This is a genomic window from Cyclobacterium qasimii M12-11B, assembly GCF_000427295.1.
Classification (GTDB): domain Bacteria; phylum Bacteroidota; class Bacteroidia; order Cytophagales; family Cyclobacteriaceae; genus Cyclobacterium; species Cyclobacterium qasimii.
Genome location: NZ_ATNM01000163.1, coordinates 1 through 43,773, shown reverse-complemented (window position 1 = coordinate 43,773; position 43,773 = coordinate 1). Strand labels below are relative to the sequence as shown.

The 43,773-nt window shown below is 38.3% G+C and carries 35 protein-coding genes; 29 read left to right on the top strand and 6 right to left on the bottom strand.

Features of this window, described 5'->3' with window-relative positions; all coding sequences use genetic code 11:
- Positions 1 to 356: 356 nt before the first annotated feature.
- From ADICYQ_RS21155 to ADICYQ_RS26315, 3 genes are all read left to right on the top strand, one after another.
- Positions 357 to 1,955: a MutS-related protein gene (locus tag ADICYQ_RS21155; RefSeq protein ID WP_235114832.1), complete on the top strand. Its 1,599-nt coding sequence runs from the start codon at positions 357 to 359 to the stop codon at positions 1,953 to 1,955.
- A gap of 371 nt (positions 1,956 to 2,326) precedes the next feature.
- The gene (locus ADICYQ_RS26320; RefSeq protein WP_051160315.1) at positions 2,327 to 3,736 is read left to right on the top strand and encodes a histidine kinase dimerization/phospho-acceptor domain-containing protein; all 1,410 of its coding nucleotides are present in this window, start codon (positions 2,327 to 2,329) and stop codon (positions 3,734 to 3,736) included.
- A gap of 26 nt (positions 3,737 to 3,762) precedes the next feature.
- On the top strand, positions 3,763 to 4,116 hold the full coding sequence (locus ADICYQ_RS26315; protein ID WP_020893378.1) for a sensor histidine kinase: 354 nt from the start codon (positions 3,763 to 3,765) through the stop codon (positions 4,114 to 4,116).
- A 369-nt stretch (positions 4,117 to 4,485) separates the two neighbouring features.
- Here ADICYQ_RS26315 and ADICYQ_RS21145 read toward each other — a convergent pair whose 3' ends face one another.
- From ADICYQ_RS21145 to mnmA, 3 genes are read right to left on the bottom strand one after another with little or no spacing between them, the layout of a single operon-like run.
- Positions 4,486 to 5,982 carry a M28 family peptidase gene (locus ADICYQ_RS21145; protein WP_040417423.1) on the bottom strand — a complete coding sequence of 499 codons (1,497 nt, stop codon included), beginning with the start codon at positions 5,980 to 5,982 and terminating at the stop codon, positions 4,486 to 4,488.
- 28 nt (positions 5,983 to 6,010) lie between these two features.
- Positions 6,011 to 6,742 carry a pseudouridine synthase gene (locus ADICYQ_RS21140; protein WP_020893376.1) on the bottom strand — a complete coding sequence of 244 codons (732 nt, stop codon included), beginning with the start codon at positions 6,740 to 6,742 and terminating at the stop codon, positions 6,011 to 6,013.
- A gap of 1 nt (position 6,743) precedes the next feature.
- On the bottom strand, positions 6,744 to 7,973 hold the full coding sequence (gene mnmA / locus ADICYQ_RS21135; RefSeq protein ID WP_020893375.1) for a tRNA 2-thiouridine(34) synthase MnmA: 1,230 nt from the start codon (positions 7,971 to 7,973) through the stop codon (positions 6,744 to 6,746).
- 104 nt (positions 7,974 to 8,077) lie between these two features.
- Between mnmA and gnd the strand changes: the two genes are divergently transcribed.
- From gnd to ADICYQ_RS21105, 6 genes are all read left to right on the top strand, one after another.
- Positions 8,078 to 9,976: an NADP-dependent phosphogluconate dehydrogenase gene (gnd, locus tag ADICYQ_RS21130; RefSeq protein ID WP_020893374.1), complete on the top strand. Its 1,899-nt coding sequence runs from the start codon at positions 8,078 to 8,080 to the stop codon at positions 9,974 to 9,976.
- Positions 9,977 to 10,490: 514 nt separating this feature from the next.
- Positions 10,491 to 10,952, top strand: coding sequence for a GbsR/MarR family transcriptional regulator (locus ADICYQ_RS21125; protein ID WP_020893373.1), 462 nt, complete (start codon positions 10,491 to 10,493; stop codon positions 10,950 to 10,952).
- Positions 10,953 to 11,025: 73 nt separating this feature from the next.
- A complete protein-coding gene (locus ADICYQ_RS21120; RefSeq protein ID WP_020893372.1) occupies positions 11,026 to 12,387 on the top strand; it encodes a TolC family protein in 1,362 nt (453 codons plus the stop codon).
- A 37-nt stretch (positions 12,388 to 12,424) separates the two neighbouring features.
- The gene (locus ADICYQ_RS21115; RefSeq protein ID WP_020893371.1) at positions 12,425 to 13,474 is read left to right on the top strand and encodes an efflux RND transporter periplasmic adaptor subunit; all 1,050 of its coding nucleotides are present in this window, start codon (positions 12,425 to 12,427) and stop codon (positions 13,472 to 13,474) included.
- A gap of 7 nt (positions 13,475 to 13,481) precedes the next feature.
- Positions 13,482 to 16,637 carry an efflux RND transporter permease subunit gene (locus tag ADICYQ_RS21110; RefSeq protein WP_040417422.1) on the top strand — a complete coding sequence of 1,052 codons (3,156 nt, stop codon included), beginning with the start codon at positions 13,482 to 13,484 and terminating at the stop codon, positions 16,635 to 16,637.
- A gap of 154 nt (positions 16,638 to 16,791) precedes the next feature.
- Entirely contained in the window at positions 16,792 to 17,031 is a 240-nt protein-coding gene (locus ADICYQ_RS21105) for an acyl carrier protein (RefSeq protein ID WP_020893369.1), read from the top strand.
- Positions 17,032 to 17,460: 429 nt separating this feature from the next.
- Here the strand turns inward: ADICYQ_RS21105 and ADICYQ_RS21100 are convergent, their stop codons facing one another.
- The 3 genes from ADICYQ_RS21100 to ADICYQ_RS21090 form a co-directional block, all read right to left on the bottom strand.
- The gene (locus ADICYQ_RS21100) at positions 17,461 to 18,621 is read right to left on the bottom strand and encodes a sulfatase family protein (protein ID WP_020893367.1); all 1,161 of its coding nucleotides are present in this window, start codon (positions 18,619 to 18,621) and stop codon (positions 17,461 to 17,463) included.
- A 71-nt stretch (positions 18,622 to 18,692) separates the two neighbouring features.
- Positions 18,693 to 20,795, bottom strand: a complete 2,103-nt coding sequence (locus ADICYQ_RS21095) for a polysaccharide lyase family 8 super-sandwich domain-containing protein (protein WP_235114829.1) — start codon at positions 20,793 to 20,795, stop codon at positions 18,693 to 18,695.
- A 123-nt stretch (positions 20,796 to 20,918) separates the two neighbouring features.
- Positions 20,919 to 21,134, bottom strand: coding sequence for an MbtH family protein (locus tag ADICYQ_RS21090; protein ID WP_081652416.1), 216 nt, complete (start codon positions 21,132 to 21,134; stop codon positions 20,919 to 20,921).
- A gap of 196 nt (positions 21,135 to 21,330) precedes the next feature.
- Between ADICYQ_RS21090 and ADICYQ_RS21085 the strand changes: the two genes are divergently transcribed.
- The 20 genes from ADICYQ_RS21085 (at position 21,331) to ADICYQ_RS20990 (ending at position 43,338) form a co-directional block, all read left to right on the top strand.
- Positions 21,331 to 22,431, top strand: coding sequence for an AI-2E family transporter (locus ADICYQ_RS21085; protein WP_020893364.1), 1,101 nt, complete (start codon positions 21,331 to 21,333; stop codon positions 22,429 to 22,431).
- Positions 22,432 to 22,535: 104 nt separating this feature from the next.
- Positions 22,536 to 22,901 carry a hypothetical protein gene (locus tag ADICYQ_RS21080; RefSeq protein WP_020893363.1) on the top strand — a complete coding sequence of 122 codons (366 nt, stop codon included), beginning with the start codon at positions 22,536 to 22,538 and terminating at the stop codon, positions 22,899 to 22,901.
- Between the two features lie 72 nt (positions 22,902 to 22,973).
- Positions 22,974 to 24,584, top strand: coding sequence for a serine hydrolase domain-containing protein (locus ADICYQ_RS21075; protein ID WP_020893362.1), 1,611 nt, complete (start codon positions 22,974 to 22,976; stop codon positions 24,582 to 24,584).
- 585 nt (positions 24,585 to 25,169) lie between these two features.
- A complete protein-coding gene (locus ADICYQ_RS21070; RefSeq protein WP_020893361.1) occupies positions 25,170 to 25,757 on the top strand; it encodes a TetR/AcrR family transcriptional regulator in 588 nt (195 codons plus the stop codon).
- The gene (locus tag ADICYQ_RS21065) at positions 25,754 to 26,887 is read left to right on the top strand and encodes a hypothetical protein (protein ID WP_020893360.1); all 1,134 of its coding nucleotides are present in this window, start codon (positions 25,754 to 25,756) and stop codon (positions 26,885 to 26,887) included. Before ADICYQ_RS21070 ends, ADICYQ_RS21065 begins: the two co-directional genes overlap by 4 nt.
- Before the next feature lie 10 nt (positions 26,888 to 26,897).
- Positions 26,898 to 27,605, top strand: coding sequence for an ABC transporter ATP-binding protein (locus ADICYQ_RS21060; protein WP_020893359.1), 708 nt, complete (start codon positions 26,898 to 26,900; stop codon positions 27,603 to 27,605).
- On the top strand, positions 27,602 to 28,759 hold the full coding sequence (locus ADICYQ_RS21055; RefSeq protein ID WP_040417418.1) for an ABC transporter permease: 1,158 nt from the start codon (positions 27,602 to 27,604) through the stop codon (positions 28,757 to 28,759). Before ADICYQ_RS21060 ends, ADICYQ_RS21055 begins: the two co-directional genes overlap by 4 nt.
- Complete coding sequence (locus ADICYQ_RS21050) at positions 28,756 to 30,030, top strand: ABC transporter permease (RefSeq protein WP_020893356.1); 1,275 nt, start codon at positions 28,756 to 28,758, stop codon at positions 30,028 to 30,030. Before ADICYQ_RS21055 ends, ADICYQ_RS21050 begins: the two co-directional genes overlap by 4 nt.
- A 60-nt stretch (positions 30,031 to 30,090) precedes the next feature.
- Positions 30,091 to 30,828: an outer membrane lipoprotein-sorting protein gene (locus ADICYQ_RS21045; RefSeq protein ID WP_020893355.1), complete on the top strand. Its 738-nt coding sequence runs from the start codon at positions 30,091 to 30,093 to the stop codon at positions 30,826 to 30,828.
- 25 nt (positions 30,829 to 30,853) lie between these two features.
- Positions 30,854 to 32,011: an ABC transporter permease gene (locus ADICYQ_RS21040; protein ID WP_020893354.1), complete on the top strand. Its 1,158-nt coding sequence runs from the start codon at positions 30,854 to 30,856 to the stop codon at positions 32,009 to 32,011.
- A gap of 193 nt (positions 32,012 to 32,204) precedes the next feature.
- On the top strand, positions 32,205 to 33,623 hold the full coding sequence (locus ADICYQ_RS21035; RefSeq protein WP_020893353.1) for a sensor histidine kinase: 1,419 nt from the start codon (positions 32,205 to 32,207) through the stop codon (positions 33,621 to 33,623).
- A gap of 31 nt (positions 33,624 to 33,654) precedes the next feature.
- The gene (locus tag ADICYQ_RS21030) at positions 33,655 to 33,909 is read left to right on the top strand and encodes a sensor histidine kinase (RefSeq protein WP_040417416.1); all 255 of its coding nucleotides are present in this window, start codon (positions 33,655 to 33,657) and stop codon (positions 33,907 to 33,909) included.
- Entirely contained in the window at positions 33,902 to 34,534 is a 633-nt protein-coding gene (locus ADICYQ_RS21025) for a response regulator (RefSeq protein ID WP_020893351.1), read from the top strand. The genes ADICYQ_RS21030 and ADICYQ_RS21025 overlap by 8 nt, the downstream gene beginning before the upstream one ends.
- A 138-nt stretch (positions 34,535 to 34,672) precedes the next feature.
- Complete coding sequence (locus ADICYQ_RS21020) at positions 34,673 to 34,966, top strand: hypothetical protein (RefSeq protein WP_040417413.1); 294 nt, start codon at positions 34,673 to 34,675, stop codon at positions 34,964 to 34,966.
- A gap of 179 nt (positions 34,967 to 35,145) precedes the next feature.
- Positions 35,146 to 35,532 (top strand): hypothetical protein, encoded by a 387-nt coding sequence (locus ADICYQ_RS21015; protein ID WP_040417430.1) that lies wholly within the window; start codon positions 35,146 to 35,148, stop codon positions 35,530 to 35,532.
- A gap of 466 nt (positions 35,533 to 35,998) precedes the next feature.
- The gene (locus tag ADICYQ_RS21010; RefSeq protein ID WP_040417427.1) at positions 35,999 to 36,817 is read left to right on the top strand and encodes a phospholipase A; all 819 of its coding nucleotides are present in this window, start codon (positions 35,999 to 36,001) and stop codon (positions 36,815 to 36,817) included.
- A gap of 368 nt (positions 36,818 to 37,185) precedes the next feature.
- On the top strand, positions 37,186 to 38,580 hold the full coding sequence (locus ADICYQ_RS21005; protein ID WP_051160313.1) for an efflux transporter outer membrane subunit: 1,395 nt from the start codon (positions 37,186 to 37,188) through the stop codon (positions 38,578 to 38,580).
- Positions 38,577 to 39,743, top strand: a complete 1,167-nt coding sequence (locus ADICYQ_RS21000) for an efflux RND transporter periplasmic adaptor subunit (protein ID WP_020893344.1) — start codon at positions 38,577 to 38,579, stop codon at positions 39,741 to 39,743. Before ADICYQ_RS21005 ends, ADICYQ_RS21000 begins: the two co-directional genes overlap by 4 nt.
- Before the next feature lie 8 nt (positions 39,744 to 39,751).
- The gene (locus tag ADICYQ_RS20995; protein WP_020893343.1) at positions 39,752 to 42,868 is read left to right on the top strand and encodes an efflux RND transporter permease subunit; all 3,117 of its coding nucleotides are present in this window, start codon (positions 39,752 to 39,754) and stop codon (positions 42,866 to 42,868) included.
- A 41-nt stretch (positions 42,869 to 42,909) separates the two neighbouring features.
- A complete protein-coding gene (locus tag ADICYQ_RS20990; RefSeq protein WP_081652415.1) occupies positions 42,910 to 43,338 on the top strand; it encodes a DsrE family protein in 429 nt (142 codons plus the stop codon).
- Positions 43,339 to 43,773: the final 435 nt, after the last annotated feature.

Here is a 43,773-nt window from a genome sequence, read left to right as displayed (position 1 = left end):
ATTTTTATTGAATAGTTTTTAGGTCTTTGGTAAGGTGAGTTACTTGTACCTTGAACATAATTGAAGCTCATAAAACATATAAATTTTAACTTACTTTGAATTGACAGCCATTGAAAATTTACAGTGACAATATCAAAACATGTGATGATAATTTACTTAAGATTAGTAAGTTATTGAACAAAGTATCCCTTATTAGATTACTTGTTTTTTTAATTTCAAGTAGCATCCTTGTATTCTTTTTTATTAACAATTTCTTCATTCCATTTTTAATTGTTATACCTATTTCAGCACTGTGTTTTGCTTTGGTTATCAGGTATCAAAACAAGATCGATTACCTGCAAAAGCATACCTCATTCTTGAAAAAAATAAATGAATCCGAAATTCTCAGAGAGAAGTGTATCCTGGATGAATTTGATACCGGACAAAGATTTATTAATCAAAATCACCCTTATACCTCCGATTTAGATGTTTTTGGGGAGCATTCCATTTTTCAATTGATCAATAGAACCACCACAGAATCTGGTAGGATTCTCTTGGCAGAATGGTTATCTGAACCTGCTCCTAACAATGAAATAAAGGATAGGCAAAAAGCCATAAAGGAATTGTCTCAAAAATTAGATTGGAGGCAAGACCTGCAGGCGGCAGGTATGTGTTTTCAGAATAATGAAAATAATTATTTCAAATTATTAGATTGGGTAAAAAAACCAGCTGTTTTATTAAAACATAGCCAAGTATATTTAGCAGTGGCCATCACCTTTCCGATGCTATTGATCCTGAATGTTTATTTGTTAATGAAACATCCCATATTACCCTATGGATATGTCTATTTATCCTTCATTATATTGATTTTTTCTGCTAATTATTTGATTTTAAGGAAAGTAAAGCCCTTGATTGTGGATATTGTTATTACTTCAACAGAAAATCTTAAAACTTTAAAAAGTTATCGGGCTCTTATTAATAAGATTGAAAGTCAAAATTTTAGTTTTGAGAAATTAACCAGGTTACAATCGGTACTTATTAAAGGTAAGTTTTCAGCAAGCCAGGAAATTAACAGGTTATGTGATTTGCTGGATTTTGCCCTTAACAAGCCGATTAAAAAGATTCCCATAGGTTCAAATCTCTTTTACCCTCTGTTAAATAGCTTTCTACTATTTGATATTTATTTGATTATCGGGACAGAAAAATGGAAATTAAAGAACAAAGCCTTTTTGAAATCATGGGCTGATGTAGTAAGCGAGTTTGAAGTCATGAATAGTTTCGCAGGTTTTTACTATTCAAATCCAACCTATACCTTTCCGGAAATTACCGAAAAGGACAATTTTGTACATTTCGAATCCCTAGGTCATCCATTAATAATTTCCAATAAACGAGTCCAAAATGATTTCAACTCTGAGGCGCCAGGTAAGATTATTATGATTACAGGTTCTAATATGGGAGGGAAGAGTACTTTTCTCAGAACTGTTGGCCTAAACCTGGTTTTGGCCTTAGCGGGTGCACCATGTTGTGCAAAAAATGGACAGGTTACTAACCTGAAAGTCTATACAAGTATGCGAACCCACGATAATTTAATGCAAGGTGTCTCCTCTTTTTATGCAGAATTAAATAGAATCGAAAAACTGCTGAAGCTGATAGAAGGTAATCAGAACATATATTTCCTTTTGGATGAAATGTTTAAAGGAACAAACTCAGAAGATAGGTATAAAGGAGGTTTTTCACTGATTAATCAACTAAGTAATCTCAAAACATCAGGAATTATTGCAACACATGATATTGAGCTTGCAAAGCTATCAGGGAATATAAAGTTGGTTTCAAATTTTAGTTTTAATAGTGAAATCAAAGGAAATGAAATGATTTTCAGCTATAAACTAGATCCAAAAATTTGTAGTGACTTTAATGCAAGTGAACTTATGAAAAAAAGTGGTATCAATATTCTATCAAACATTCCAAAGTCCTAATTTAACCGTTCGGAATTTTGGTCACTGATGGCAATAAACCTCAATAAAATACAGAAAAATGTTGCTCATCTTTAAAGAGGTAAATTAATGATAAAACCTGAACTTTTATCGTTCCATAATACTTATATTGCAGACCGAATAATAAAGATTATTTTTTCCCGGAACAGCCTATTTTAATATTGTTACTTTTAGTTTGTTTTCAGATTTATCACCCATCGCAATCCAAATTAATTGTTTTAACCTTCTTGCTTCTAGATCATTAGTCGCATTTAAAAATGTTATTGAATTAATATCAAAATTTGATTTTAGTATTTTAAGGTAGGTGCCAATATCCTCCTATAAATTTGATTTCGAGTTAATTAAAATTTTTTATGAAAAAATTATTGTCACTAAAAAAACATGAGTATTTGTTATTAACAATCTCATTTTTGATTGCTACTGTTTTGGTTGTTTTTAGCTTAAAAGAATTGAAGAGTTTCAATATTAAAACGGTTGAAACATCTCTTGTTACGGTAAATAAATCTTCTCATGAAGCCCTAAAGCAATGGGTTCGTTTTAGGCAAAATACCATTAAAGGATTATCGAAAAATAATTTTTTGGTACAGAATACTTCCGAAATTCTTTTGCTTGAACAAGATTCAGCTTCTTTGATTTCTTCTCCAATCACTTCAGATTTGCGAGAGTTTTTCCAACCAATTTTAAGTACAAATGAAGATTTGGGTGTTTTTCTTATTGCTCCAAACTATGTAAGTGTTTTTTCGATGCGAAATGCCAATACTGGCAGTTTGAATTTAATGGCTAAGGAAAATAAATATTTACTCGATAAAGTATTGCTTGATGGTGAAACAGTATTGATTCCCCCTATTAAATCTGATGTCGCCTTGGATAGCAAATACAGTGATGAGAAGTGGCATACCATGTTTTTAGTAACGCCTATAATTAATCAGGGTAATATAATTGCCGCATTTTCTATTCGGTTGGATACTAAAAAAGATTTCTCCAGAATATTGGAATTGGGTAGGATAGGAGAGACCGGAGAATCCTATGGCTTTAACAGATTTGGGAAAACGGTTACAACCAGTCGTTTTGAGGAACAATTGAATCATACGGAGGATTTAGAAGATGTCAAGGCTGACTCATCTAAATCAGGTTTTACTCATGATTTGGAATTGTGTAAGGGCTATGCTTTAAATGAAATTAAAGACCAAAGAGGAAAGGATGTTTATGAGGTTTGCATTTGGGATGATGAATTGAATATTGGTATTACTACAAAAATTGACAGAGCAGAGGCATTAAAAGGCTACCTTTTTATGCGTAATATTCTAATATTCATAATTTTAGCTTTGTTTACAGTTGGGTTTATAATGATAAATATCATTATAAATTTGAGACAGAATAAAGAAAATGTGTTGGTAAGTGTGAAAAATGACCTGGAGATTACGGTTAAAGAAAGAACCAAAGAATTACAGCACACTATTAAAACCAAGGATAAATTTTTCTCCATTTTGGCACATGATTTACGCAGTCCATTTTCAGGCTTATTGGTGCTTTTAGACTTATTGTTGAAAAATCCAGAGCATTTTTCAGAAACTGAAAAAACCAACATGTTACAGGAGATTCACAACTCTAGTTCTCAACTCTATAAACTGTTAGAGAATTTATTGAGCTGGTCACGGTCTCAGACGGAAGCTATAGTACTTAACCCTGAGAATGTTTCGGTTTGGGACCTTATAGACGTAAATTATAGCCTACAAACACAAAATGCAAAAAGTAAAAAATAGCCCTTATAAATGAAATTGGTAAGGACTTGTTCGTATTTGCCGATAGAAATTCTATCGATACAGTTTTTAGAAACTTAATTTCTAATGCGATTAAGTTTACAAACCCAGGAGGAACAGTAAAAATAAAATCCTCTCCAAATAATAAAATGGTTAAGGTATTTGTTCAAGACAATGGTGTTGGTATTCCCAAAGAGAACCTAAGTAAAATATTTAAAATTGAGGAGAAAATCTCTACTAAGGGAACCAATGATGAAAATGGGACAGGATTGGGATTGGCGCTTTGTAAGGAATTTATTGAATTGAACGGAGGTAAAATTTATGTTGAAAATAATACCACAATAGGTACTGTTTTCACCGTTGAACTACCTAATGTTGGATAACATCGTTGTGCTTTGTCAATATAAAGGCATTAAACAAAAATGATCATTGCCTTGATTCATTTTTTTAGTTCAAGGCAATTATTTTAAACATTTTGGTTCCTCTAATCATTTATGGTTTTAAGTTGATGGTGATGGTCAAATTCGATGAATTCCAAAAATCGTAAAGGCTGAAATCATGGTAGACTTGGCTGTAAGTCTTTTTTAAAGCAAATCTGACAAAGTGTCGAGGTCGAAATGTCTTTATTTCTGGGATAAATTCCAGGAATAAAATTTATCCAATACCTTCAAATAAATAAGCCCTACTTTGTGAAAAATAGGGCTTATGACGGAATATTTATTGCTGCAATACAGCCTTTTTATTTTCTATCATTAATAGCTGTTTCCATACAATGCTTTGGCTGCATTTTCATATTTGTCACCTTCGACCCATAGTGGCCTCTTGGGATCATTTGCAATTTTTTCAGCAGATAGTATATAGGATTTCCAGTACTTCAGTGCATAATCCAAATCAAAATTGTCTACCTGATCAGTAACCTGATGGTAATACTTTCCTATTTCTTCGTCAAAGGCTGTAAAGCCCAAACTGAAAGTGGGTGCTGGAATGCCTTTTTTGGCAAAACTAACATTGTCAGATCTATCGTATAATCCTTGTTCAGGAGCAGGGTCAGCAATTGCTTTCAAGCCAAAATCCTCCGCAGCGGCAGAAATATGATGGTCTACAGAGGATCTACCCATTCCAATTATTGTTACCAGACTCGTGTCATTGTAGCCTCCATTGTCAATGTTCAGGTTGAAAACAATTTGCTTTAACGGTAAAGGAGGATTATCTGAAAAATAGGAGGATCCAAGCAATCCTTTTTCTTCAGCCGTCCAGGCACAAAGCAAGATCGACCTTTTAGGAGGGTTTTCACCAAAATAATTGGCTGCCTGAATCAATGCCGCAGTACCTACAGCATTGTCTCTCGCGCCATTGTAGATGGAATCCCCTTCAGCATTGGGTTGGCCTATTCCCAAATGATCGTAATGCGCAGAAAGCATCACATATTCATCTTTTAAATTAGGGTCTGTTCCTTCTATGATGGCTACCACATTTCTACCCTTAATCTTTCTATTCGTTTTTCCCTTGATCTCCACTTCCATAGCATTTTTGCCATTGGCAATGGATTTGATCATGGTACCTTTCAGGTCTTTTACCCATAAGTATGGAAAGGAACTGTTACCTTCAGGATCAATGTCTATGCTTAATTGAGGCTTATTGAGGAAATTCACCAACATTCGCCAAGGCGTGGTAGGTACATTGTACATTTCAATCAACCCTATTGCACCTTTGGATTGGGCAATTGCAAGTTTTTCCCTTCCAGCCTCAAAAAGCGCTGGAGGACTTAGCCTGTTTGGTGCGCCAACCCTGGCCACAACCCACTTGTCTTTTACATCTTTCCCCTCGTAATCTTCCTCAAAACCATAACCAACCACTACCATGTCATATTCCCCGGAAATATCAGCTCCACCTAATATCAACAGGTCTTCGCCATGGTTTAGCTTGCTACCTTTCCACTTCACAGTGCCAACGGTAGGAGGTGTTGAATTTACAAAGGGAACATATTGATAATAGCCATTTAAATTATTGATGGGGGTCGCACCATATCGCTCAAATTCATTCGCAATATAAAAGGCAGCAATGTCAATTTCTGGACGGACAGGATCTCTACCTTTCAGCTCATCTGAGGCTAAGAATTTAAAATGAGAAAGGGCCTCTGCTCTTCCCAATACCTTATCGATGTTCTCTTTTTGTGCAATTCCCTGCGTACTCATAAGAGTAAACACCATTAGGACAACTACAGTAGGTAAATGTTTTAGGTTTATCATATGTATTAATTGCTTGTTTTTGGATTATTTACAATTTAAGTGATTGATCCATTATTTCGGCTCCAGACAAATTAAGATCATTCATGGTTTTTTTGAAATGCTCTGGAATGTCAGCATTAATAGTTATTGCCTGATTGGAAAAGGGTTGGGTAAAATTCAATTCCCAAGCATGCAGCATCATATTGGCAAGACGAAATTGAGAAGCAAAAAAATTATTTTGCTTATTGTCACCATGGGTCGTATCACCGATAATATAATGTCTTAAATGAGCAAAATGCCTACGTATTTGATGCATTCTGCCTGTATGTGGATATACTTTGACCAAAGAATACCTGCTGGTAGCGTACCTGTCTGAAGAGACGTAAGGCACCTCAGTACTCTCCAGGGACCAGTATTCAGTACGGGCCTCTTGCATTAAAGACTTCATGTCTTTTGCCAAAGGATGGTCAATTATGCCATGTGCCTCTGGAAGGTACCCCCTGACAACGGACAGGTAATATTTTTTAATGGAGTTATCAAAGAATTGAGGTTGAAGCATTGAAGCTGCTTTGGAACGCTTTCCAAAAAGTAAAACACCAGTAGTTGGACGGTCAATTCTATGCATAGGATAAACCTTATAGCCAACTTGTTCTTCCAGTATTTGCACGGCAAATAAGGCCTCAGGATCCTTCTCAAGAGGTGTCTTATGTACCAATACCCCAGCAGGCTTATTGATGGCTATGTATTCATCGTCTTCGAAAATAATAGGGAGTTGATTCATATTAAAAAATTACGCCCGATCCTATGCTTTCCTCGCCTTCATACCAGGCCACAAATTGTCCAGAGGCAATGCCTTTTTGAGCATCGTCAAACAACACGTACAAGCCATCTTCTCTCATAAGTAAAGTAGCTTGTGACAAGGGTTGACGGTACCTTATTCTGGCCAGGTATTTAGCTGATTCACCTACTTTTAAGGTTTTATCAGGTCTTAGCCAATGGATGTCTTCATTTTTCACATGTAAACCATACCGTAAAAGGCCTGGATGGTCTTCACCCAAACCTGTATAAATAATGTTTTCGCTAGTGTCCGTGGCGATAATAAACAATGGTTTACCGGTTCCCCCAACATTCAAGCCCTTCCGCTGCCCAATAGTAAAGTAATGTGCGCCGTTGTGCTCACCTACCTTTTCTCCCATGTCTTTATTATAGCTTAATGGCCAACAAATTTCTTCCAATTGTTCCTTGTCAAGATCTTCCATCTCAATGCCGGCAGGAATACCATGATTGGCAAAGATTGGGGCATCAGCAGGTACGGACAATATATTGCCTTTTTTAGGCTTAAGTTGTTGTTGTAGAAAATCTGGCAGCTTTACCTTTCCAATAAAGCACAAGCCTTGGCTGTCCTTTTTTTCTGCCGTGATCAATTCCTGTTCTTTGGCAATTACCCTGACCTCCGATTTTTGCAGATGGCCAATCGGAAACAAAGCTTTGCTTAATTGCTCTTGGTTAAGTTGACATAAAAAATAACTCTGGTCTTTATTGGCATCTGCACCGGCAAGTAGCCTGAACATAGGTTTGCCATCAACAATGAGTTCGTCTTTTTGACAGTAATGTCCGGTGGCAACAAAATCAGCTTTAAGCTTCATCGCGGCCTTTAAGAAAATATCGAATTTTATTTCCCTGTTACAAAGTATGTCTGGATTCGGGGTTCTTCCAGCCTTGTATTCGGCAAACATGTATTCAACAATTCTTGTTTTATAGTCTTCACTTAAGTCAATGGCCTGAAAGGGTATACCCAATTTTTGGGCAACCAGCATGGCATCGGTACTGTCCTCTACCCAGGGGCATTCGTTGGATATCGTAACCGATTCGTCATGCCAATTCTTCATAAACATGCCTATCACCTCATACCCCTGCTCTTTCAATAAGTAGGCGGTAACAGAGCTATCAACACCTCCTGAGAGACCTACTACTACTCTTTTCTTACGTTGAGTCATATTCTGTTTTTCCATGAACGCAAATTCCGTCTATAACATCCAACAATATTGATATGGTTCAATTAACAAAATTAGCCATTTAAAATGGTTTGATCCGGCTGAATTTCATATTTTCGTTTATGATTATAATTGTTTACGGGGTTACGGGTTGTGGAAAAAGTACTATTGGCCAATTATTGGCAAATAAAATGGGAGTTCCATTTTTAGATGCAGATGATTTCCATCCCAAAGCCAATAAAACCAAAATGAATGCTGGGACGCCTTTAGAAGATGAAGACAGGATTCCATGGCTGAACAATGTGGCTGAAAAGCTGAAAGTTTGCTCCAAAGAAAATGGGGCAGTTTTGGCTTGTTCCGCTTTAAATGAAAAATACCGGAACATTCTTAAAGTAGTGCCAAATATAGAATGGGTACTTTTGGATGGGAGTAAATCTTTGGTAGAGGAACGCCTGGATGCAAGGGTAGGGCACTTTATGAATCCTGCCTTATTGACCTCTCAAATGGAAGCATTGGAAATTCCTGAATATGGGTGGAAAATAACCATTGACAATACCCCCGAAATAATTGTTGAAAACATAATAAAAAACATCAAAGAAATGGAAAATCAGGCTGATTTTGGAGTAATTGGAATGGGTGTAATGGGGAAGAGTCTCGCCCTGAACTTAGCTGACAAAGGAGTTAGCCTTTCCATCTATAATAGGTATGTCGAAGGGAAGGAAGTACGTGTGGCCGAAAAAGTATTAGAAGAAAACCCTGGCTACAACAATATCCAACCGTTTGAAAATATACAATCCTTTGTTGCTTCCCTTTCTTCACCAAAATCAATATTATTGATGATTCCAGCAGGCAATGCGGTGGATCTTCAGATCAATGAACTTATCCCGCTATTGAATCCTGGAGATATCCTTGTAGATGGAGGAAATTCATTCTATAAAGACACCAATGCAAGAGCGGAATTATTGAAAGAGAAAGGCATTCTATTTGTAGGAACCGGAGTATCAGGAGGGGAAGAAGGAGCGAGAAGAGGTCCATCAATCATGCCTGGAGGTGACAAGGATGGTTTTTCTAAGATTGCACCTTACCTTGAAGTGATAGCTGCCAAAGACTTTCAAGGCAAACCCTGCGTAACTTATGCAGGACCAGGAGGAGCAGGGCACTTTGTAAAAATGGTGCACAACAGCATAGAATATGGGGAAATGCAGGCCATTTCTGAAGTGTATTACCTGATGCGAAACTACCTGGACCTTTCTTCGCTAGAAATTGCGGACATTTTTGAAAAATGGATGGACAGTGACCTTGCCAGTTATTTATTGGAGATCACCATAGACATTCTTAGAAAATACGAGGATGGGGAACCTTTGATAGACAAAATCCTGGACCAGGCAGCTCAAAAAGGTACAGGAGGCTGGTCGGTAAATACCGCGTTGGAATACGGAGTACCTTATGGCGTGCTTTCTGAAGCAGTAATGGCCAGAAATCTTTCCGCAAGAAAAGGACTTCGAATGATCGCTTCAGGCTTGTATAACCTTGATAGGTTTACTGGCATTGAAGATTTGGAGAATTTTCTAGACAAGCTACAAGCTGCTTACCAAGCGACAAGAATTATCAACCATGAAGTAGGTTTTTCCCTAATGCTGGAAGTTTCAGAAAAGAACAATTGGGCACTTAACTTCTCTGAAATCGCTAGAATATGGACAAATGGCTGTATTATCAGGTCTAAACTGATGGAAGAATTGGTAGATATTTTTAAGGAAAGCAACCATATTTTGCTCAACTATGAAGCGATCACCGCTTTAAAAAGTTACCAAGGAGATTTATCCTATGTAGTAGGCCAAGCCTTGCAAAATGGATTTCCGGTGCCAGTTTTATCCAATGCGATTAACTATTTCTTAGGGGTAACTACTGCCAATTCCGCTGCTAGCCTGATTCAGGCACAAAGGGATTATTTTGGTGCTCACACCTATAGAAGGAATGATGGAGATCCGGATAAAGCATTTCATACCAATTGGAAAGAATAATTGATTAGGTATGTTGGGCTAAAACGGTCCACAACAATCACATGTATAATTTCAGGTGGGTTGCTTTTTGCATCTTTAACAGAACCAATAAGTTCATAATAGCCCTAAAAACGATTGATTAGAAGAATAATATTTTAAAGTTAATTTCAGTTAAAGATAAAAAGAGATTTGAAATAAAGTTAATTGGACCATATTGCTTGCCAATTCATTAGATCATCTATAACGATTAACTTTTTGTAGGAGTGGTATGACTAATTTAATAAGCAATTATTGAGGGCAGAAAAATAAGACTATAATTCATTTATGAGGATAGCTTCTGTAGGAAAAACCCAAATCTTAGTGAATGTATGATCTTCTCATTCTATTTTCTACAATAAAAACTGATTTTAAAGCGCATTGAGGCAGGTAATCAGAAAAAAATGGAATTTTAATAAATATTTGGTTCATAAAATTATGAACCAACAAAACCCTTTGTATCTTTGTGGCGTTAATAGACTAAAATAATTTAAAGAATATGACACTAACCGCAGATCAACAACAGATTATTGAAAGGATTGGTGTTTTCTTTGAGACCAAAGGAAATCAGCCAATTCTAGGTAGAATCATTGGTTTATTGATGGTGGCAGATGATGCTGAAGCTACCTTTGAAGACATTCAAAAATGCTTGTTCGTAAGTAAAAGTGCAGTAAGTCAAGCGCTTACTTTATTGCAAAGTCAAAATAAAGTTGAATACATTACCAAGCCTGGTGAACGTAAGCGTTATTTCAGGTTAAAAATTAGAAATTGGAAAGTTGACATTCAAGATGACCTTAGAAAAGTCTTTAAATTCAATGAAATTATTGAAGAGATTATTTCATTAAGAGGTAATAAAAATGAAGAGTTTAATTCTTATTTAAAAGAAGTATCAAATTTCATGCAATTCATGGAAGCTGAATTGCCTAAGTTGATTGAAAAATACAAGAAACAAATCGAGTGATTTTTTTTGGTTTATTTGGTTCACTAATTACAGAACATACTACACATTACTACTTATAATACAATTAAATAAAATGAAAAAACAAAATTGGATACCCCTACTATTAATGCTCTTATTTGGAGGGATGGTTCGTGCTCAAGGAACAGGGGTGGATGGATTTACTTTGAAGGAATGCATAGAACTGGGATTGAAAAACAACGCAGAAATAAAGAAATCAATCTTAGAAGAACAGGAAGCTGAATACCTAAGAAAAGAAATTATAGGTTCAGGATTGCCTCAATTAGAGGCTTATGGTAACTATAACAATTTTATTGATGTATATCCACAAGCGATTCCCGGAGGAATATTGGATCCCAATTCTGATCCAAACGGGGTTGATGTAATTGCTTTTGGTGTACCTCAAAGTTTAAAAGGTGGGTTTAAGCTAAATCAACTGGTTTTCAGTCAGTCCTATTTAATTGGATTAAAAGCTGCCAAAACTTCAGAAGAATTTTACCAACTGGTGACAAACATGACCTCTGAAGACATCATTTATGACATCGCACTGAATTATTATGGAGTGATTGCTACGGAACTTCAAATGTTAAACCTTGAAGCCAACCACGACAAACTTGTGAAATTAGAAGGCATCATCAAATCTCAATATGAAAATGATCTTGCCAGGAAAGTAGATTATAATCGTGTAAAAGTGAACCTAACAAGTTTAGAAACTGAAATAGATAATCTAGAGACGCTAATTGAACAAAGAAGTAATTACCTAAAGTTAGTTATGGGGATTCCAGTAACTACTGAATTGGAACTTGCAGCCTATGATTTTGATGAAAAGACCAGTTCCGAACAAGTTCTGGTTTCGGATCCGGATTTAGGGGGTCGCTATGATCTTCAAGTTTTAGACAAACAACAAGAACTGCAATCACTCAATATAAAGAATATAAAATCAGGCTATTATCCCACGATTGCTGCCTTTGCTGATTTGAATTACAATGCTTTTTCAAACTCTTTTGATTTTTTATCGAGTAGTCACCAATGGTATAGGGGCTCTTTGGTTGGCATACAATTAAACATTCCAATTTTTGATGGAAATCAACGGAAGTATAAAGTTGCTCAAGCCAAGGTACAAAGTGAAAAATTAAGACATGATCAGTATTTAGCAGAGCAAAACGCGCAAGCGGCCTACTTAAATGCCTTCAAGAAAATGAAGAATAGTCTGAAAAGTCTGGAAGCACAACAATCAAATTTGGTGCTTTCTGAGACAATATTTGATGAAACCAGTCAGCTGTACCGAGAAGGACTTTCTCCATTAACAGATGTCTTGGACTCAGAAACTTCCTTAAGAGAAGCACGTGCTGCCTATTTTAATCAGATAATCAATGTTAAAACTGCTGAAGCGGACCTTTATCAATCAACAGGTCAGATAGAAAAAATTGCGCAATAAAATAATACAGAACTTAGAGATATTGTCTTAAATAATTATGAAAAAATTAATCACACCCTTGGTTATAGTGTTTTTAGCTGCAGTTATTGGCTTTACACTTTTCAATAACAAACAAGAAATGGGAGTCAAAGCTGAGCAAGCGATGAAAACCAGTGAATACATTCCTGTGAGAACCCAAGTGGTCGCTAAAACGTCAAATTCACTTTCGTTTATGACCAATGGTTCTTTTATTCCAAGTCAAGAGCTAATACTTAAATCCGAAGGGAATGGTAAGGTTGTTAGGATTTTGAAGGACAAAGGAGATTATGTCAAAAAAGGAGATGTAATTGCCAGGTTGGATGATGAGATTTTACAAGCAGAACTTTCAATTGCTGAAACAATATTCAGCCAATATACCCGTGACCTGGGCAGGTATGAAAACCTAGCCGGAACTGAGGCCATTACCGAAAAGCAACTTGAAGAAATTCAGAATGCACATACAATGGGCGCTTCAGAGATCAAAATGATCAAAAGAAGATTGTCCAATACAGTAATAACCGCCCCCATCTCAGGATATATCAATGAGGATTTTATTGAAATAGGTACGCTATTGAATCCTGGAATGGATGTAGTAGAAATAGTAAATGTGAACCCTTTGAAATTGGTAGTGCAGGTAGCAGAAATGGAGATTGCCAATATTAAGGTAGGGGATGAAGTTCAGGTAAAAGTAGGAGTGATCCCTGACCAACAATTTAGTGGTAAAGTATCCTTCACAAGCAGTAAAGGAGATGCCTCTTTAAAGTATCAGGTTGAAATTGAGTTGAAAGAAACTTCTGAAAAAATCAAGCCAGGTATGTTCGCTTATGCCACCTTTGATTACCCTGCCCAGGATGCTATTTTAATAGAAAGAACCTCTTTAGTGAGGGGAGTTAAAAACCCTGAAGTCTATACTTTAGAAAATGGAAAAGCTGTTTTGAAAAAGATCAAAATATCCCAGTTAGGTGATAATAAATTGATGCTTTTAGACGGCTTGAATATTGGTGAAAAGGTAATTACTTCTGGTTTGATCAACCTTAAGGATGGAATGGCTGTAACCGAACTACAATAGAAAAGCGATGCAAATTACAAAAATATCGATTCAAAGGTCCACCATTGTGGTGGTACTGTTTACCATATTGACTTCGTTGGGGATATTTTCCTACAGTCAAATGTCGTATGAGCTTTTACCCAAGTTTAGTTCAAATATAGTCACTGTATCCACACTATATCCAGGATCAGCACCTTCCGAGGTAGAAAATTCCGTCACCCGTAAACTGGAAGATGCACTGGCATCCCTGGAAGGGCTTGATGTCATGAAATCTACTTCGCTGGAAAGCTTTTCAATCATCACCATTGAACTCAAAGATGAGGTGGATGTGGACATTGTCTTGCAGGATGCACAACGTAAAATTGACGCCATACTGGGAGACCTTCCAGAAGATGCCGATCCTCCTTCATTGGGTAAGTTTAGTTTGGATGATATGCCCATTATGCAATTGGGTGCTTATTCGAATTTGAATGCTACAGAATTTTATGATCTGATGGATCAGCGTATTCAGCCCACATTGGCTCAAATAGATGGGGTGGCTCAGGTGAACTTATTGGGTGGAACTGAAAGAGAAATAAAAGTTAACCTAAACCAAAATAAGCTTGAAGCCTTGGGGATTTCCCCACTTCAGGTCAATCAGGCCATCGCATCTGAAAACCTGGATTTCCCTACTGGTAAACTGAAAAATGATGATGAACAAATCCTGATTCGTTTGGCAGGCAAATTTCGGTCAGTTGAAGAAATCAATGATCTGGTGGTTGCCCAAAATGGTCAATCCACCATTAGGATTAAGGATTTGGCTGAGGTAGTGGATTCTAAGAAAGATGATGAAGTTCTGAGTAGACTAAATGGCAATGCCGCCATAGGGATTTCTATTCAAAAGCAATCCGATGCGAATGCAGTAGATGTTGCGAAAGACATTACTTCGGCTCTTTCAGGACTGGAAAAAACCTATGGAGGAAATGATCTTAGATTTGAGGTTTCACAGGACAGTTCAACTTTTACACTGGATGCAGCGAATGCTGTTATTCATGATTTGATTATTGCAGTCGTTCTGGTGGCTATTATTATGTTGTTGTTTTTACATAGTATCAGAAATGCGGTAATTGTAATGATAGCCGTGCCTGCATCTATTGTGGCAACCTTTACAGTTATGTATTTGGCAGGGTTTACGCTAAACCTGATGAGCTTACTTGCACTTTCACTTGTAGTAGGTATTTTGGTGGATGATGCCATTGTGGTGATTGAAAATATCTACCGACACATGGAAAAAGGCAAGACCGCCGTACAGGCATCCTATGACGGGATCCGTGAAATTGGTGGTACAGTGCTATCCATTACGCTTGTAATCGTTGTGGTATTTGTTCCATTGTCAATGACGGGTGGTTTAATTGCTGGTATATTAACCCAATTCAGTATCACAGTTGCAGTGGCTACCTTGATCAGTTTATTGGTTGCTTTTACCTTAATACCATTACTTACATCAAGGTTTTCAAAATTAGAACACATTAATCCAAAGAGTATTTTTGGAAAAATAATCAATGGTTTTGAAAAGATATTGGACAATATAGTAGACTGGTTAACAGGTATTCTTAAATGGGCTTTTAATAATAAAGCAATCACTTTGATAGCTACTCTTGCCCTATTTATTTCTTCCTTTATGCTTGTAAGTAAAGGTTTTATCGGAAGTGAATTTATTGGGCAGGGAGATAAAGGGGAATTTATTGTTAGAATAGAACTTCCTAAATCTTCTACTTTAGAAGAAACCAATTTCACTACGATGGAAGTGGAACATTTCTTAAGACAATACCCAGAAATCACCGGAGTTTTTACCTCTGTTGGCCAGACTACGGGAGGATTTTCAGGTGCTACATCCACACCTTATGCTGCTGAACTCACCATTAAAATGGTTCCTTCAGAACAGAGAAACAAGACAGCTCCTGAGTTTTCTCGAGAGGTGGAGATCGCCTTGGAAGAAAACATCGTTGGTGCTGAATTTACTGCAGTGCCTATTGCCATCACAGGTACTGCGAGTGATGCTCCAATACAGATTTTACTTTCTGGTCCTGATTTGGCTACATTAAAATCCTTTTCAAATGAGGTAATGGCAGAAGTCATACAAGTTCCTGGTACTAGAAAAGTAGAAACTTCTCTGGAAGATGGAAATCCTGAGATAAGTGTTGAAGTGGACCGGGCCAAAATGGCAGATCTGGGTTTGGATATGGCCTTAGTTGGCGGTACCATGCAGGTCGCTTTCAATGGGAATACAGACACCAAATATAGAGATGGGGATTTTGAGTATGATATTAATATCAGGCTCGATGAATTTGATAGAAAAGCGGTCACTGACATTGAAAATTTAACCTTTGTGAACAAGAGGGGCGAGGCAATCTTGCTAAAACAATTTGCTACAGCAACCCCTTCGGAAGGACCAAGCAAACTTACACGACAAAATCGGATTACTTCAGTATCTGTTAATTCTCAGGTTTCCGGACGTCCTACGGGTACAGTAGGGGCAGAAATACAAGCCCGAATTGCAACCCTTGACTTGCCAAGTGAAGTAACCATTGCCTATGAGGGAGACCTTAAAATGCAGGAAGAAGGCTTTGGGAGTTTGGGAATTGCCTTAATGGCCTCCATTCTATTGATTTATTTGATTATGGTCGCTTTGTATGACAATTACGTATATCCTTTGGTAGTGATGTTTTCCTTACCCTTGGCCATCATTGGTGCCTTACTGGCTTTGGCCATGTCAGGATCTTCTCTAAGTATATTTAGTATTCTTGGATTGATTATGCTAATGGGCTTGGTAGCCAAAAATGCGATTTTGTTGGTGGATTTTGCCAACCAGTTAAAAGCTGCAGGAGTGGAAGTTAAGGCAGCCTTGGTCAAAGCGGTGGAGATAAGGTTTCGACCGATCTTGATGACTACGCTTGCCATGGTTTTTGGTATGATGCCGATTGCCCTTGCTTCGGGAGCAGGCGCTGAATGGAAAAATGGTTTGGCTTGGGCCCTTATCGGTGGCTTGATTTCTTCAATGTTTCTAACGATGGTTATTGTACCAGTGATATACTATGTATTTGACCGGATACTGGCCAGGTTTGGTAAGGATAAGAAGAAGGAAATAGTGATAGAAGAGACAGAACTGTCTGAAGCTGAATCAGAAGTTGCAGAATATGTCTAGTTGAGGTTATAATAAGATATAGGAGTAGGCAGTGTAGGATACCAATTACTGCCTACTATCCTTATTCTTTAATTTATAAAATAATACATAGTTGTAACCGTTTAAACATGAGTAGCTTGTGGCTTTCGTGAACCGGGAATTTAAATCGTTAGAAATGAATAATTATACTAGATTAAAAGCGATTGTTGAAGTGTTTGGCCAATATGGCATTGCTCCAGTGGCTAAAGTCAGACAGGCTGATTTTGTGAAAGACCTTGGTTTTGACAAGGTGTTTTTAAATGGGTTGATCTTTGACGTAGAGAATGTGCTACATATGGAGTTGGACGATGAAATTGTTCAATCATTAAGAAGACCTGAGGATTTGATCCAATATTTTCTTCAGCACCAAAATTAAGGTTTCTATTGTAGATCAGGTAATGCGATAAGGTGCATGGTTGCCTTTACCAGCATTTCTTACGAATTACATTAAATAGGCACAGAAAAAGCAGATCAGTAAATCCTTCTTTTAAGGAGGGAATGGGGATTATATCACCAACAATGCCGATATCAATTCGTATTCTTTAATCAAACTCAGGTTAAAAAGACAGTCAATAGCCATCCTTGTGCTTAATAGGATGGCCATTGACTGTTTACAGGCCAATCTTTTGGTTGGATAAGAAAACAATAGCTTAAAAAGAAAAGGATCAGCTGTCCATTTTCTTTAAAACCTTTTCAAAACGCTTAATAACTTTTAGTGAATTTTTATCGAGATCTGATTTTTTCACTGGATTTTTTTCATACAAATCCTCCTTCAATAGATAGATTTCTCCATTTTTGTAAAGCTTTAAATCGGTATTGTGAACAAATGTTTTTGGTGCAAATTTCCCCCAATTTGGAGCGTAATGGCAAAAGACCCACTCCCTTTTATTTTAGGGTTTTCATTCCCCATGAGTTGTGGATAAAAGCTTATTCCATCCGTAAATACGGCATCACTGTCCGCATCAGCTCCTGAAGCCTCCAATAAGGTAGGGACAAAATCAGTGAAATCTATGAGGTTTTGATTGACGCTTCCTGCCTTAATTTTACCTGGCCAATAAGCGATCATGGGAACATGCGTACCCAAATCATTTGTATACCCTTTGTTTCCTTGCAATAACACACCATTTACAGTTGAGGTCACGTCTCGATCCGTGCCATTGTCACCAATAAAGAGGATCAGGGTATTTTCAGCTATCCCAAGATCATTTACCTTCTGAATGATGCGCCCTACCAAATGGTCCATATGCTCCACCATATCAGGAAATAATTCAGGTTCATTTAAGCGGGTTTTTGGATCATAATCCGAAAAGGCCGTTGAACTTGGAATGGGCTCAAAAGGATCATGTGTCAAAACCATTGGGAAATAGGCAAAGAATGGTTTGGTAGTATTTTTTTCCATAAAGCTCTCCAGGTAATCTACAAAAAGATCCGGGCCATATTTTCCCTCGAACAGTTCTATGCCCGTCTCCCTGCTATCCAATAGGGGATCTTTATACCTGGAGCCAAGTTCCTTAACTTGCCATAATCTATAATTATCGAAACCTGCCTCAAGTGGCAAACTTCCCCCTTGACCAGCAGCCAATTCTCTTTGTTTCGCATTCCCATACAGTTGCCATTTCCCTACGATGCAGGTAGCATAGCCCTCTTCTTTTAAAAGATGGCCAAAAGTAGTTTCCTTAGGATCAAGGATTCCAAAACCCCGGTAATTTCTAAAATTATATTTCCCGGTCATTAACTGTACCCTTGAAGGTGTACACAAAGGCATAGAATGGGTGTTTTCAAACTTCATACCTCCGGCAATCATCTCATCCAGGTGGGGCGTTTGGTTATAGTCATTCCCATAAGCTGCCAAAGCTTCATAACCCAAATCATCAGCCATTATCAATATGATATTGGGCTGATCCTGAGAAATAACTCCTTGAAAAGACAGGAAGTAAAGGCATAAAATTAAGAAAGTATATTTCATATTAAATGAGAGGGTTAATAACTTAATGGCATGTTTATCATATTGTTCTATAGTAAGTTAGCTATAATGTTTTAAAGTGTAAAACTAAGGCTTTTACCAGCAAATGCACCTTTAGGCATTTGAATAATAAACTGAGAGGTTTTTGTTTTCTTGTCTTTTAATACTTTTAGACCATCACTTTTCGCAGTGTAAAGCCCGTTCAACGAAAACTTAAGCTCCGTCAATTTTCTGGTAGGATCTGAAATAGAAAAGGATTCAACTTTCCCTTTTTTCAGTTTCAGCATTATGATTCCAGCATTTTCCATTTGTAAATTCAATTCATTTTCAAGTGATAAATTTCCAGACTGGTAGAATACTGCTTGTACCTCATTTTCATTCTTTACCGCCTGAAGCTCCTTGGTATTGGCAAGAATTTCATGAGGTGTACCTGCTTCATAAATGGTTTTCAGTTCATTTTCTGAAATGGATGGAAAAACCATATAGGCATAGCTACCATTTTCAGGTTTTATACCATGGTCGAACCATACTTTTAAAACCTCTTCTGAAATTACTTTTGTGGATGCGTTCTTTTGGTCCGTTATATCAGACCAGCGCCCTGTTTCAGTTTTGTTGGAGACATGAACCGTAACATCATTGGGGAAAATATAACCAATGTTGCCATGATACAGCCATTTAAGTTGATTAATATTGTGTTCCCCTTGGGGAAGCTTTGTAGCACCTTGGCCTGATTGTAAAATGCTTACCGGAGACCTTAACAATACCTGATCCACCGTGGTTACAATTGGTAAGTCTTGGCTTCCTTGAATGCCTGCTCCCAAACAAACATAACTTTGGTCAAAGAAAAACCAGGACTTTTTGGCTCTGCTGCCATCATGAGGACTGATAAAATCAAAACCTACCGCCCCTTTTTGGCCATCTTCTACCGCTCCAACAAAGTCCATTTTACCTGCTTTTTGGATGACATCCCCTCCCAGTAAGTTTGGCTTTTGCAGGATGGTGGTTCCCGATATTTTTTGCCAATCATAAACCGGCCAAATGTCATGGTATTCGTTTCCTTTAAGCATTAGGTAGTTGGTACCATCAGCCCGATGATGGGTGGTTATACCTGGTCCATTATAAGGTATCTCCATGTTTTTATTTCGGCTGGAAAACATCCGAACGGTGGTATAAAAATTAGGCCGTTGTACCACAAAATGCTCCGTTTGCCAAAAGAATTTTGCAAAGGAAAGGGAAGGAGAGGATTCTCCTTTTCTTAAGCGTATTATTTCTTCCAATTCCTTTTTTCTGTAATCCGTACTTCGAAGCAATCGCTCTATTTCAAGTGTTCCTTTAGGCTTAAAGGAAGATTTGGTGGCAATGGCTCGGTTTTTTACACTAACATCCTCATAGACACCATATACCAACTGTTTGTATACACCATCCAGGTAATAATCCACCAATTGATTTATTTTTTCAACTTCAAATGCATAGGAGGTTCCAGCCACATAGGCTGACCACTCCCCAAAAGCATTGGCATATTTGCCATAACCATAAGATATAGTATTGTTTACCCGGTCTTCTCTGTGGTGAAAACTATAATCTTGTTGCATTCCACGCCCACCGTTATTGAACTTGATTTCATTGGCTATAATATCGATCACCTCATCAAAACCTTTTCTATCTTCATTGAACAGCAGGTTTTTGGCAAGAATTCCTGCTATAACAATCCGGTCGCCACTCGGTCTGGCTCCGGAGGCATCCATGTTCGCACGGCCTATCATTGGCTGGCTTTTATCAATCAGTTCTTTAGGGAGCGAATTACCCATTAATAAAATCAGGTTGACAAGATTCTCTGGGGTTGTAATTTGATTGTTGTGCCAATTGTCTCCTATAAAATCATTGTCCATCCAAAACTTGGTAGCCAATGTGATTTTCTCTAACAAAAGTTGATTATGATAGTAGGTAGATTCTTCTGATTGGTAGGCTTTGGCTAGACTTACTAGTGCCAATACATGCCTTCTCTGTGGGAAACCGGCTGTTCTGCTTAAATCATCGTATTTGATGTTCTTAAAACTACCATCCGCTTTTATCTTATTCAATAATGAGCCTATCTCATTTGAATCTACTGTTCCGGCTTTTAATTGGTTTACCACTCTTTCCCTTATCAGTGCTATCTCGTTTACTTGTGCTAACAAGCTGCCGCTTAGGAATGTGCCTAAGTATAAAAGTAAAATGAATAAGGGTCTTTTGGGGGAGCTGGTTATTGTCATTATTTTGAATAATTAATGCGACTATTTCTAATCTATGTCTTTATTTTATTAGGCATCTTCCGTCTTTTTTCTCAGGCTCAATGGCCGCATGTCTGTCCATACCTTCTCTATATGGTCAAGACATTTTTGCTTAGTACCTTCTTTGCCTTCTGCTTTCCATCCTTTAGGAATCTTTCTTTCTTTGGGCCAAATACTATACTGTTCTTCATGATTGATTACCACTAAAAACAAGCTGCTTTCCTCTTCTTCAAACATAAATTGCATTAACATTGTGATTTACAGAATTTCAATTTAGTTATTATCTTTTTCCCTACAATAGGTTTTATAGTTGTCATACTGAATAATTCGTATGGAAAAACCATAACTAATAGAAGTTTGAATAAACAAACTATCCGAGCGTATAGAAACTTAGCACATTTATTGCATTTTGTCAATAAGCATTTAGATTTAAAACATACACATGAAGAAATTCTTTTACCGAACCAGCCCAATAGTTCTTACCGCTTTAATAATCATCGCTTTGTATTTTTTAATTTTAGGACTGGTCGCCTCCCAAAAAGTATTGGCACCATTAATATTGGCTTTAGTACTGGCTTTACTAGTCTATCCTATTGCGCAGGTTTTGCAAAAAAGAGGATTGCATAGAATATTAAGTACTTCTTTTGTCGTGGGGATGGTATTTGTTGCCTTTATTGGAATTTCTGCTGTTATTTCCTTGCAGGTAAGGTCTTTTTTAGAGGATGCTGATGTTATGAAAGAGCGCTTGAGTCCAGTTGCGCAAAAAGTAGAACTGTTTGTATTGGCCCATACTCCATTAGAGCGAAGCAAGTTGGAAGCTTATAAAACGAGTTATGGCTTGAATGGTGAACAACCGAATGAAGAAGAAAAATCTTCGGAAGTAAAACAGGATGAAGCATTTGTGATGTTGGGAAAAGTAATGGGTACCGCAGCTGACTCTCTCCTTATTTTTGTTTACCTCTTTTTTCTCATTCACTTTAGACATATGTTTTACACCTTTATTTTAAAGTTGTTCCCCGATGAAATTAAAGAAAAAGTGAAGAGGGTTACACAAGATTCCGCTAAAGTAGTTAGGCAATACCTAAATGGACGGTTGATTTTAATGGTTATTTTAGTTGTACTCTATAGTTTAGGAATGTGGATTTCAGGTGCAGAAGACTTTTTGCTGATCAGCTTTATTGCTGCCTTTCTTTCGTTAATTCCTTTCATAGGCAATATGGCTGGTTATGTTTTAGCCTTATTTATCGGTTTACTTTCAGGAGGTGAGTTCTATACTTTAGTGGGTATTTCAGCCACATTTTTAATTGTTCAATTTCTTGACTCTTATATTTTTCAACCCATTATACTGGGTAATAAGGTAGATGTGCATCCCTTTTTTATTATTTTAGCAGTTATTATCGGTAATGCCATTTGGGGAATTATCGGAATGGTTTTATCTATACCAATAATTGCCATTATAACCGTGATCCTTCGAGAAACACCCGGGGCGAATGCCTTTGCTTACCTACTCAGTAATGGAGAGGACAGCAAAAGTGAAGGGTAAAATAGGTGTTAAAGAGCAAGATAGTAGACAGTTAAATGGCTACTGTTGAAGCTTATTAAAATGATTCAATCCTTTACGTAAAGATTTTATAAATATTTTTCAAAATGAAGATTCCAAGCCTGGCTTATATTAAAAAGGAACTGACACAAAGGAATGAACCCGAATTGGTTGATTTGGTATTGCAATTAAGCAAATTGAGTCGTGACAATAAGGCTTTTGTGTACTTCAAACTTTTTGAAGCCGATAACAATGATTTGTATTTGGCAATGGTCAAAGAAGATTTGGAAGAAGCTTTCGAAAATGCAAATTTAAAAAGTTATTTTACGGCCAAAAAATCTGCACAGTCCATCAGGAGAATGATGAATAAAAGCCTGAAACTGACTAAGGACAAGGTGACGATTATTGAGTTGCTTTTCTTTTTTGTGAGAAAATTATTGAATTCGGTTACCTCAAATTTCGTCATCCTGTAATCGATAATTTATATGCCTCTCAGGTAAAAAAGATTGAGAAACTTATAGCAGGACTTCACGAAGACCTGCAATTTGATTACCAGGAAACATTGCATAATTTTAAAAAACACATTAGATAAAATCCCCATTTTCCACCCCATAAATAACCAACCCAATGAAGTCAGCTTTAAAATTATTTTTATTCTTTTCCTTTCATTTCAGGCAATAGGGCAGGAAAGAGCGACGGATTTTGTCTACAGCACACCATCGGAAGAAAATTTTGATGCCCAAGGGGTTTTATCCTTCCTTGATAAGGTGGAAAATAGCGAGCACGAGTTACATAGCCTGATGGTTTTGAGGAGAGGGAAAGTAATCGCTGAAGGTTGGTGGGATCCTTATGGCCCCAAACTAAAACATACCATGTATTCAGTAAGCAAAACCTATACTGCTTCAGGGATTGGTTTTGCAGTAAGTGAAGGCCTTGTTTCTGTAGAAGATCAGGTTATTAAATTTTTCCCGAAATCCCTTCCCACTGATGTTAGCGAAAACCTGAAACAATTGAAGATTAAACACCTGCTTACAATGAGCGTGGGACATGCAAAGGACTATACATTTTCTATTGTAAGAACGGAGGACTGGGCAAAGTCTTTTTTGGCTGTGCCAATAGTAAATGAACCTGGGAGCCAATTCGTTTACAACACAGTCGCCACCTATATGTTGTCTGCCATTGTCCAAAAAGTATCTGGTCAAACCCTTATAGATTACCTAAGGCCAAGACTGTTTCAACCTTTGGGCATAAAAGGAGTGGATTGGGAAAAAAGTCCACAAGGTATTAATACCGGAGGCTATGGGCTCAGGGTTAAAACAGAGGACATGGCTAAATTAGGACAACTCTTTTTGCAAAATGGCAACTGGGATGGGAAACAAATTCTGCCTGAAAGTTGGATAAATGAAGCCAGAAACCTGAAGATTTTACAAAATCCCAATGCCAGTAGAGAAGAGAAGGCTAAAAGTGACTGGCTTCAGGGATATGGTTATCAAATGTGGAGAAGTCGCCATGATTCTTACCGTGCAGACGGAGCATACGGACAATACATTTTAGTTTTACCCAAACAGGAGGCTGTTATCATCATTACCTCTGAAACGTCAAATCTTCAAGGCCTTTTAAGTGAGGTTTGGGACCATATATTACCTGCTTTTGATAGTGAAAGTAATAGTAGCAAAGATTTGATATTGAAGGAAAGACTAGAAAAACTTGCTCATAATCCTGCAATAGGTGTTGAAAATGAATGGATGGAAAATAAATGGGACGAGAAAAACATAACGCTGTCTACTGAAGAGGAAAAGATAAATTTTCACATTGATTTCCAATCCAATAATTTGGTTTTGAATCTAGTTGAGGAGCAAAAGGACTATAAATTAACAGTTGGCAAAGAACATTGGGTTTCAGGCATAACTGACAGAAAACAACCTTATTTAGTGGCCCATGCTAAGAAAGCCTTGAACGGACTTGCCCCATACAAGGTCTTTTCCAGTTATTATTGGGAAGATTTTCAAACGCTAGTTGTTGAGATTAAATACATTGAAAGTCCGCATACCGACACACTTAAATTTTCCTTTGATGGGAATAAAGTCACTTATACAACAAGCAGTCTTGGGAATAGAGGCGCAAGTAAAGTATTCAAAGGAATTTTAGAGGAGTAATAAATGGTGATGTTTTAAGGGGTTTATTTCAGTATTATAACAAGTAGGTTACCTCTTGACTTGATACTTATATTACCCTTTAAAGAATACTGATTTTTTGGATTTGTAATGATTCATGAGAGAGGTAAGAATTGTCATCATTTAATTTTTGGAGATCGACTCCGGACTAAAAATAAGTGGATCTCCTCTTCGGAGCTAACTCATTTTCTTAACGCCCTCCATCCATCTCCAAAAACCATAAGTTTTGAAGGGCGGTAACCAAAGTGATAGATACCCAATGCGATTTTTCGCTAAACGAGAGCCCCAAGGAGTGAAACCTTTGTAGCCACGGGTGTCTAGCCCGTGGTAAAAATAACGTGTATACCATGATTTTGGCGGTATTGTTGCTTTTTTTTCTGCAACAATAATGACAAAATCTCAACGTATCAATGTCCTATTATTCCATCCTTCTGGCGTACTACACCACCTTCCTTCTACATCAGGAATGGATTTAATAATATCCATATTCCATTTCGTTTTATTTGTTACTAAATTTGATATATGTTACTAATAACGTATATTAGATAAAAATAAGTAACATATATTTTGACAAAGAGAACCAAAAGCCAACTGGCCATTTTAAAAGCTGCAAAGGAATGTTTCTGGAAATATGGGATCAATAGGGTCACTGTAGAAGAAATATGCGAAAAAGCCGGAGTAAGCAAAATGACTTATTATAGAAGTTTTGCCAATAAAAAAGTAGTTGCAGTGATGGTGTTAAAGGATGTAATTGGCAGCAGTGAGCAATTATACGATACCATTATGGCCAAGAAAATTGACTTCCCTCAAAAAATGAAAGAAGTGGTTTTATTGGAGCATGAATTTTCACGTGGCATAAGTCAGGAGTTTATCAATGACATAATGAACAATGAGGAGGAGGAATTACAGGATCTTATAATAGAAGGGAATAAAAATGGTCAGGATAAATTCATTGAACACCTGAAAGTAGCTCAGAAGGAGGGATGGGTCAGAAAAGACCTTCATTTTCCTTTCTTAATTTACATGATGAATGACATCAACAATAAACTAAGAGATGAAAAGCTAATTGCCATGTATGAGACCACTGAGGATTTGATAATGGAAATGGTAAATTTCTTTTTCTATGGCATCGTATCTCCTGAAAAATTAAAATGAAAGCCATTGCGTTCATATTGCTTTTAGGTTGCTATTCCATTCAAGAAGCTATGGCTCAAAAGGACCTTTTTCATGGTCAGGCGTCAATTGTAAGCAGTTATAGCCCAAAAAACGACCTTCCTTTTTTCTTCGGTGCCCGTTATATACCTGAATTAAGGATTAACAGTTCAATTGATTCCGTCAAAAACATTGACATAGTAGCCTCAGCGAATATTTCCAGTACTGTCCTTTTTTCTGACTTCAATTCCACTGAGTCCAATTTTAGTGTCAACCCTTACCGGGTTTGGCTAAGGTACAGTTCCAGCCAATTTGAGCTTAGGCTAGGTTTGCAAAAGATCGACTTTGGTTCTGCCGCAGTTTTACGACCCTTACAATGGTTCAATCAGATAGATCCCAGAGATCCACTTCAACTGACCAATGGTGTTTATGGCATTATGGGCCGGTACACCTTTTTGAACAATGCCAACATTAGGCTTTGGGGACTTTATGGCAATGAGAAGGCCAGGGGATTTGATGTGGTTCCTACCAATAAGGCTGTTCCTGAATTCGGTGGCAGAATTCAAAACCCTGTCCCCAAAGGTGAATTGGCATTTTCCTATCATCACCGCGTCGCCAATTCAATAACAATCGGTCAAGTCAATGCTTTTGACAAAATCCCTGAAAACAGGTTTGGCTTAGATGGGAAATGGGATTTAGGCGTAGGCTTGTGGTTTGAATCGGTTTATGTTCATAGAAACAAGGACTTGGGAAACCTTACCAACCAAACCTTACTAAATATAGGGGTTGATTATACCTTCCCCGTAGGCACTGGTCTAAATGCTGTTTTGGAACACATGCAAATTAATTTTGACGAAGAGAATTTTGCCGTAAACAATGCCTTGCATGTTACTGCAGCTACCCTAATGTATCCGCTGAGCTTTTTTGATAACCTTACCACTGTCATGTATTATGATTGGAACACTGACAACACCAGCTTCTTTATAAACTATTCTCATCAATTCAAAAAATTAACGGGTTACGTAATGGGGTATTACAATCCGGAATCTATTCAACAAGGTATTCAACAAAACGAATTTGTGAACCAATTCAAAGGCCCGGGTTTAAGGCTGATGTTGGTCTATAACCATTAATAGAATCACTATGGAGAAAATAATTTCACTGTCACATGTTACCAAGAAATTTGAAGTAGGGGATGGTTATTTCACTGCCTTGAATGATGTTTCCTTGTCCTTTAATGCTGGTGAATTTGCGGGATTTGTAGGGCCAAGTGGTTCTGGCAAAACCACGCTGTTAAATATCATTGGATCTTTGGACAGCCCTACGGAAGGTGAGGCAATGGTTATGGGGAGAGACATCGCCAAACTCAGTCATAAGGATTCTGCTAAATTAAGAAATCTGCATATTGGCTTTATATTTCAGGTTTTCAATCTGCTCCCAGTTTATACGGTATTTGAAAATGTAGAATTCGCTTTACTACTTCAGGACGTTCCAAAAGAGGAAAGAAAGAAGGCTGTAATGGAAGCATTGGAATGGGTAGGTTTGGAAAGTATGGCAAATAAAAGGCCCGACAAATTATCTGGCGGAGAAGGCCAAAGGGTAGCGATTGCAAGGGCCATGGTCAAACGTCCAAAGATATTGTTGGCCGATGAACCAACCGCCAACCTGGACTCTGCCAATGCGCATGCCATTTTAAAAACCATGAAAACCTTAAATAAAGAATTAGGTACTACCTTCTTGTTTTCTACCCATGATGAAAAAGTCATGGCTTACCTGGACCGAACCGTTTCTTTGAAGGATGGAAAAGTGGTTTCTGATGTAGCGAATAAAGACCAACAAGTACAAGCATGAAATTGGCCTTTATACTAGCCTACAAAAACCTTATAGGTGCTGGATTGAGAACTTGGCTGAATGTCGGTATTCTGGCCTTTGCTTTTATTCTCATCATCTTCTATAATGGCTTGCTGGATGGGTGGAATCAACAAGCCAGACTGGATACCATCAATTGGGAAATAGGATATGGAGAATTGAGGACGGACAATTACGATCCCTTTGATCCCTTTTCCATTCAGGATGCCCATAAGGCGTACAAGTCAGAGGAATTCCCCATGTTGACCCCTATTTTGATCCGACAAGCATCCATCTACCCACATGGCAGGATGATTTCAATTGCCTTAAAAGGAATACCAGTGGATCAAAGCCAGTTAAAACTTCCTACTTCATTTCTTACCTCGGAAAAGGAGACCATCCCGGCAATCATAGGAAAGCGCATGGCAGATGCGGCCAAATTAAAAGAAGGGGAGGAAGTGCTATTACGTTGGAGAGATAAAAATGGAACATTTGATGCAATGAACATCACCATTGTCAAAATTTTCGACTCAAATGTAGGCAATATTGACGCTAGCCAAATCTGGATAAGCCTTGAGCAGCTCCAGACCATGACAGGCCTTAAGGAAGAGGCCACTTATCTCGTCGCAAATGAAGGATACTCTCACGAAAAAATAAGTGGGTGGACTTTTGTTAGCCAGGAAACACTGCTACAAAACATTAACGATATTATTGCCTCAAAAAAGATTTCCGGATCCGTCATGTACTTGATGTTATTGGCCATCGCTTTATTGGCCATTTTTGATACCCAGGTGTTGTCCGTTTTTCGCAGGCAAAAAGAAATAGGAACTTATGTGGCTATGGGAATGACGCCAGGTCAGGTAGTTGTTTTGTTTACAATGGAAGGAAGTATGTATAGTTTCTTGGCCATGCTGGTAGGAGGCCTTGTTGGAATACCTATATTCACCTATTTGGCCATGAATGGAATTTCTTTTCCTGATGTGACACAAGACATGGGAGTAACCATGGCTTCAAGGATATTCCCTGTCTTCGGAGTACAACTTATTTTGGGTACCATGGTATTGGTGATTGTCTCAGCAACAATTGTCAGCTTTTTGCCAGCCAAAAAAATAGCTTATATGAACCCAGTTGAGGCATTAAAAGGAAAGTTACAATGATAAAATTTTTATTTAAAGGAATTATCAGGGACAAAAGCAGGAGCATGCTCCCCATCATTGTTATCTCTCTTGGGGTATCTCTTACGATAGTTTTAAGTGGTTTTCTTAGTGGGGCCATGACGGACATGGTCGATCAGAATGCGAAATTTGAAACGGGGCATGTTAAAATCATGTCTCGGGCTTATGCAGACAATAAAGACCAACTTCCTAATGACCTGGCTTTACTAGGTGTAGACAGCCTGGTGGCCAATCTTCAGGTAAATTATCCTGATCTACAATGGGTCAAAAGAATTCGATTTGGGGGACTTCTGGATGCTCCAGATGGCAATGGGGAATCCAAAGGTCAGGGACCAGCTGCCGGAATAGCCATTAACCTTTTAGATGCATCAAGCGGTGAAGTGGAGCGAATGAATATTTCCAATTCGATCGTGTCTGGAAATCTCCCTAAAAATGCCAAAGAAGCACTTATTGGAGATGAATTTGCAAACAAACTGAATCTTAAAATAGGAGATGAAGTGACCTACTTTGGTACTACAATGAATGGAAGTATGACTTTTCAAAACTTTATAATAAGTGGGACCATTCGTTTTGGTGTTGCAGCAATGGATAGAGGTGCAATACTTTTGGATATTACTGCAGCTCAGGAAATGTTGGACATGGAAGATGGAACAGGCGAAATACTTGGCTTTTACAATAATGGGGTCTACGACGATAAGGCTGCCATAGCTTTAGAAACAGCCTTTAATAAAAGATTCGAAAACAACCCTGACGAATATGCTCCGGAAATGTTTACACTTCGTGCACAGAATAACCTGGGGGATCTTCTGGATTATGCTAATAATATGTCAGCCATTTTTGTGATCATCTTTGTGGGGGCCATGTCGGTGGTGCTATGGAATACTGGTCTGATTGGAGGACTAAGGCGGTACCAGGAATTTGGTATTCGCCTGGCACTAGGAGAGTCCAAAGGTAGCATTTACCGCTCCTTGGTTTTGGAAGCTACCTTAATAGGCATTATAGGCTCCTTGGTAGGGACAAGTTTAGGACTAATTGGAGCATTTTATTTACAAAACTATGGTATTAATATAGAAGGCATGGTAGACAATTCAGCCATGATGATGCCTACAGTAATGCGAGCTAAAGTAACTCCTGACCTCTACTATATAGGCTTTATCCCTGGCGTTTTTGCAATGGTTTTTGGCAATATGCTCTCAGGAATTGGTATTTACAAAAGGGAAACAGCCAGTTTATTTAAGGAGTTAGAAGTTTAAATTATCTGGTCCGAATTTCCTGTCGAAATTAGATATCCGATACAATAAAAAAATACAATCATGAAAAATCAATTGATTATAGCTTGTCTTTTGCCTATTTGGACCTTTCAGGTCAAGGCCCAGGATGCCAAGACCATCCTGGAAAGGGTGGACAAAAACATGGTATCGAAAACAGAGATCACGGAATCTGAGATGGTTATCAGAGGCAAAAGAAATGTTCAAACCATCGGTTCAAAATCCTATACCGAGGGCAATCAAAAATCCTTTACCGAGTACCTCTATCCAGAAAGAGAAAGAGGTACTAAAATGCTGAAACTAGGTGATCGCTTGTGGATCTATTCTCCCTCTACAGACCGTACTATTCAACTCTCAGGGCATATGTTACGGCAATCAGTTATGGGCTCAGATTTGTCCTATGAAGACATGATGGAAGATCGAAAACTCTCAGAAATATATGAAGGAAAAGTTCAAGGAGAAGAAACCCTGTCTGGGAGAAAGGTGTGGATTTTAGAATTGATTGCTTCTGTAGAGGATGTAAGTTACTACAAGCGAATGATATGGATAGATCAAGAGCGGTACATTCCCCTTCAGGAAGAGTTGTTCGCCAAAAGCGGGCAATTATTGAAAAGAACAGTAATGTCTGAAATCGAGCAAATTGAAGGTCGCTGGTATCCAAAAAAAATTAATTTTAAGGATGTTTTAAAAGGGGGAGAAGGTACAGATTTCATTCTCAAAAAGGTGCAGTTTAACCCTACCATACCAGATTATATTTTCACTAAGGCTTCATTAAAAAAATGATGGATTTTCTCAATGTTCAAGTACTATGAAGCTTTCCTTCCAACTTGCGTATAGAAACCTCATTGGAGCTGGATTAAGAACCTGGCTGAACGTTGGGATTTTAACCTTTACCTTTCTGGTTATCATTTTTTACAACGGTCTTCTGGATGGCTGGAATCAACAAGCAAAAAGAGATGCCATCAATTGGGAATTCGGTTATGGACAGTTTCATCATAAGTTTTATGAGCCTTACAATCCTTTTACGCTTCAGGATGCTCATGGTAAATTCAATGTAAAAGAAACCAAAGGGTTAACTCCACTTTTGATTAGACAGGCATCCATTTACCCCAATGGCAGAATGCTATCTATCACCTTAAAAGGACTTCCAAAAAACCAGAGGGCACTAAAGATCCCCATAGGCAATTTGGGTAAGCACCTGGGGGCCATTCCTGTGGCCATAGGTAAAAGGATGGCAAATGCAGCCAACCTATCGATTGGTGATGAGATCACCCTTCGCTGGAGAGACAAAAACGGTACTTTCGATGCTACAAACGTGGTGGTGGCAACTATTTTCAATACCACAATAAGCACTGTAGACCAAGGCCAGATTTGGATGACTTTAGAGGATTTATGGAGAATTACAGGGCTGAAAAATGAAGCTACCATTTTGATTGCTGACACACAGTTCAAAGACACTGAATTTGAGGATTGGAAATATATAAGTCAGGATAAATTACTCAAAAACATTAACGATATCATTGAAGTAGAAAGAGCAAGTGCTCGTATAGTCTATTTCATGTTATTGGCCATTGCACTGTTGGCCATTTTTGATACCCAGGTTTTGTCTGTTTTTCGTAGACAGAAAGAGATTGGCACCTATATCGCTCTGGGAATGACCAGGACGCAGGTCACAGGGCTGTTTACCATCGAAGGCAGCATGTACAGCCTTTTCTCTATGCTGGTTGGAGCGATTATCGGTGTACCCTTATTTTGGTATTTAGCAGATAAAGGGATTTCCTTTGGCTCCGTCACTGCAGACATGGGAATAGGATTGGGAGATAGAATTTACCCTTCTTTTAGTCCTGAGCTTTTGATTTCTTCTGCCTTGGTTGTAATAATTTCTGCTACCATTGTTAGTTTTGTTCCTGCTCATAAAATCGCAAATATGAACCCTGTAACTGCGTTAAAAGGAAAACTGCAATAAGGCTTACGGTTTGAAAATCGTGGCTTTCTATATTTTGCTTTTATAAGGTTTAAATTCTATTCAACACGATAGATTTTATACGGTTACGATGAAGCTGAAAGCAGCAGCGATTGATTAATTTTAATGGGAATTCATTAAGTAATAAAATGGCAGTCGTATATTTCGAACCAAAGGTAAATTTTATTAAGTATAGATGAAGAGTTTAAGGTCCTGGATAATATTGTTAATCAATTCTTTGGTGTTTTTAGTAGTGGTGACCCTTTCCATTTTTTCCTACAAAGAATTTAAATATGCACTTGATGAAAGGGTACTACTACAACTCTCTTCCATTAAAAAATTGAAACGCATTCAACTTGAGGCTTTTTTGAATGCCGAATTGGAAAATTTTCACAATGCTAATATTAAATTGGAATCCGACTCAACGATAAATCCCTATGCTGTAATTGCTGAAGAGGTTGATATCACATGTTTGCAAAACAGATTAAAATTGATGCCTAATGGTGAAAGTATAATTGATATTACCTCTTGTGCCAGAAAAGGAAAGGTGAAGTTGGCAATGGTTAATAAAATAGCAAATCGAGTCCGACAGATTGAATGCATAAATAATGATTTAATTCAAGACATACTTATGGAGCGTACAGGTATGGGACAAAGCGGAGAAACCTACCTGGTTGGGAATGACTATCGCATGAGGTCCGAATCAAGATTTTTCCCTGAACAGCCTCCTGGTCAAATTAAAGCCTCAACAATTGGTGCAAAACATGCTTTACTGGGAATTGATGGATTTGGAATCATTAATGATTATCGAGGAATACCTGTATATAGTTCCTACCATAAACTGGATATTGCCAATCTAAACTGGGCGATTTTATCCGAAATTGATGTAGTGGAAGTAACAGCTCCGCTTTTAAATATGAGAAATAAACTCATATTGATTTCCTTTCTGGTGTTGCTTTTTGCTTTAACATTTTCTTTTTTGATTACTGTTGTTTTGTCAAAGCCATTGTTAAATATGAGGCTTTTCCTCAACTTCATGACAAGAGGAAATTATGATTTTACAATTGTTAATAATTACCAGACCAAGGAAATCAAGGAGATGTTTGTGGCCTTAGAAAAATTACAAAAATCAATCCGAGAAGCCATTAATTTTTCTTCGGAGATTGGAAATATGAATATGAAGGCGAAATACCATTTGTCAGGAGAAGGGGATCTACTTGGTAAATCATTGATTGTCATGCAAAAAAAATTGATGGAATATGAGAATGCTGAAAATTTAAGCCGTTTGATGGCCAAAAAGTCATTGATTGAAGGGCAAGAGAATGAACGGAAACGATTATCCAAAGATTTACATGACGGTGTTGGGCCATTGCTTACCAGCTTAAAGCTAATGGTACATACCTCAGAATTATCCTCTCCAGATAAAAAAAGGATTAATGTTGTAGTGGATGGTACCATTGATGAAATCCGTAGGATGACCTATAATTTAATGCCTTCCGTTTTGGTTGATTTTGGAGTGGGGAAGGCACTGGAAAGTTTTATTGATAGAATGAAAAAACCAGTGGGGTTGAAATTGTTTATGAGGATGCCACCAAGGGCAAGGCTGGTAAATTAACCATAGACCTGGACATTTGTATTTTTAGGGTTTGTCAGGAATTGATCAACAATTCATTGAAGCACTCTGGTGCAAAAAAATAACTATTTCTTTAACAGAATTTAGTGATAAGCTCTCTTTGTATTACCTGGACAATGGTACTGGCTTTGACCTAAGTAGTATACAATATGGGGCAGGCTTGAGAAACATTAGGGAGCGAATAGAGATTTTTAATGGGTACCTTAGTATTAATTCTGATGTAAATGGCACAGAAGTGGAAGTAGAAATACCTTTGAAAGATGGATAAATTCAAAATTGCTATTGTAGATGATCACCAGTTATTCAGAGATGGAATCCATTCTCTATTGTCTAAGCAAGACAATTTTGAGGTGGTGATCAGTTCAGAAAATGGAAAGGATTTTTTTAAAAAACTTAAGAAAGGAATTCTACCAGAGCTATTGCTTCTCGACTTGACCATGCCTGAAATGAATGGTTTTGAAGTGCTTTTAAAGTTGAAAAAAAAGTACCCTCGCATCAAGGCGATTGCTATTTCAATGCACGATGATGGCAATTATATCATGCAGTCCATTAGAGGAGGAGCCTATGGGTATCTTCTTAAGAATGCTGATGAGGAAGAATTACTACTGGCAATTGACACCGTTCTCAAAGGGAATAAGTACTTTAATCAGGAAATTTCTCAACGCATGATCAATATTATGTCACTGGAAGGGGTCAGTCCCAAAAAGTTGTCTCCAAAAGAAATGGAGATCTTAAAATTGATTGCAGACGGTCAAACAACAAAGGAAATTGCTCAGAAACTCTTCATTAGTACACGAACCGTAGAGACCCATCGAAACAACATGATGAAGAAGCTGGAGGTAAAAAACACTCCGGAGTTGATCAATAAGGCAGCTCAACTCAGCTTGTTGTGAAAAACATCCGTATAAATACGGATACTTTTTAACGTAATTAAACCTACTATAATTTACCGATTTTCTTAGAGTATCTATACCCCTTGTTTAGCGTTAAATTTACTAGACAAAAGATATAAATTGTAAAACGGTAATTATATGAAAAGTTTATTGATAGCCTTCGCCTTTATGACTGTCGCTACTTTCAGTTATGCACAGAAAAATAACGACTTAACAGGTCCTGCTGCAAAAAACCAAAAACCTTGGCAGAACACTGAAAAAGCAAAAAAGGTTTATACCTTGGAGACTACTTCTAAAGCACAAGGTCCATCTGCAAAGAATAAAAAATCCTGGGAATCTACATCAAAAAATTACCAACAAGTAACGTTGGTTACAAATAAAACAAGGGTTACAGGTCCAAAAGCCAAAAATGCAAAAGTTTGGAATGACTAGTCGCGTTACAATATTTAGTACAGAAGCCTTACCAATTAAACGGTAAGGCTTTTTTTATGCCTTTAATCTCCCTTTACTGGAAGGCTTTTTTTCATTGAACCTATTATAAATCCATTTGAAGGTTAAATCAATTTTACAGTTTTTTGAACATGTATCCAGGTTCGATGGTTTGTTTATTTATGAATAAAAACCTCGAGGCTTCAAGACCAATACTCCCAAATCTAGCATTCCCCAAAGGGATGAGCAAAGAAGAATCATTTCAAAATTCAGTGATTCGTCCGGTTATCAAAATGCTGCATGACTTATTAGCGGTTCATTTTAAGCATTATATGGCAACAAAAAAACTCGAGTTTAGTCAATTATCTGAAAAAGAAAAAACCAATTTCATTGAAAGTTCCTTCAACAAAGACATGGCATTTAGAAGTGAAATCCGAGGTTTGGTTATAGGTCATTTTTCTACTGAAGAATTTCTTTTGTATGCTACCATGCAGCGTGGAATAAATAAACGTATTAATACCATTTTAAAAGAACGAATAAGTAGCAATAGGCAAAATTTTGTTGAGTAGAGCAGAAGCCTACGACTATTAAAAAGGCTCCTAAATTTCCTCCTAATTATAAAATCTTTCACCATTCTTATCCTAACTCTTTTTTAAGGATTAAGGTGGAATTATGCAATAGAATTCCCTTACCTTTTTAAAAAGTAAATTCTAGTAGATAATAAAATGAAAGTTAAGGGATCAATGTCTTTTAGAAGCTCCGTTCCAATCTTAAATACTTAAGACTTACTTTTCTTTACGCATTAATAATAAACAGTACCATTAAAATCCTGTTTATTTGATTTTGATGCCAAGTTTTGCTTAAGTTTGGTATATAGCTGTTAAGCAATCATTGGGCATCCATTTAGAAACTCGTTTCTTAATAAAATCAATTTTCAGTTTGAGTAAATTAAAGAACTGTAGGAGATCATCCAAAAATGGATTGTTGTTTCTATATTTTCTATTCTCATTTTCCATGACCGCTAATGCGCAAATCATGGAACTTCAATCAATGTGGGAAGACCAGATTGACACAAGTGAATTTAGTTTTAAGACCCAGAACTACCTTCAAATATCAGAAGAGGAATTTTTGGACCTATATGATGCACAACCTAGCTTTGGTATGTTTCGTGACAATTATTTTATTACAGGGGTGCCAACAAATAAGGATATCAACAAACAAACGGCTGATGTCAAATACCAGATAAGTGTTAGTCAGCGGTTGATAAAATCTAGGCTGCCCTTTCGAACTTCGCTATTGCTAACTTACACCCAGAAATCATTTTGGGACATTTACGAAAATTCTTCCCCCTTTGCTGATAACAATTACAATCCGGGAATAACCCTTATTAGGCCAGTTTTAATTAATCAGCAGTTAAAAGGCGGAGTTGCGCTTTCGCTTGAACATGAATCAAACGGACTGGATTCCATTTATTCCAGAAGTTGGAATTTCATTACGCTTTCAGGGGTGTATTTTTACAATGCCAATATTTCCCTTCAGGGCAAAATTTGGGCTGGGGTTTTAGGAGATGAAAACAAGGACCTTTTCCGATACCGAGGATTTGGATTATTGGCCCTGAATTACCGCAGTTACAATGATAATTTTTGGGCAAGCCTGGTGTTGAATCCAAGTAAAAAATTTAATGTGGTAAACACCATTGTAGAATTAAACTTCAAACCAATCCCTTCTTCCAACCAATACTTGTTCTTGCAATGGTACAATGGTTACGGGGAAAATCTTTATGACTACAATCAATATACCTCTATGGTCAGATTTGGCCTTTGCATCAAACCAGCCATGCGGAATTTTTATTGAATCCCTTAAATTCTCCAACCTTTCAGGTTGTGTTGATAATCAATCTTATGATAAAATTATAGAGTGAAACCTGGAAGTTTTATCTCTAGAAGAACCAATTGATTAAAGAAATAGGCTGTCGATATTAGGAAATCTATAGGATCAAAAAAAATTACCAGTTCCAAAGTAGGACAATAAGGTTATCAATTTACCCTAAAACATATTTTACTGCTAATAGTTAGATAGTTAAATGAAATAGTTGTCTTTGCATACCAACTGTTTTTTGTTATCTTCAAAAAAAAACCCAAAGACTTTTGTATTATAACCAATCATTAAACTTTCTATTTTATGGCACATCACGTGCCTTCAGAAAGTCTTCCTTTCCCATTATGATGTTCATAGGGGCCATCTTATTAACCTCAGGATGTGGAAATAAAGTCACTACCAGGGATGTTCCTGTAGCACTTCCGGAAAGTTTTTCTCTTCCAACGGGGGCTTCTGAACTTGAAACGGACTGGTGGACTACTTTTCAGGATGCCCAACTAAATGCATTGATAGATACTGCTATCACACACAATTTAGAATTGAAAAGCGCTTGGTTTGAGGTGGCACAAGATGCCAGTAATGTCGCCATTATTTCCTCTCAGCGCGTTCCTCAAGTATTTCTAGAACTTCAGGGAGGGGCTAGTAGACCCGCTCCTGATTTTGTAGGAGGAGAAAACACTCAATTGTCTTTGCGAACCAGCTATGAGGTAGATCTCTGGGGGCGGGTAAAGCAAAGTAAACTAGCCGCAGAAAACCGTTTAATAGCAACCTACCTGGATTACCAAACCCTTGCCATTACCATCGCCGGAGAAGTATCATTGACCTGGTTTTCTATTCAGACATTTCAGGAACAACTGGAATTGATCCAGGAACAAACGGAATACAACCAACAAGTGTTGGCATTGATCCGAGCACGATTTGCAAGTGGGCAGGTGAGAGGAGTGGACATCCTTCGTCAGGAACAACTGATTGAAAACACAAAAGAAGAAGCGCTTTCTGTACAAATGGAGATGAAAACATTGAGAAATAGGCTTGCCGTATTGCTTGGCATTGCGCCAGGCATGCTTTCAGTCGCTCAGGAAAGCAAATTACCAAGCCTAAGTTCCTTACCTGATGCAGGCTTACCCATGGAATTGATCAATAGACGCCCTGACATTCAAAGCAGTTTCAATCGCATGCAGGCTGCAGACAGGGAGGTGGCAGTGGCCATAAGCAATACTTATCCCAGACTGGCTTTTAACCTTACCGGAGCCCTAAGATCCAATACACTTACCAACCTGGTGGAATCTCAAGCAGCTTCTTTAACAGGGAGCTTACTGATGCCACTCTTTTACGGTGGAAGATTAAATGCCGAAAAAGAACAAGCAAAAGCCTTTAGAGAACAACAGGTTCAAGAATATGGACAAACCATTTTACAAGCCCTTCAAGAAGTAGAAGATGCAATGGTTCGTGAAAGCCTTCAGAAAGAAATAATCAGCAACCTTGAAAACCAATTAAAACTGGCAGAACGAGCCTTTCAGCAATTGAGGGTCGAATACTTAAATGGGTCCATTGCTTACCTTGACGTGCTGGTCACCTTGGATCAAATGCAGCAATTGAAAAGAGAGTTGGTTACAGAAGAATTGAATTTGCTTTTGTACAGGGTTTCCCTTTACCGAGCCCTTGCAGGAGGCTTCCAAACTCCCATCGAAAACGAGGGAGAATTTAGCATGAATGAAAACCCAATCCCGACAAAATGACTAAAAAGAAAACCATATTTATAAGCTTGGGATTATTGATTGGCAGTATTTTAATCGCCATGCTCTTCTTTTGGACAGCACCAGAAGCTGAAATGGAAGGAGCCTCAAAAACCACGGCCATGCTAGTGGATGTGGTGCAGGCGGAGCAGGGGGATTTCACGCCCACTATTGTGGCTACAGGCATCGTTCAACCAGCTACCGACATTTCCTTAAGCAATCAGGTAGGAGGGGAAATCACACGCATTGCTAACCAATTCCTTCCCGGTGCCTATGTGAAAAAAGGGGACCTGCTATTACAAATCAACCCTGCAGATTTTGAAAATACACTTCTATTGAGGAAAAGTGATTTATCGCTCGCTCAATCAGACTATGAAGTGGAGCTAGGCCGACAGGATGTAGCACTCAAGGATTACGAATTGATTGGAGATGAGTTGACTTCAGAAAATCAAAACCTGGTTCTTCGAAAACCTCAGTTGTTAGCGGCCAAGGCCAATGTAGAAGCTGCCGAAGCTGCAGTTAGCCAGGCATCGTTGAACTTGAATCGGGCAAGCATTCGGGCGCCTTTCGATGCGCATATTTTGTCACGAAATGTAAATCTGGGTTCTCAAATCACTCAAGGGTCAGACCTGGGACGTTTGGTAGGTATTGATGAATATTGGGTAATGGCCAATATACCCCTTTCCAAAGTCAACTGGCTGTCCATTGGGGAAGATGCAGAGGGAACAGGTTCACCGGTAAAAATTGTCCATCCAGCAGCCTGGGAACCAGGGCAATTCAGAGAAGGCCGAGTTTCAAGACTGGTTGGCGCTTTGGACAACCAAACCCGATTGGCCAGGGTTATCATTCGCATTGCTGATCCCTTATTGCGTAGAAAACCCAATCCGGATAAACCACCTCTGATCATCGGTACTTTTGTAGAAGTACAAATTGAAGCCCGGGAATTGAAGGATGTTACTCGCCTTGAGCGTCAATACATTCGTCCTGGGAATACCGTCTGGGTCATTCAAGAGGGAAAATTGAACATACGTAAGGTCAACATCCTCTTTGAGGACCAGGATTTCGCCTATATCAATGAGGGTTTGTCGGCCAACGAACAAGTAGTGGCAACAGATCTAGCCACTGTAGTAGATGGTTCACCGCTTCGTTTGGATGCAGATAAATAGTTAAAACCATGCAGGAACCAACAAACTTAGAAACTGAAAAAGGTGCCATTGCCTTTATGGCAAGAAGACCAATCATCACCAATTTGCTGATGGTAATCTTGCTGTTTGGAGGAGTGTACACCATGTACAACATTCAAAAAGAAGTTTTCCCACAGTTTCAACTTGACATAGTTGAAGTATCTGTAGAGTACCCCGGAGCTGCTCCAGAGGAGGTAGAGCAAGGCATTGTCTTGCCCGTAGAGGAAAAGGTTCGTGAAGTTCAAGGCATTAAAGAAATCATCTCTCAGGCAGATGAAGGTTCTGGAACGGTTGAAATCTGGTTCATTCCAGGTACAGACCGCATGAAGGCCCTGCAGGATATTAACCAGGCGGTAAGCCGAATACAAACTTTCCCCGATGACATTGAAAGACCTCAGATTATTCTTCAAAATCAGCAAATGGACGTGATGCAGGTTGGGATTTATGGCAATGTGGATGTTTGGACGCTTAGAATTTTAGCCGAAAGGTTGCGAACCAGATTACTTAGTGACGATCAGATCACTCAGGTTGAGATTGGGAATGTACCAGATTTTGTAACTCATGTGGAGATCCCAAGAAATACACTGTTAAAATACAATCTTACCTTGGGGCAGGTTGCCGACCTGATTGAAAATTCAAGTCGGGATATTCCTGCCGGCTCCATAGAAACCCTTTCCGGAGAAATCCTTTTAAGAATGGAGGAACGCAAACTGGTGGCAGAGGAATTTGCTACCATAGATATAATATCTTCCGAATCCGGCTCTACAGTTACCTTAGGGGATATTGCCAGTATACGAGATGGCTTTGAAGAAGTGGGTTTTAATGGTCAATTTGAACAGCAAAACACGGTGGACCTGGAAGTCTTCCGGATTGGAAATCAATCTCCTTTGGATATAGAGGCCACCGTAAAAGATATACTGGAGGAATTTAGACCTAGTTTGCCTCCAGGTGTAAAAGTTCGAATCGAAAGCAATAGAGCAGAAGATTTTCGTGAAAGGCTTTCTCTGCTGACTGAAAATGGGCTTATGGCCATCATTATTGTCCTCGTCATTTTAGGCTTGTTTCTGGAATACCGGTTGGCATTCTGGGTAATGATGGGCATGACCATCTCATTTGTAGGGGCCATGATTTTCCTTCCAGCAGTAGGCATCAGTGTCAACATGATTTCCATGTTTGGCTTCTTGATTGTTATGGGAATTGTGGTGGATGATGCCATTGTAGTAGGAGAAAACATTTACGAATACCGACAAAAAGGTTATTCTCATATGGATGCGGCTATTTTGGGGGCCAAAGATGTATCCAAACCTGTTATTGTCAGTGTATTGACCACAGTCATGGCATTTGTGCCGCTGCTTTTTATTCCCGGTGAAACAGGTAAATATTGGTGGCCATTGCCTGTAGTGGTAATAGTCGTACTCTTTGTTTCCTTATTCGAAGCCTTATTTATTTTGCCTTCCCATGTGACCAAGCCACCCAAAGAAAAAAAATACCTATGGGTCCGAAAACTGGAAACCTGGCAGGGAGCCATTGCATCGGGATTCAACCGCTTTATCAATACCTATTACAAGCCTTTTCTAGACCTTTGCTTGCGAAATAGATACCTCACTTTTTCTGCAGCCATCTCAATATTGATCCTGGTAGGAGGCTTTGGTTACAGTGATCACATGGGCATGGTGCTTATGCCTGAAGTGGCGGCAGATGAAATTGAGGCCGCTGTACGACTTCCTGTAGGGACGACAAATGATCAGGCCGCCAAAGTAGCAGTAGAAATCACAAACAATACCCACAAGATGTTTGAGACCTACAACCTTTATGAGGTGGCCTATGGGGTCAAAACAAATGTGCGGGGAAAAGATTTTATAGATGTGGAAATCGTCATGAAACCACCGGATCAACGGGATATGAGTCCAAAAGAACTTATCGCACTTTGGCGCGAAAACATTGGAGACATCAAGGGCGTGGATCAAATCAATTTTGAGGCCGAACGTGGACCGGGCGGAGCACGACAGGACATCAGTGTGGATTTGAGTCACCCTGATATCAATGTTTTAGAACGGGCAAGCCAGGCTTTCCTGGAAAGAGTGGAGACTTTTACCGAAACCAGAGATGTGAGTGACAACTATAACAAGGGCAAACTACAATTGGGTTTTGAACTGCTACCTGAGGGCCGAAACCTTGGACTTACGCCCAATATAGTAGGCCAGCAAATCCGAGATGCCTTTTTTGGTGCTTTGGCCATGCGGCAACTTCGTGGCATCAACGAATTTGAAGTACGGGTGAAATTGCCCCTGGAAGAACGAAAAGACATCAATTACCTGGAAGACTTCATTATTCAGGCACCGGATGGTACGGCTGTTCCTTTATTGGATGTTGTACGAATTAAGGAGGGAGAAACCTTTACAAATATCAATCGTCGGGATGGCAAAAGAGTGGTAAATGTGGGCATGGACGTAGAGCCTGCTGCTGCTCAAACCAGGGTATTAAAAGCCTTGAACGAGCAGGTATTACCTCAGTTGCGTGCAGATTTTCCGGGAATTGCCTGGACTTATGAAGGAAGTCAAGCAGAAATGCGGGAATCAACTGATGCTTTGTGGTCTGGATTCATTATAGCCATGCTACTGATATTTTGTCTTTTGACGATAGCACTGGGAAGTTATTCACAGCCCATTATAATCATGTTGGCCATACCTTTTGGGGTGGTAGGCGCTGTTATCGGGCATATATTATTAGGATATGATTTGTCATTGGTAAGTTTGATGGGCGTTATTGCTTTATCGGGAGTGGTGGTAAATGACTCACTCATCATGATTGACTATGCAAATAAGCATAGGGGCGTATTAACTGCTTATGAAGCCATTCATGAGGCAGGAGTAAGGCGTTTTCGGCCCATCATTTTGACCACTCTGACGACATTTGGTGGCTTGACACCTATCATTCTGGAAACCTCTAGTCAGGCATTCCAATTGATTCCCATGGCCATATCTCTTGGTTTTGGAATCATTTTCGCTACGGCAATTATATTGGTAATTGTTCCTTGTCTTTATATGATTTTCGAGGACCTGGTGGAAGCCGTAAAACCAAAAGAAAAGGAAAAAGCATCTGTTTAAATATTAAATAATGGTTTATATTTAGGCAAATAAATTTAACCATGAAAAGATACATCCATTTATTGTTGTTCATACTTCTGATGAGCAGCCCATTATTGCTTTCTGCCCAAGTGGTAGATCAGGAAGTACATCACGTTGTTTTTCAAGTCACCAAAGGGGAAGTTGCTGACCAAAATAAAGCCATAGCTCAGCTTAACAATATCTTAAAAGCATTGCCAAATGCTGAAATAGAGGTGGTTTGTCACAGTGGCGCGCTACCAATGGTTCTTAAAGAAAAGAGCCAGGTACTAGAGGGCATTGTTAAATTACAAAGCAGGGGAGTGGTTTTTGCCGCCTGTGAAAACACCATGCGTAGAGCGAAGGCAAGCAAAGAAGACCTGGTAGACGGAGCCATTACTGTTCCTTCTGGCCTGGCAGAAATCATAATCAAGCAGGAGCAAGGTTGGGCTTATATTAAGGCAGGGAATTAATTGCTAAAGTTTGAAAATACTGTGACTTAAGTCAGATAGATGCACGGTTTCTAGGGATTCCTAATGCCGCCAAAATCACTTTATTTCCAATAAATTCCACGGGTGAAAACTCGTGGAATTTATTTTTGAATCCCTACAGGCTTCCTTAGATTCGTCACAAAGGACAGTAAATCAATAACACCAATCCCATTATAAAGACTAATTGGTCTAATGGATCTGAACAACAATAACTGTTGTTTGTACTTTCGGTTCTCATTCAGGTGTCAGTTGCTGAACCCCAATCTCAAAACATCCTAATCTCCATATGTTCGCAACATTTCCCTATGAAAGTAGGGAAATCCCAATACATAGTCAGGATTAAACAAACAATTACCACGGGCAAAAGAACCTGAAAAACAACAACCATTGGTCAAACCTACGAGGCATATCCAAACC

What these genes read in the sequence shown, in the direction of transcription:
- ADICYQ_RS26320 (WP_051160315.1), top strand. Translation starts at nt 2,327, where the DNA reads ATGAAAAAATTATTGTCACTAAAAAAACATGAGTATTTGTTATTAACA.
- ADICYQ_RS21145 (WP_040417423.1), bottom strand. Translation starts at nt 5,982, where the DNA reads ATGATAAACCTAAAACATTTACCTACTGTAGTTGTCCTAATGGTGTTT.
- ADICYQ_RS21140 (WP_020893376.1), bottom strand. Translation starts at nt 6,742, where the DNA reads ATGAATCAACTCCCTATTATTTTCGAAGACGATGAATACATAGCCATC.
- mnmA (WP_020893375.1), bottom strand. Translation starts at nt 7,973, where the DNA reads ATGGAAAAACAGAATATGACTCAACGTAAGAAAAGAGTAGTAGTAGGT.
- gnd (WP_020893374.1), top strand. Translation starts at nt 8,078, where the DNA reads ATGATTATAATTGTTTACGGGGTTACGGGTTGTGGAAAAAGTACTATT.
- ADICYQ_RS21125 (WP_020893373.1), top strand. Translation starts at nt 10,491, where the DNA reads ATGACACTAACCGCAGATCAACAACAGATTATTGAAAGGATTGGTGTT.
- ADICYQ_RS21120 (WP_020893372.1), top strand. Translation starts at nt 11,026, where the DNA reads ATGAAAAAACAAAATTGGATACCCCTACTATTAATGCTCTTATTTGGA.
- ADICYQ_RS21115 (WP_020893371.1), top strand. Translation starts at nt 12,425, where the DNA reads ATGAAAAAATTAATCACACCCTTGGTTATAGTGTTTTTAGCTGCAGTT.
- ADICYQ_RS21110 (WP_040417422.1), top strand. Translation starts at nt 13,482, where the DNA reads ATGCAAATTACAAAAATATCGATTCAAAGGTCCACCATTGTGGTGGTA.
- ADICYQ_RS21105 (WP_020893369.1), top strand. Translation starts at nt 16,792, where the DNA reads ATGAATAATTATACTAGATTAAAAGCGATTGTTGAAGTGTTTGGCCAA.
- ADICYQ_RS21100 (WP_020893367.1), bottom strand. Translation starts at nt 18,621, where the DNA reads ATGAAATATACTTTCTTAATTTTATGCCTTTACTTCCTGTCTTTTCAA.
- ADICYQ_RS21090 (WP_081652416.1), bottom strand. Translation starts at nt 21,134, where the DNA reads ATGCAATTTATGTTTGAAGAAGAGGAAAGCAGCTTGTTTTTAGTGGTA.
- ADICYQ_RS21085 (WP_020893364.1), top strand. Translation starts at nt 21,331, where the DNA reads ATGAAGAAATTCTTTTACCGAACCAGCCCAATAGTTCTTACCGCTTTA.
- ADICYQ_RS21080 (WP_020893363.1), top strand. Translation starts at nt 22,536, where the DNA reads ATGAAGATTCCAAGCCTGGCTTATATTAAAAAGGAACTGACACAAAGG.
- ADICYQ_RS21065 (WP_020893360.1), top strand. Translation starts at nt 25,754, where the DNA reads ATGAAAGCCATTGCGTTCATATTGCTTTTAGGTTGCTATTCCATTCAA.
- ADICYQ_RS21060 (WP_020893359.1), top strand. Translation starts at nt 26,898, where the DNA reads ATGGAGAAAATAATTTCACTGTCACATGTTACCAAGAAATTTGAAGTA.
- ADICYQ_RS21055 (WP_040417418.1), top strand. Translation starts at nt 27,602, where the DNA reads ATGAAATTGGCCTTTATACTAGCCTACAAAAACCTTATAGGTGCTGGA.
- ADICYQ_RS21050 (WP_020893356.1), top strand. Translation starts at nt 28,756, where the DNA reads ATGATAAAATTTTTATTTAAAGGAATTATCAGGGACAAAAGCAGGAGC.
- ADICYQ_RS21045 (WP_020893355.1), top strand. Translation starts at nt 30,091, where the DNA reads ATGAAAAATCAATTGATTATAGCTTGTCTTTTGCCTATTTGGACCTTT.
- ADICYQ_RS21040 (WP_020893354.1), top strand. Translation starts at nt 30,854, where the DNA reads ATGAAGCTTTCCTTCCAACTTGCGTATAGAAACCTCATTGGAGCTGGA.
- ADICYQ_RS21035 (WP_020893353.1), top strand. Translation starts at nt 32,205, where the DNA reads ATGAAGAGTTTAAGGTCCTGGATAATATTGTTAATCAATTCTTTGGTG.
- ADICYQ_RS21025 (WP_020893351.1), top strand. Translation starts at nt 33,902, where the DNA reads ATGGATAAATTCAAAATTGCTATTGTAGATGATCACCAGTTATTCAGA.
- ADICYQ_RS21020 (WP_040417413.1), top strand. Translation starts at nt 34,673, where the DNA reads ATGAAAAGTTTATTGATAGCCTTCGCCTTTATGACTGTCGCTACTTTC.
- ADICYQ_RS21015 (WP_040417430.1), top strand. Translation starts at nt 35,146, where the DNA reads ATGAATAAAAACCTCGAGGCTTCAAGACCAATACTCCCAAATCTAGCA.
- ADICYQ_RS21010 (WP_040417427.1), top strand. Translation starts at nt 35,999, where the DNA reads ATGGAACTTCAATCAATGTGGGAAGACCAGATTGACACAAGTGAATTT.
- ADICYQ_RS21005 (WP_051160313.1), top strand. Translation starts at nt 37,186, where the DNA reads ATGATGTTCATAGGGGCCATCTTATTAACCTCAGGATGTGGAAATAAA.
- ADICYQ_RS21000 (WP_020893344.1), top strand. Translation starts at nt 38,577, where the DNA reads ATGACTAAAAAGAAAACCATATTTATAAGCTTGGGATTATTGATTGGC.
- ADICYQ_RS20995 (WP_020893343.1), top strand. Translation starts at nt 39,752, where the DNA reads ATGCAGGAACCAACAAACTTAGAAACTGAAAAAGGTGCCATTGCCTTT.
- ADICYQ_RS20990 (WP_081652415.1), top strand. Translation starts at nt 42,910, where the DNA reads ATGAAAAGATACATCCATTTATTGTTGTTCATACTTCTGATGAGCAGC.